At 42.8% G+C, this 57,335-nt stretch carries 47 protein-coding genes; 35 read left to right on the top strand and 12 right to left on the bottom strand.

Features of this window, described 5'->3' with window-relative positions:
- From BUB99_RS01270 to BUB99_RS01210, 13 genes are all read left to right on the top strand, one after another.
- The coding region (locus BUB99_RS01270) for a T9SS type A sorting domain-containing protein (RefSeq protein ID WP_170863706.1) at positions 1-312 on the top strand (312 nt) is incomplete at its 5' end.
- 688 nt (positions 313-1,000) lie between these two features.
- The gene (locus BUB99_RS01265) at positions 1,001-1,792 is read left to right on the top strand and encodes a SprB repeat-containing protein (protein ID WP_084190274.1); all 792 of its coding nucleotides are present in this window, start codon (positions 1,001-1,003) and stop codon (positions 1,790-1,792) included.
- A gap of 42 nt (positions 1,793-1,834) precedes the next feature.
- Positions 1,835-2,383 (top strand): YceI family protein, encoded by a 549-nt coding sequence (locus BUB99_RS01260; protein ID WP_073118717.1) that lies wholly within the window; start codon positions 1,835-1,837, stop codon positions 2,381-2,383.
- 1 nt (position 2,384) lies between these two features.
- Entirely contained in the window at positions 2,385-3,251 is an 867-nt protein-coding gene (locus BUB99_RS01255; protein WP_073118715.1) for a DUF5777 family beta-barrel protein, read from the top strand.
- 127 nt (positions 3,252-3,378) lie between these two features.
- Positions 3,379-5,001 carry a hypothetical protein gene (locus tag BUB99_RS01250; protein WP_139280842.1) on the top strand — a complete coding sequence of 541 codons (1,623 nt, stop codon included), beginning with the start codon at positions 3,379-3,381 and terminating at the stop codon, positions 4,999-5,001.
- Between the two features lie 265 nt (positions 5,002-5,266).
- The gene (locus BUB99_RS01245; RefSeq protein WP_073118711.1) at positions 5,267-6,484 is read left to right on the top strand and encodes an exonuclease SbcCD subunit D C-terminal domain-containing protein; all 1,218 of its coding nucleotides are present in this window, start codon (positions 5,267-5,269) and stop codon (positions 6,482-6,484) included.
- Complete coding sequence (locus tag BUB99_RS01240) at positions 6,471-9,995, top strand: AAA family ATPase (protein ID WP_073118709.1); 3,525 nt, start codon at positions 6,471-6,473, stop codon at positions 9,993-9,995. Before BUB99_RS01245 ends, BUB99_RS01240 begins: the two co-directional genes overlap by 14 nt.
- Before the next feature lie 890 nt (positions 9,996-10,885).
- Positions 10,886-13,240, top strand: a complete 2,355-nt coding sequence (locus BUB99_RS01235; protein WP_073118707.1) for a TonB-dependent receptor — start codon at positions 10,886-10,888, stop codon at positions 13,238-13,240.
- 16 nt (positions 13,241-13,256) lie between these two features.
- Complete coding sequence (locus tag BUB99_RS01230) at positions 13,257-14,507, top strand: DUF4374 domain-containing protein (RefSeq protein ID WP_073118705.1); 1,251 nt, start codon at positions 13,257-13,259, stop codon at positions 14,505-14,507.
- 115 nt (positions 14,508-14,622) lie between these two features.
- Positions 14,623-15,342: a DUF4198 domain-containing protein gene (locus BUB99_RS01225; RefSeq protein ID WP_073118703.1), complete on the top strand. Its 720-nt coding sequence runs from the start codon at positions 14,623-14,625 to the stop codon at positions 15,340-15,342.
- 13 nt (positions 15,343-15,355) lie between these two features.
- Complete coding sequence (locus BUB99_RS01220; protein WP_073118701.1) at positions 15,356-15,685, top strand: hypothetical protein; 330 nt, start codon at positions 15,356-15,358, stop codon at positions 15,683-15,685.
- 1 nt (position 15,686) lies between these two features.
- Positions 15,687-15,995, top strand: a complete 309-nt coding sequence (locus BUB99_RS01215) for a hypothetical protein (protein ID WP_073118699.1) — start codon at positions 15,687-15,689, stop codon at positions 15,993-15,995.
- Positions 15,992-17,602, top strand: coding sequence for a PepSY-associated TM helix domain-containing protein (locus BUB99_RS01210; protein WP_073118697.1), 1,611 nt, complete (start codon positions 15,992-15,994; stop codon positions 17,600-17,602). The genes BUB99_RS01215 and BUB99_RS01210 overlap by 4 nt, the downstream gene beginning before the upstream one ends.
- A 119-nt stretch (positions 17,603-17,721) precedes the next feature.
- Here BUB99_RS01210 and BUB99_RS01205 read toward each other — a convergent pair whose 3' ends face one another.
- A complete protein-coding gene (locus BUB99_RS01205; protein WP_139280841.1) occupies positions 17,722-19,254 on the bottom strand; it encodes a sensor histidine kinase in 1,533 nt (510 codons plus the stop codon).
- 251 nt (positions 19,255-19,505) lie between these two features.
- Here BUB99_RS01205 and BUB99_RS01195 point away from each other — a divergent pair, with 251 nt between their 5' ends.
- The 5 genes from BUB99_RS01195 (at position 19,506) to BUB99_RS01175 (ending at position 25,445) form a co-directional block, all read left to right on the top strand.
- The gene (locus tag BUB99_RS01195) at positions 19,506-20,063 is read left to right on the top strand and encodes a HEAT repeat domain-containing protein (RefSeq protein ID WP_139280840.1); all 558 of its coding nucleotides are present in this window, start codon (positions 19,506-19,508) and stop codon (positions 20,061-20,063) included.
- Positions 20,064-20,283: 220 nt separating this feature from the next.
- Positions 20,284-20,934, top strand: coding sequence for a DUF1801 domain-containing protein (locus tag BUB99_RS01190; protein ID WP_073118689.1), 651 nt, complete (start codon positions 20,284-20,286; stop codon positions 20,932-20,934).
- 207 nt (positions 20,935-21,141) lie between these two features.
- On the top strand, positions 21,142-22,353 hold the full coding sequence (locus tag BUB99_RS01185; RefSeq protein ID WP_073118687.1) for a flavohemoglobin expression-modulating QEGLA motif protein: 1,212 nt from the start codon (positions 21,142-21,144) through the stop codon (positions 22,351-22,353).
- Between the two features lie 250 nt (positions 22,354-22,603).
- Positions 22,604-23,083, top strand: a complete 480-nt coding sequence (locus tag BUB99_RS01180) for a YchJ family protein (protein WP_073118685.1) — start codon at positions 22,604-22,606, stop codon at positions 23,081-23,083.
- Between the two features lie 46 nt (positions 23,084-23,129).
- Positions 23,130-25,445, top strand: a complete 2,316-nt coding sequence (locus BUB99_RS01175; RefSeq protein WP_073118683.1) for a type IA DNA topoisomerase — start codon at positions 23,130-23,132, stop codon at positions 25,443-25,445.
- A gap of 96 nt (positions 25,446-25,541) precedes the next feature.
- Here BUB99_RS01175 and BUB99_RS01170 read toward each other — a convergent pair whose 3' ends face one another.
- Positions 25,542-26,174 (bottom strand): NAD(P)H-dependent oxidoreductase, encoded by a 633-nt coding sequence (locus BUB99_RS01170; protein WP_073118681.1) that lies wholly within the window; start codon positions 26,172-26,174, stop codon positions 25,542-25,544.
- A 116-nt stretch (positions 26,175-26,290) separates the two neighbouring features.
- Between BUB99_RS01170 and BUB99_RS01165 the strand changes: the two genes are divergently transcribed.
- The 12 genes from BUB99_RS01165 (at position 26,291) to BUB99_RS01110 (ending at position 36,715) form a co-directional block, all read left to right on the top strand.
- Positions 26,291-26,683 carry a winged helix-turn-helix transcriptional regulator gene (locus BUB99_RS01165; protein WP_073118679.1) on the top strand — a complete coding sequence of 131 codons (393 nt, stop codon included), beginning with the start codon at positions 26,291-26,293 and terminating at the stop codon, positions 26,681-26,683.
- Between the two features lie 427 nt (positions 26,684-27,110).
- The gene (locus tag BUB99_RS01160; RefSeq protein ID WP_221407475.1) at positions 27,111-27,872 is read left to right on the top strand and encodes an O-methyltransferase; all 762 of its coding nucleotides are present in this window, start codon (positions 27,111-27,113) and stop codon (positions 27,870-27,872) included.
- Positions 27,873-28,116: 244 nt separating this feature from the next.
- Positions 28,117-28,707: a DUF2911 domain-containing protein gene (locus BUB99_RS01155; protein ID WP_170863704.1), complete on the top strand. Its 591-nt coding sequence runs from the start codon at positions 28,117-28,119 to the stop codon at positions 28,705-28,707.
- Positions 28,708-28,914: 207 nt separating this feature from the next.
- Positions 28,915-29,523: a transcriptional regulator gene (locus tag BUB99_RS01150; protein ID WP_073118675.1), complete on the top strand. Its 609-nt coding sequence runs from the start codon at positions 28,915-28,917 to the stop codon at positions 29,521-29,523.
- Positions 29,520-30,236, top strand: a complete 717-nt coding sequence (locus BUB99_RS01145) for a DUF3307 domain-containing protein (protein ID WP_073118673.1) — start codon at positions 29,520-29,522, stop codon at positions 30,234-30,236. The genes BUB99_RS01150 and BUB99_RS01145 overlap by 4 nt, the downstream gene beginning before the upstream one ends.
- A gap of 51 nt (positions 30,237-30,287) precedes the next feature.
- On the top strand, positions 30,288-31,352 hold the full coding sequence (gene corA, locus BUB99_RS01140; protein ID WP_073118671.1) for a magnesium/cobalt transporter CorA: 1,065 nt from the start codon (positions 30,288-30,290) through the stop codon (positions 31,350-31,352).
- Between the two features lie 68 nt (positions 31,353-31,420).
- The gene (locus tag BUB99_RS01135; RefSeq protein WP_073118669.1) at positions 31,421-32,242 is read left to right on the top strand and encodes a formate/nitrite transporter family protein; all 822 of its coding nucleotides are present in this window, start codon (positions 31,421-31,423) and stop codon (positions 32,240-32,242) included.
- Between the two features lie 36 nt (positions 32,243-32,278).
- Positions 32,279-32,623 carry a response regulator gene (locus tag BUB99_RS01130; RefSeq protein ID WP_073118667.1) on the top strand — a complete coding sequence of 115 codons (345 nt, stop codon included), beginning with the start codon at positions 32,279-32,281 and terminating at the stop codon, positions 32,621-32,623.
- Positions 32,624-32,638: 15 nt separating this feature from the next.
- Positions 32,639-34,021 carry a sigma-54-dependent transcriptional regulator gene (locus tag BUB99_RS01125; RefSeq protein ID WP_073118665.1) on the top strand — a complete coding sequence of 461 codons (1,383 nt, stop codon included), beginning with the start codon at positions 32,639-32,641 and terminating at the stop codon, positions 34,019-34,021.
- Between the two features lie 207 nt (positions 34,022-34,228).
- On the top strand, positions 34,229-35,686 hold the full coding sequence (locus tag BUB99_RS01120) for an ATP-binding protein (RefSeq protein WP_073118663.1): 1,458 nt from the start codon (positions 34,229-34,231) through the stop codon (positions 35,684-35,686).
- 151 nt (positions 35,687-35,837) lie between these two features.
- A complete protein-coding gene (locus tag BUB99_RS01115) occupies positions 35,838-36,365 on the top strand; it encodes a Dps family protein (RefSeq protein WP_073118661.1) in 528 nt (175 codons plus the stop codon).
- Positions 36,366-36,451: 86 nt separating this feature from the next.
- Positions 36,452-36,715 carry a YtxH domain-containing protein gene (locus tag BUB99_RS01110; RefSeq protein WP_073118659.1) on the top strand — a complete coding sequence of 88 codons (264 nt, stop codon included), beginning with the start codon at positions 36,452-36,454 and terminating at the stop codon, positions 36,713-36,715.
- 70 nt (positions 36,716-36,785) lie between these two features.
- Here the strand turns inward: BUB99_RS01110 and BUB99_RS01105 are convergent, their stop codons facing one another.
- From BUB99_RS01105 to BUB99_RS01075, 7 genes are all read right to left on the bottom strand, one after another.
- On the bottom strand, positions 36,786-37,667 hold the full coding sequence (locus tag BUB99_RS01105) for a cation diffusion facilitator family transporter (RefSeq protein ID WP_073118657.1): 882 nt from the start codon (positions 37,665-37,667) through the stop codon (positions 36,786-36,788).
- A gap of 16 nt (positions 37,668-37,683) precedes the next feature.
- Positions 37,684-38,274: an FISUMP domain-containing protein gene (locus BUB99_RS01100; RefSeq protein WP_073118655.1), complete on the bottom strand. Its 591-nt coding sequence runs from the start codon at positions 38,272-38,274 to the stop codon at positions 37,684-37,686.
- Positions 38,275-38,277: 3 nt separating this feature from the next.
- The gene (locus tag BUB99_RS01095; RefSeq protein WP_073118653.1) at positions 38,278-40,122 is read right to left on the bottom strand and encodes a hypothetical protein; all 1,845 of its coding nucleotides are present in this window, start codon (positions 40,120-40,122) and stop codon (positions 38,278-38,280) included.
- Between the two features lie 177 nt (positions 40,123-40,299).
- Positions 40,300-40,707 carry a hypothetical protein gene (locus BUB99_RS01090; RefSeq protein WP_073118651.1) on the bottom strand — a complete coding sequence of 136 codons (408 nt, stop codon included), beginning with the start codon at positions 40,705-40,707 and terminating at the stop codon, positions 40,300-40,302.
- Positions 40,708-40,713: 6 nt separating this feature from the next.
- A complete protein-coding gene (locus tag BUB99_RS01085) occupies positions 40,714-47,838 on the bottom strand; it encodes a T9SS type A sorting domain-containing protein (protein WP_084190272.1) in 7,125 nt (2,374 codons plus the stop codon).
- A gap of 17 nt (positions 47,839-47,855) precedes the next feature.
- Entirely contained in the window at positions 47,856-48,530 is a 675-nt protein-coding gene (locus tag BUB99_RS01080; RefSeq protein WP_073118647.1) for a hypothetical protein, read from the bottom strand.
- Between the two features lie 649 nt (positions 48,531-49,179).
- Entirely contained in the window at positions 49,180-50,820 is a 1,641-nt protein-coding gene (locus tag BUB99_RS01075; RefSeq protein WP_073118645.1) for an ABC-F family ATP-binding cassette domain-containing protein, read from the bottom strand.
- A 498-nt stretch (positions 50,821-51,318) separates the two neighbouring features.
- On the opposite strand from BUB99_RS01075, the gene BUB99_RS01070 reads away from it, so the two are divergent.
- Positions 51,319-52,275, top strand: a complete 957-nt coding sequence (locus tag BUB99_RS01070) for a fatty acid desaturase family protein (RefSeq protein ID WP_084190388.1) — start codon at positions 51,319-51,321, stop codon at positions 52,273-52,275.
- A 1-nt stretch (position 52,276) separates the two neighbouring features.
- Here the strand turns inward: BUB99_RS01070 and cdd are convergent, their stop codons facing one another.
- Entirely contained in the window at positions 52,277-52,687 is a 411-nt protein-coding gene (cdd, locus tag BUB99_RS01065; protein ID WP_073118642.1) for a cytidine deaminase, read from the bottom strand.
- 135 nt (positions 52,688-52,822) lie between these two features.
- Between cdd and BUB99_RS01060 the strand changes: the two genes are divergently transcribed.
- Positions 52,823-53,011 carry a hypothetical protein gene (locus BUB99_RS01060; protein WP_073118640.1) on the top strand — a complete coding sequence of 63 codons (189 nt, stop codon included), beginning with the start codon at positions 52,823-52,825 and terminating at the stop codon, positions 53,009-53,011.
- A gap of 117 nt (positions 53,012-53,128) precedes the next feature.
- On the opposite strand, the gene BUB99_RS01055 is transcribed toward BUB99_RS01060, so the two are convergent.
- Positions 53,129-53,377: a DUF7218 family protein gene (locus BUB99_RS01055; protein WP_073120501.1), complete on the bottom strand. Its 249-nt coding sequence runs from the start codon at positions 53,375-53,377 to the stop codon at positions 53,129-53,131.
- Between the two features lie 308 nt (positions 53,378-53,685).
- Here BUB99_RS01055 and BUB99_RS01045 point away from each other — a divergent pair, with 308 nt between their 5' ends.
- From BUB99_RS01045 to BUB99_RS01035, 3 genes are read left to right on the top strand one after another with little or no spacing between them, the layout of a single operon-like run.
- Complete coding sequence (locus tag BUB99_RS01045; protein ID WP_073118636.1) at positions 53,686-54,150, top strand: DUF2383 domain-containing protein; 465 nt, start codon at positions 53,686-53,688, stop codon at positions 54,148-54,150.
- 51 nt (positions 54,151-54,201) lie between these two features.
- Positions 54,202-55,047, top strand: coding sequence for a universal stress protein (locus tag BUB99_RS01040; RefSeq protein ID WP_073118634.1), 846 nt, complete (start codon positions 54,202-54,204; stop codon positions 55,045-55,047).
- A 58-nt stretch (positions 55,048-55,105) separates the two neighbouring features.
- Complete coding sequence (locus tag BUB99_RS01035; protein WP_073118632.1) at positions 55,106-56,653, top strand: GH3 family domain-containing protein; 1,548 nt, start codon at positions 55,106-55,108, stop codon at positions 56,651-56,653.
- Here BUB99_RS01035 and BUB99_RS01030 read toward each other — a convergent pair.
- Entirely contained in the window at positions 56,648-57,217 is a 570-nt protein-coding gene (locus BUB99_RS01030; RefSeq protein ID WP_073118631.1) for a hypothetical protein, read from the bottom strand. The genes BUB99_RS01035 and BUB99_RS01030 overlap by 6 nt on opposite strands.
- Between the last annotated feature and the right edge of the window lie 118 nt (positions 57,218-57,335).

Genomic DNA, 57,335 nt, shown 5'->3' with positions numbered 1-57,335 from the left:
GTGACGGCAGAAGATGGGGTTACCATTCAAGATTGGCTTGTGACAGTGACTGTAGAGGCGGAGGAAGTATTAAGTACTAGCGAAGAGGTAGCATGGAGTTTTTATCCAAACCCAGTTCATGATATCCTAAAAGTGAAGTCATTGAAGGAAGTCACAGTGTATGTGATGGATTTAAATGGTCACCAAGTACTCTCCGCACAAAAGGGTACTGCGTTGGAACTTGATGTAAGTGGGTTAGGTCAGGGTGTTTATTTGTTAATTGTCCAAGATGACAAAAGAATAGTGTCACATAAAATCGTCAAAGAGAATTAGGATTCTGCATTTACACTTTACACATGTCTAGGCGTGGCTTTTGAGTCACGCTTTTTTATCTCTCCATCCATGTGTCGGTTTTGTGATAGAATTAGTTGGGTAAATAGATGGTTTTGGCGGTTTTGTGTCAGTGTGATAGCTTACTGGTGAACTACTTTTGTTAAAGTCAAATGCGCACAAATAGAGTGAAAAAGATCGGCTACTTGTTGATAGCAGTCTGCGGGTAGGTCGATCTTTTAAACCAAAAATTGGAGGGTGGGGATTACTGAGAATGCATAATCTCATGGAGATATAGTTGATCAATTAACAGAAGAGAAAAAGGTATAAGAATACGGTTAGGTTAGGTCAAATTCATTTAAGTATGAATTTGAAGGGTGACTAGTTGAGTCACCCTTTTTTTATTGAGTGGACTCTCTGGGTAGAGAACAAGTAACACTTGGTCAATGAAGCATCTACTAAATAATCTCTCGACCCAAGATTTATCGTGTCGGAAAAGTTATCAGATTCGGCGGAATAGTACTAGTCACAGGAGTGTGTCTCAGCCTTTATTTGTGAATGAATAGTTGTAAAGGGATTTGTAATATGTGAAAAATGTAATGTTGTAATAGTGCGTTTTCTGACAAATTTCAGATTACATAATAATACAATTTGTAATGACCTAATATCTAAACTAAAGAAAAAATAAGCCATGATTAGAAATTTACTTTTTATCACAGTCTATGTTGGATTGCTTGCCAGTACCATGTCGTGTACATGGGATCAAATGACTCCTACAATAGACTGTTCATTATCTCCAGTTGTCGTGGAGCTACTAGAAACACAGGGTACAGGGTGCGGTGCTGCCAATGGTGGTTTTACGCTAGCAGCAACTGGTGGTGAGTCCCCATATAGTTTTGACTCTGGGGTTGGTACCAACGTCGATGGTGTGTTCGCTAACGTCCAAGCGGGTGTATATGCAGTAGAAGTGACTGATGTCAATGACTGTACTGCGGAACTAAACGTGATAGTGCCCAATCTTGGTGGCGTTAATCTTGATGAGGTGAAAACCAATGATGCAGGGTGTGGTAGCAGCAATGGAAGTATTGAAATCGTGGCATCTGGTGGGGAAGAACCTTATGCGTACACTTTGGACAATGGTAGTGCACAGGCGGATCATGTGTTTTCCGGTCTAGAAAAAGGAATGCATACTGTAGTGGTTGCGGATCAGCTAGGGTGTGAAATCAGTCAAAGTATAGAGATTCTGTCTGGCGTGAGTTATAACAGCACGATTCGGGGAATCATAGAGAATAGTTGTGCGATTTCGGGTTGTCACAACGGAAGTGTCTTTCCTGATTTTAGATCATTCGAAACCATTCAAGCCAGAGCCAGCAGTATCAAATCCAGGACGGCCAACGGATCCATGCCCAAAGGGTATACCCTGTCGCAGACACAGATAGATCAAATAGCCTGTTGGGTAGATGATGGGGCACTGGACAACTAGAAACTAACAAAAACCTATTTACATAAACTTAAATAATACCCTATGAAATCAAAAATGTTACTATTTGTTATCGCGTTGTTTGCTATGACTCAAGCCATGGCACAAAATACCTTAATTGATCGCGCAGGGGTTGCTTCCTTCTTTTCGGAAGCGCCAATGGAAGATATCGAAGCGGTCAACAAGGAAGTATTGGGAGCCATAGATTTGGAAAAAGGAACCCTAGCGGTATCTATGTTTATCAAAGGCTTTCACTTTGACAAGAGCTTGATGGAAGAGCATTTCAACGAGAACTATCTAGAGTCTGAGAAATATCCTAAGGCAACATTTAAGGGCAAGATAACGGACTATGCTAACCTAGACCTGACCAAAACAGGAACCTATACTGCGGAAGCTGATGGAGAGATGGAAATCCATGGTGTCAAGAAACCGCTCAAAACCAGGGTAGAGTTCAAGGTGACAGCCTCGACTATTGAAGCGAAAACGGCTTTTGAAATATCGGTGGCGGAGCATGATATTGAGATTCCTACACTGGTGATCAAGAACATTGCGGAGTTTGTCGATGTAAAGGCTTCATTCAAATTCGCACGATAAGATGATGATCAAGAAAATATTCGCAGGAATCATCGTGCTGGCTTATTCTTCAGCACTTTGGGCTCAGGATGATTTGCTGGCTAGTTTGGAAGCGGAGCAAGCAGATCAAAAGATGCTGGTAGAGGCTACTTTCAAAGGTACGAGACTGATCAATGGTCACTCGATTGAGACACGTAAGAAAGGTGTCATGGATTTTATGATTTCGCATCGTTTCGGAACCATTGATGGAGGGTTTTATGAGCTCTTCGGACTGGACTATGCACAGATACGAATCGGGTTAGAGTATGCCGTGACGGATAGGTTGTACGTAGGATTGGGACGAAACTCGTTCGAAAAGACCTATGATGGCTTTGCGAAGTATCGTGTGCTACGTCAGTCGACGGGCAAGGGGAGCATGCCTATATCTGCGACGTGGCTGAGCTCTATGGCGATCAAGACGCTAAAGGATCCCGAAAATGATCTGGCGTTCACAGACAAACTGTCCTTTACACATCAGTTGCTGATTGCGCGAAAGTATGAGAAGCTGTCGTTTCAGATCATGCCTACCTGGGTGCATCGCAACTTGATAGGTGAAGAGGATGATACCAATGACATCTTAGCAATGGGTGTCGGTGGACGTGTCAAATTCTCTCAGCGTGTGGCCCTATGTGTAGAGTACTATTATCAGTTCGAACCACTCAACAATACAACGACCAATGCCTTGGCTATTGGTTTTGACATAGAGACTGGAGGGCATGTTTTTCAACTCCAGTTTACCAATGCTACTGCGATGGTACCGAGTAGCTTTATCACACAAACCACCAACGACTTCTTTGAGGGTGAAATTCACTTTGGTTTCAATATCTCAAGAACTTTTCAGGTAAACTAAAACACTCTTTTATACCAATAATGACCCATGCCTGATGCGTCCAGAGAATTTTCTGGATGTGTCAGGGTCATAGGTGTGTCCAAAAAATTAAACAAAACCTTATTATTTAAACTTAAAGTAAAGAACAATGAAGAATGTAGTAAATCAATTTAGTCTTAGGCTTATGCTGGCATTGGCAGCCATGGTCTTTGTCACTTCGTGTAGTAGTGATGACAATACAGAGGAGCCAGACTTATCGGCCAGTGCCAAGATTCAATTGTCTAATGACGCTGCTTTGGGCGAAATTTTGACAGATGCCAATGGCGTCACGTTGTATGTTTTTGCCAAAGATGTAGCAGGTACTAGTGCTTGTTTGGACGGATGTCTTGATGCTTGGCCAATATACTATGCTGAAGATGCAGAGATTGGCACGGGATTAGAAGCGACTGATTTTAGCAGTATTACCCATAGCAATGGGGAGAAACAGACAACCTACAAAGGGTGGCCACTGTATTATTTTTCTCCATCTGGTGATGGTGTGATCGAAACAGCTGGTAGTACTGCTGGTGATGGTGCTGGATCTGCATTTCATGTAGCCAAGCCTGACTATACCATTATGCTAGCCAATACACAACTCGTAGGAGTCGATGGCAAGAACTATACCTCGGAGTATGTAGAGGGAGAGGGTGCCACATCTTATTTTGTCAATGCAAGCGGTCGCGCACTCTATATATTCACGAATGACACCAAGGATACCAATAATTTTACGGCGAGTGATTTTTCCAATGATGGTGTATGGCCAGTTTATACCAAAGAGATCGAAGCAGTCGTGTCTTCTATTAATGCAGATGATTTTGGATCAATCGATGTATTCGGTGAGAGTCAGTTGACTTACAAAGGATGGCCGTTGTACTACTTTGGTCAGGATACAGACCGAGGTGATACCAAAGGCGTGAGTGTACCTGCACCGGGTGTGTGGCCTGTGGCTACTACCGACCTAGCAGCGGCTGAGGAAGTAATAGTAGAAACGACCATAATGTTGAGTACGGATGATGCATTAGGAGAATTACTGACTGATGCTGAGGGGCATGTGCTGTACTATCTCGCCAAAGATGTGGCGGGTACTAGAAACTGTACAGGAGGATGTGCTGATTCATGGCCTGTGTTTTATACCGCTGAGATCGAAGTAGGTGAAGGACTCGATGCTGAGGACTTTGAAAACATCGAGCAGGATGGCGACATGATCACGACCTACAAAGGATGGCCGCTATACTATCACTCCGAATCGGGTGATGGTGTGATAGACGCAGTAGGCAATACCTCAGGCCAAGGACTAGGGGGGGTATGGTATGTGATGAAAGACTACAGCATCATGCTAGCCAAAGGACAGCTCATCGGTGCGGATGGCAAAAACTATCTAGAGGACTACACTGAGGGAGAAGGCGAAACGACTTACTTCACCAGTGCTTGGGGCAAAACGTTGTATGCATTCAACAACGACAGCAAAGACACCAATACTTTCACCAACGAGGACTTCAGCAACGACGGCTCTTGGCCTATATACCATGTGACGGTAGACCAACTCCCTGCAGCGATGGACGCGGCGGACTTTGGGGAAATCGAAGTGTTCGGTGAGATGCAACTTACCTTCAAAGGCTGGCCTGTGTACTACTATGGGGGAGACAGCGACAGAGGAGAAAACAAAGGCGTGAGCGTACCCAGTCCGGGTGTTTGGCCTATCATCAACAACAGTACTGTAGCAGCAGAATAGTTGTAGTATAAGATAATTTAAGTTGAACTGTAGTCGCTAGCTACATGTAATGGGTGTGCTCTGGATCGTCAGAGCACACCTTCTTTATTTATGGAGATGCTAATTAGGATGGGAGCGCCTAATTTCCTCCGCCGGTTGGTTGCTGTGCTATAAAATCATTCGATATTCATGGTTTAAATCTCGAGTAGAATCAAATTATCCCTAATTTTGATCGTCTTCGCTTGATGAATAGAGCGTTGATTTTTTACTCTCCAAACACACACGAATGAGAATCCTGCATACTTCTGATTGGCACATTGGACAAAAACTCTACGGCCAAGACCGATACGAGGAGTTTGAATACATGCTGGATGAGATGATTGGGGTGATAGAGGAGAATAAGGTAGAGCTACTGTTGATCTCTGGCGATATCTTCGATGTGCCGTCTCCATCCAATAGAGCGCAAGAGTTGTACTACAATTTCATCAAGCGACTGCTCAATACCTGTTGTAGACATACCATCGTCACTGGAGGAAACCACGATTCCATCTCTACTCTGAATGCACCCAAAGAAGTGCTGAAGATGGTCAATGTTACGACGATTGGTGGAGTGACCGAGTCCTTGAGCGACATGATCGTCCGAGTCTTGGACAAGGATGGCCAGCATGTTCTGAATGTGGCAGCCATCCCATATCTCAGGGACAAGGATGTCCGAAAGAGTGTAGCGGGGCAAGATGCATCGGATAGTGAAAAGTCAGTAAAGAATGGCTTGGTGCAGTTCTATGATACGATTGAGGCGCTGTTGCATGACGACACCAAGCCCTGCATAGGTATGGGGCACCTTTTTGCTCATGGGGCGACTACCTCAGACAGCGAAAGAGACATCAATATCGGTAATCTAGGGGCGGTCAATGCCAATGAATTTCCCCAATCATTTGATTATACAGCCTTGGGGCATATTCACAAGCCACAGGTGATCGGCAAAAATGAGATGATTCGGTACTCGGGATCTCCACTTCCTCTAAGTTTCTCGGAGCGAAAGGACCAGAAAAGTGTCGTGCTATTGAACCTAGTCAACGAAAAGCTGACCATAGAAGAAATCATCCCACTTCACCCTGCTCGCAAACTGGTGAAATTCAAAGGCACTTTTGCAGAACTACAAAAAGCGCTACTGCAGTATGAATCCAAGTCCAATCTGGTGGATTGGGCAGAGGTCGAGATTGTGGAGGAGGAGCACTCACCCCAACTGAGGATGGATTTTGAAGCCTTTATGTCAGAGAGTACGTTTCAGGTCGAAGTACTCAAGTACCGTTTTTCGGTCAAAAAGGGAAAAGGAGATACTGGAGACTTTTTCCAACAAAACAAGCTACTGGAAGATCTCAAACCGCAGGAAGTCTTTGAGAAAAGGCTGGCCAATGTGCCAGCAGAGGAGCACGAGGAGTACAAGGAATCATTTAATGAATTGTTGAAAGAAATGAACGAGGCAAAGAATGAAGATCAATAAGCTGAGACTTAAAAACCTGAACTCCCTCAAGGGGGAACATGAGGTGGATTTTGCGTCGGGACCACTGTCAGAGAATGGCATCTTTGCGATTACTGGCCCTACCGGTGCTGGCAAGACTACCTTGCTGGATGCCATCTGTCTGGCGCTGTACAATCAAGTTCCCAGAACACTGAAAGTCTCTAAAACCCTCTTGGTACAAAGTGGCGCGATCTGCACGCGAAACACCACTGACAGTTATGCAGAGGTAGAATACAGCGTCGATGAAAAGGAATACCGATCGGCATGGTCGATTAGAATCAATAAGCGCGGCAACCTTGCCGATTATGAAATGACCCTGGCCGATGTAGCGACGGGTGAGTTTTATGATCTGAAAAAGAGCGAAGTGCCTAGACACAATGAACAGATCATAGGGCTGGGGTTCGAGCAGTTCCTCAAGTCTTCGCTGCTCGCACAGGGTGAGTTTGCCAAGTTTCTAAAAGCCAGTAAAGATGAGCGGGGCAAACTGCTAGAGAACATCACAGGCACCACCATATACCGCGAGATCGGCATAGCTGCCTATGACAAGCAAAGACGGGAGAAAGACAAGCTTGAATTGCTAGAAAAAGGAGTGGAGTTAATTGAGCTTTTGTCAGAAGACCAACTAGAAGAATTAAAAGAAGAAAGTAAGGCCAAGGAGGAAGAAAGGAAAGCCAACGCGCAGCAACTCGCCCAATCTACCCAATCCAAGCAGCTGTTTGAACTCATCCAAAGGGATCAACAGTCCTTGACGCAAAAACAACAGGAAAAGGAAGAGGTGCAACAGCAAATCTTGGCTTTTGAATCGGAGGAAAAGCAACTTCTACATCAGCACCGTAAAGTAGCTGTGTATCAGGAACTAATGGGTCAATATGAATCCTTGGTTAAGGATACGACGCAGATGACTCATGGGCTTGATCGAGATGCCGAACAGAAGCGTACGCAGCAAAAGGCAATGGATCAGTTACAGATCGATATCCAACAGCTCGCTCTAGCACTATCCACCAAAGAAAAAGAGCGGGACGCCCAAAAGCCAATATGGGAGCAAGTCAGGCGATGGGATATTGAAATAGCCGAAGAAGGTCGGTTGCTTACCAATCAATCTACTGAATTAGCTGAGTTGAAAGCCAAGTTGGACGAGCAGACTTTGGAACTGTCTCAACTGCAGGAGAGAAAAGATGCCATGACAACATCAAAGGCCGACTGTGCGCTGTACCTGTCTGAAAACGAAGGATTAAAAGGATTGTCAGGTGCCTTGTCTGGCCTGGAGAAGCAATATAAACAGGCACAAGATTTAACGGGTGATTGCCATCGATTGAGAGATCAACTTCTGCTCAACGACCAGGACCTATCCAAGGCTGTCAAGGAACTGAAGAAGCCAGATGAGATCCTGCACTATATCGACGAATTGACGGCTGGATATCAAGGGGCAAACAATATTCCTGCACAGGTCGAGAAACAGCGTAATCAGGTTAAAGAACTAGGACATAGATTCAATGCGTATAAGGAACTGCACCAAAAGGCAAAACACATCCAATCAGATCAAGTAGAGCTAGAGCAAGTCACTGCTAAAATAGCTTCAGACACATTGGCTCTTGAGAATTTAAAGGAATCGGTGGATCGATTAAGCCATGAACAGGAGGTTAAAGGACTAACTGTTGAAGAGTTGGAAATCAGGCATCAACGCCAGCAGTTAGAAGCGAAATACGAAGAGGATAGAGAAGCATTGGTTGAACATCAACCCTGTCCATTGTGTGGCTCTGAGCAGCATCCATTCGTCACACACTATACCCATTCGGTCAGCAAGACTGCCGAAGAGTTGACGCGTGCCAAGCTGGACTTGGAGACGATCAGTACAGCGTTGATCCAAAAACAAACGGCTATCAAGTCTACCCAAGAGAAACTCGCCGAGGCGAAAGACAAGCAAGCCTCATTGGCATCAGCCTATGAAAGCATGATGGACGAACTCGAATCTCTTTGTTTGGCAGTAGACACGTCGGTAGACCTAGCAGCGCTAGCGAGGACTGCCTTTGTATCAGATGCGCAGCTGCTACTTCACGAGGCGGAGGAGGAGCTCCAGGGATTGATCCAGCAGGAGAAGAAGCAACAAGACCACATGGCCATGGCCACCGTTCGATCTGCAGCACTGAAGGCCAAACAAGCCGCTGATCTCTACAAGGCTGAAGTTGCATCATACAGTGAGATTGTTGGCAGTGCGAACTTAGATAAGCTCAAGGAAGCCACCCGCCAGTATGAAGAAAATCAGGCTAAGCTACAGCAGATCCAGTCCGAACTACAAACGATAGCAAAAGAGGAAGATTTAGTTACCAAATCCATTGCAGAGAGTAATACCCATATTACTAAGAAAGCAGAAGTACAGACAGCCCAAAAGAAGCAGTTGGAACTAAAGCAGAAACAGAGAAGTGAAGCCTTCGGTACCAAAGATCCAGAGCAAGAACAAGCGGCCTTGGCTCAAGCCATGGACGATACCAAAACCCAGCTCAACGATACCAAAATAGAGAATGCGCGCTTATCGGAGAGTATTCAGGCATTGAGCACCTCTCTCTCAACACGAGAGGAGGAACTAAAAGACAAGCAGCTACGGCTCGATACGACTACCACAGCGCTCTCTCGAGTCGTCCAACAGCTCAACTTAGAGTCTATTGAGCAGCTGCGTCAGTGCCTGTTGTCTCCCTCTCGGGTCGAGGAGATCGAAGAGAAAGACCGCACGCTAGATCGCAAAAGAGAAACGATCCAGGCAGAGATTGTTCGCCTATCCCAGTCGATTGAGAGCCAAACTGCCCAGTTACCCAATGGTTATGACCATGAGGCTGTTATAGCCATGATAGAAGCGCTGAATACCGCCCAAGAAGCACTGCTCAAAAGAATCAACGAGATAGAATTCAAGTTAGCGGATCATGAGAAAAACGAATCCAAGAATCAAACGCTTCGAGCTGAGATCAAAACCCAGCAGACGGTGTTTGCCAGATGGAAAAAGCTATCCGAATTGATCGGATCGGCAGATGGCAAGGTATTTAGCACCTTCGCACAGAACTTGACACTGCAGCATCTCATCTTCCTAGCCAATAGACATCTGAGTACACTGAGTGATCGTTATGTGCTGATCAAAGACGCCAATGATACCAACAAAGAAGACATCTATATCCGAGACCAGTGGCAAGGCGATACCGAGCGATCCGTATCTACACTGTCCGGAGGAGAATCATTTATCGTCAGTTTGTCCCTAGCACTTGGGTTGTCAGAGATGGCCAGCAAGAATGTCAAGATAGAGAGCCTGTTCATCGACGAAGGATTTGGTACCTTGGATCAAAATACCTTGGAAACCGTCCTGACCGTGCTAGAGCAACTTCAATACAAATCCGCCTGTAGTATAGGCGTCATTTCCCACGTAGAGCAACTCAAAGAGCGCATCACCACTCAGATCGTCCTAGACCTAAATGCAGCCGGCCATAGCACGATATCGGTGGTGGGTTGATTGGGTACTTCGACTGTCCATTAACGAGGTTACTTTAAGTAACCTCGTTAATGGACTACCCTTTTCAAAGATCATTTGACTTACCGCCAAAAAACCGCGCAGGTTTACGTCAAAGCGTAGTGTAGTTTGTGAGAAAACATGCTGTTGTTTGTGCGAAAGTCTGTCTAGGTTAGAGAGAAAGTCTGTCCAGGTTCAGGAGAAAACCCGCGTGGTTCGAGAGTAAGTCTGCGCGGGTTTGGGACAAAGTCTGCGCGGATTTGAGAGAAAGTCTGCGCAGATCTGAAGCAAAGTCTGCACGGATTTGAGGCTAAGTCTGCGCAGGTTTTGAGGGGCATGTGACTAGACCTTATTGTTCTCATAGGGAAGCTTGCCAAACAATGATGCCGTTATTGTATCATGGTAATTGATGGTTTCTCCGTGAAGGCTTCTTTTTTTTGGGATTATATGGAATACAATGAATCTAAGTTCGCTTACCCAACGATGCGGATCTCGCACTGGTGGGGTTATCCATAGCCTAGGAATGAGGTGATCACTATGGAGGATGGTAGAATCAAAAAGCCTGATTGTATCACACAATCGGATCTAATAAAAATCATGCGCTCAGTTTAAAAACATTCGCTTGCAGTAGGGGCTTGTTCTGGGCTAGGTGAGGAGTTGTCACCAAAGGTGTTACAATAGATGACACTCGAAGTGTCCCAACCTGACAACCTACTTTTTATTCAGAGACTTTTTAGCCCTGCTTTAGTTCTCTAGGACGTATCGGTCGCCTATTCAGTTGAAACTGGGTAGGCGATTTTGTGTGGTTAAAATTCACTACTCCTAGGGATTGTGCTTTAGGGAGAGTCAGGCATACATTTGCACCTTATTTTAATCGAGTCTAAATAAAGGTAATGTATAAGTCAGTCCTACTATTTGCCAGTTGTCTGGTTCTAACGCTACATGTGCAAGCACAGTCGATCCATGGTGTGGTCAAAGATAGTGAGGGTGAGGCAGTACCTGGAGCTACCGTCATGATCGTAGGGACTGGCCTAGGATCTGCAGCGAATTTTGAAGGGGTATATCGTATTGACTCAGCTCCTTCAGGTCGTCAAAAGCTTAAGATATCTGCTATTGGTTTTGAGGAGCAGTTTGTAGAACTCCTCGTCAAAGCGGGACAATCCCATCAAGTCCATATCGACCTAGAGGCTAGTTCGACCAGCCTAGAGGAGATTACTATAGTTGGTAAATCTGAAGCGACGCAAGTACGAGAGCAAGCGTATGCCGTTTCAGTGGTAGAAGCGAAAGCATTGAAAAATTCTAGTGCTGATGTCAATCAAATTCTTAACCGCGTGTCAGGAATCAACATCCGACAAAACGGAGGGATGGGCTCTAATTTTAACCTTTCACTGAATGGCCTCTCAGGCAATAGAGTACGGACATTTATCAACGGCGTACCGATGGACTATTTCGGCTCTTCTTTGAGTCTCAATAATTTTCCTGCCAACCTGATCAGTACAATAGAGATATACAAAGGAGCTGTTCCGATTCATTTGTCTTCGGATGCTTTGGGTGGAGCGATCAACATAGTGACTGATACCCGAGCGATGAGTTATCTAGATGCATCGTTCTCCTATGGATCATTCAATACGCAGACGGGGGCACTCAATGGTCAATGGCATGATAAAAAAACAGGATTGACCTTTAGGGTTAAATCTTTCTACAACCACTCAGATAATGACTACCCGATAGATATCAATATCTTAAACACCGAAACAGGTAATTTAGACGAAGAGACTACCGAAGTAAAGCGGTTTCATGATGCTTACTCTTCACAAATGGTATGGGCAGAAGTAGGGGTGATGAATAAGTCGTATGCAGATGAACTGATGGTAGGCGTGGTTTTGTCTGGTAACTATAAAGAACTACAGCAAAACCCCTACGCAACAGGCACTTCTGCTTACCCAGTGGGGGAAGCAGAGACACAGTCTGATATTAAGATATTCAACTTGTCCTATCGCAAAAAAGACTTGTTTGTCAAAGACCTAAACGTACGTGGATATGCCGTGTATCTAGATGCGAACGAAGAGTATGTAGACACGAGTTCGAACCAATACGATTGGTTTGGGGACTATAGACCAGATGTGCATGTGACGACAGGGGAGCTGGGACGAAAAACGCACTTTTATCTCAACAGGACTAATTTTTTGGCAAATGCCAATGCAGAATATGCCATTAGCTCCAATCACAATCTGTCCGTGAACTATTCGATCAATAGAATGGAACTACAGGGGCGTGATGATTTTCAACCACAGAACAATACCCAATTTAGTAATCCCAACATAGTCAACAAACAAGTGACAGGTTTAGGCTATACCCATACGATGCTGGCGGATCGCTTGAGTACCACTTTGTTTGCCAAAAACTATGACTATTTGATCCAGAGTAATATTGCTAGCTATGATGGAGAGGAAACGGAGTTTTTCGAGACCAAAGAAAATAGATTAGGTTATGGCTTGGCGTCTACCTTTTTCGTCAATGATAACTTTCAGGTGAAAGCTTCTTTTGAAAAAGCATTTCGATTTCCTGAGTCCTATGAGATGTATGGTGATGGACTCAATGTCATCCCAAACCCGTCTCTGGAGCCTGAGTCTAGCAACAACTACAATGTCGGCATACGCTTCAATTCTATTTCTCAGCGACAGAACCAATATATGTTCGAGCTGAATGCCTTTGTGAGAGATAGTGAAAACTACATACGATTCGAGCCTAAGCTGAACCGCAGCACCTATGTCAATGACAAAAGTGTCCTAGCCCGAGGCATAGACTTGGCCTTGCGCTATGCGATTCGAGACCAGTTCTCTATAGGTTTTGGGGGTACATACTTGGATCTACGAAACAGTGATAAGGCGTCTGGATTGTATGGTGACCGTTTGCCCAACGAGCCATATATCTATAGCAATCTAATCCTGAGTTATAGCATTTCGAATCTTCTAGGTTTGGAAGATCAGTTGACCATCACCAATATCAACCGTTATGTGCATGACTTTTATCTCAAGTGGGAGAGTCTGGCATCTCAGGACAAGTCAGTGATCCAATCACGACTGACTAATGATTTACAATTGACCTATTCGCTCAAGAACGGGAGGTACAATGTATCGTTTTTGGTTTCGAATATGTTTGATGCCAAAGTCTACGATAATTTCAACCAGCAAAACCCTGGTAGAGCCTTCAACCTAAAACTCAGATACTTTATTAGCAAAAATTAATTATTAGAAATAGATCATGAAAAAGCAATTTTTGAATATAGCAGCTGGGATTCTCAGCGCAACCATCGTTTTGACTTCTTGTTTAGATGATGATGGAGGTTCGGCCACTACGTCACACTTGATCGTGGGGATCGAGGCAGAGTCTGGTACTGATATATTAGTAGGAGCGGATGATTTGATGTCGGGTACGATCTCTCCAGTAGGACGAGGTGTCGAACAGCCTGCTTGGATGTCGTTTTATCAAGTAGGTAACACGCTTTTGGCCAGTGGATATACGAGTGATAACATGACGACTGGCTATCGAATGATAGATAGTGTACTGACAGATGTAGGTTCATTCATCACCGAACTCGGCGTATATGGTATCGCTGAGATAGATGAGAACACAGCGTTGGTAGCAGGTGTGACACGTGCTGGGTTTGAGGATAGAGTTTTCTATACGATTGATTTAAATACCATGTCTATCATCAGCAGGTTCAATACCAAAATAGACGAGCGTCAGGAAGAGGGGCTAGTCGCTTGGCCTACAGGTATGATTAGACAAAAGAACAAACTCTATATCTCCTATTACCTCATGGGAGCAGGTGAGTTAGAAGAGGCTCCAGCATTCTCTACTCCTAACTCTAATCAAGCCCGTGTGGCGATCTATTCTTACCCAGAGATGGAGTTGCTAAACATCGCTACGGATGACCGCACCTCTGATATTGGATTGTATTCTGGCGAAAATGCTATTATGGAAACAGAAAACGGTGACATCTACTCGTTTTCAACTTCTGGATCAGCTTCATATTTCAAACCTGTACCTTCTAATCCATCAGGCTTCTTGAGAATCCAAAACGGTGAGACAGCGTTTGATGACAGCTACTTCTTCAACTTCGAAGAGGCTAGTGGTGGGTTCAAAATCAACCAAGCCTTCTATGCTGGTAATGGCAAAATGATTGTCAAAATGATCAAAGAAGACTCTACCAACCCAATCTATTATGGAGCAAGTTTTGGCGTCTATCCAGAAACCCCCATTTGCTATCTAGCCGTAGCGGATTTAGAAAACCAGACCGTAACACCCATAGATGATATCCCAGCCAATGGTGGCGGATGGGGAGTCGCTCACATGGTACATGATGGCAGAGTGTACATCAACGTGTGTAATTATAAGACCGAAACATCAACCGAGGCTTATATCTATGAAATAGATCCTGAGACAGCTACCGCAGTGAAGGGGGCCGAGATAGATGGCAACTATGCCAAATCGATCAACTTGCTTTACTAAGACAATACATATTCCATGAATAGTAGGTTGTCCTGATTTCGGTCAGGGCAATCTTATTTTAATCATAGGGCGATGGCCTGTTGGGCTAACTACCCAGACAAATTAGTATATACAGATGAAGAAAATATTAAGTTTAGCACTATTGCTAGTGGTCTCATCGACTGCTTTTGCACACTACCTCTGGATCGAAACCAATGCGACAGGTACTGCCAATCAAGAACAGGAAATCAAAGTCTACTTTGGGGAGTACACCTACGGGGTGAAAGAGAAGATAGGGGAAGATGCCTTTGAGCGTGTCAAAGATTTTGAGTTGTGGGTCGTCGACCCCAAGGGAAACAAAATCCCCTTGGAAGTAACCGCTACCGAAGATTACTATCTCGCCAAATATACCCCCAAATCTAAAGGAACACACACGGTGATCATGGACAATGCCAACATCGATGTGATCGATTATACCAAATATGATTTTGGGATCTTTAAAACCCACTACCATGGTATAGCCAATATCCAAGTAGGTAAAAAGGATACAGATACAGTTGCACAAAATGAAACAGGTATTACAGTTCAGCGTGTCGCGTCAGCTGATGATGCGGTGACCCTGCGTGTATTGTTTCAGGGAGAGCCTTTGGCTAAAAATGAACTGACTGTTTTCGTCGCAGATCAGTGGAGCAAGACGCTGCACACTGATGAAGCGGGTTTGGTCTCGTTTGATCTCCCATGGGAGGGTACCCAGTACATTATCGAAACGACGACCAAGGAAGAAGTGCCAGGTACGTTTAGAGGAGAAGACTATCAGTTCGTATGGAACTGTGTGACCTACAGTATTCAGAACTAATCACACAAGGACTATGGTGACATTGACGGTTATATTGGTAGCTATTGGGTTTTATTTTTTCTATCAAACCTCGGAGCGCGCTTACCCATCACGTACCCTGCGGGTGGAGCGATGGATGTATATGAAACAGCAGCCGGCTAAGTCGCTAGGAGCTATATGTCTTATCACGGCGATATTCCCTGCGATAGCGCACTGGGGTGCGGTAGCGGGCGTGTTGTTCTTTTTAGTCACGTTGATGACCGTAGGTAGTTTAATCGTCCTCTTGACACCACTTCGTATTATAGGCTACCGCAGTCTCGCTGTGGTAGCACTTGTTTCTCTTCTGATCGAAATCACTTTCTAATATGCCTGCAAACCCAAAACACCTGACCAAAGCTATCCATCAGCGCATGGCTAAGATCACAGCAGCCATCCTCGGTGGGTATTTATTAACGACCGCTGTTCATTTGGCTTTGGCCACTTGGCTGGACAAAGGAACAGTCCTGATTACCTCGACCTATACGGGGTTTATCCTGTGGGTCGCACTGATGATCATCGCTTTTCTGGGACGAAATGGGTGGAAGACCTGGGGAATCTATCTCTTGCTAACGGGGTTCTTCTCTATCCTCGTTTATGTGAATAAAATCTATTTTACTGTCGAAACTGCACTATGAGTAATCGCGTCTACAACATCCTTTTTCACCTCCATACCGTCAGTGGTATCGTCATAAGTGTACTGCTCTTTGTGATCTTTTTTGCGGGTTCATTTTCATTCTTTCGAGACGATATCGTCAACTGGGAGCGAGGGCATACCGTAGAGCAGACCGAGCGTATCGATATGGATCTCGATGCGGCGATGGACTCCTTGTCACAGCATTACAACCTACACGGTAGAGATGTATCGATTAGCAAGCACTATCTGGAGCGAAGAATAGGCGTGAGCCTCAGTGCCTCTCATGATTCGTTGGCGAGCGGAGCGGACAAGGCTCGTGCGTTTTTTTATTTAGATATGAAAACTACAGAGACGGCTAGCTATGCGAGCTCCTATTCGCTAGGGGAGTTTCTCTATCGTTTGCATTTTATGGCACAGATACCTTACCCAGTAGGGTATTATTTGTCAGGTTTTACGGCACTGTTTTTCCTCTTTGCGATCATCACAGGGATACTCGTGCACTGGGACAAGATCGTGAGCAATTTCTTCCTGTTTCGTCCATGGGCGAAGCTCAAAGCCATGTGGACAGATGCACATACTGCTTTGGGGACTTTGGGACTCCCGTTTCAGTTTGTATATGCGGTCACCGGTGCATTCTTTATGATCAAAGCGCTTTTGATCGCGCCGAGTATTTTTGTGCTTTACGATGGGGATCAAAAGCAGTTTTATGCAGATCTAGGGTATGGTGAGCCTACCTTCGAATACAGCTATCAGCCGCTCAGTAGTTCGTTTAGTTTCAACGACATGGTGCGCGAAACAAGCCAGGACTGGGCAGGATTTGATGTTAACCACATGCACATATTCAACTATGGTGATTCGACCATGCATGTCGCAGTAGAAGGGGAGATGAATAGAAATGTGAAATTCACCGGGCCTGGCAAGCGTATCTATCAGGTAGCTACTGGAGAGGTGATCGAGGAGCAAAGTCCTCTAGTCGCTGCGAGCTATATGGATGGAGTCAAGAACTGGCTCTATCGACTGCACTATGGCGACTATGGAGGCTATGCGCTGAGGATTGTCTCTTTTTTCTTGGGAATCGTGTCCTGTTTTGTCATCATCTCTGGGATCATGATATGGCTAGTAGCGCGCAAGAAGCAGAGTATTCCTGAACGCAAACGAAAATTTAATCTATGGGTGGCTCAGATCTACATGGCGATATGCCTCAGTATGTTTCCAGTGACGGCTTTTACCTTTGTAGCAGTCAAACTTTTTGATGGCTATGGGAAGCCCTTTATCTATTCGGTTTACTTCCTGACTTGGTTGTTCGCGTCGGTCTTATTTATCATCAAGCGCGACATAGGCTTTACGAACAAGTATTGTTTGCTGTCTGGTAGTCTGATAGGACTATTGGTACCGATCGCTAATGGCATCAGTTCGGGGCAGTGGATATGGATTTCTTGGAGAGAAGGTGCTGATCAGGTGTTGTTCATAGATCTGTTTTGGATAGGGCTGTCTGCACTGGCATGGTTGGCCTATCGAAACCTGAACAAAAAGCAGGGTCAGAATACAGAGTCGAACGTTACCGCTATACCTGAGGGCAAAGAAGAGTCCGTAGCAGAGCTGGTGTGATGTTGTAGGAGAGAAATTTTTGTGGATCAGACGATCTGACGCTTTACTTGAATACAAATAGTCAATGGAAAGTTCGTAGCTCTCTTCTGGACAAGAATTGTTCTACTCATCCTTGTGATTTAGGATTCGTTATGCTGCTGACTGCCATCGCCCTGTTCCTCTTCATTGCCCTCGTATATGCTCTTCCTTACTTCGTTAAACTCTGTTTCGTATTGGTTCATGTAGCCTTCCTTTTCTAGCATGACAGACATTTTTTTGGCAATCCCGTCCATCTCTACCGTGGAACGCTCGATGTGTTCGATGTAGAGATCACTCTCTTCTTTGCTATGCGTGAATTTGAGCAAGTTTAGCAATCCTAAAATACGTGATAGTGGTGCTCTCAGTAGGTGAGAGTTCATGAAGGATTGCTGTGCCAGTAGCCAGTTTTGTTCTTTGGTGTAGTCTAGATATTCTACCTCCAACGCACGTTTCTCCTTCTTGAGGACATTCATTCTGTCACCAAGCGCAAATGCAAACAACACCGCTTCGATAGCAAAACCATAAAAGAATGACTGCTCTACGAAATCAGTATAAGGGATGATGCCGTTGGTGGATAAAATGAAAAGTACCATGCCAGCTATGGCAAATAGCCAACCCAAAACATAATAATGTGCATGTTCGATGCGCCCTTTGATCCATACATACAATCCCGAAAACCAGAGACTAAGATTGAATACTAATGAGGTTGTAGAGACGATTTTGGCCATGATACCCACATGAAACCATCTGGATACATCTAGTAATGGAACGATCACGACCAAAATGAAAGTGAGTAGTATGATCCATACCCGAAACCGTGGGGCGGTGTTTTTGAGATCCAAATAGAGAATCGCGAATATGGCGCCTGTGAGGTAGCCAATGCCTGTCCAAACGGTATAGAAAGGGTTGCCCTGCCACATCCACTCCTCACTGAAGAGAACGTACCCATTATGAAACGGAACAGCATAGGTTACAAACAGTAAGTAGAGTAGGTAGGGTAGGAATACAATATCGCGAGTGGATAGGAACAGAAATACGTTGTAGATGAATATACATAACATGAAACCGATGAATATCAATGGAATCGTGTCCTTGTGCAGTTGGTAATGACTCATCGTAGAGAGATCCCCAGTCTTTAGGATATAGTTGCGGTGTCTGCGTGCAGCTAGGCGTAGTAGTAGCAAGTCATCGTTGAGCTTGTCTGGTAGCGGGATGGCTACAGTTCGGAATGGCAGACCATCGGGTCGTGTATCACTTCTAAGATGATCAAAGTGAAAATAGGGTTGGTATTGACCCACAGTATCTAGAGTGTATAAGGTAGCTCTCCAGATGGTAGACTCACTGCCAGGACTGAGGTACTGGCGGGCTTGGTCAGTTAAGGGACGTCTAAAGGCGAGCCAAACCACAGAGTCTTTGATAGGTAGGTTGATTATTTCGCGATTCACTGGTTGGAATTTCCCCTCTGCGAACATCTTCACTACAGTATCTATTGGCAAATCAGCAGCAGTATCTACGAGCAGATAAGTTGGTGTGATGCGGCCAAGAGTATCTTTACCTGTAGCATCATGGGCAAACGTGTCCTGAGCGGTTAACCCAATACCTAGACATAACACGATGACCTTTACGAATCTCAAGATATTCCTCACGATTTGGTTTATGAACTTAATGTCAAACACATACAAAACGACCAGTGGCCAAAGTATGCTAGGGATTATGGCAGGTGTTGTTTGTCAGGTAGTTATAGTGTTGTGGGTTGATTCTATCCTGACGAGAGCAAATCTAGGAGAGACGATGGCAACTGGCAAATCTTTTCAGCGAGAAGATTTAAGCTTAGCGCTTCTTTCGAGAACAGTAATGCTTGCTACTTTATCAACTTGTGCTAGTTTTGGCATTTGATTACGACATACAAATCATGGATATAGGAGCAATGATAGATAAGCTCTCTGGGGATCTCGGAGACAAGGCATACGAAGTATCAGATTCGCTCGCTCGAATCGGTACCCAAGAGGTGTTGGAGGCCATGATCGTACTACTCAAAAATGCCAACCCAGAATCACGCTACATGGCAGCCCGTACGCTGGGGCTGATGGAGGATAATGAAGGAGGACTAGCAGCAGTCTTTGAGGCGATCAAAGACAAGGAGAATCAAAATCAAGTAGGAGAGTTGCTATCTGTATTAGAAGGCTTTGACGTCAGCGAATACTATGTAGCGCTTTTCAAGCTTTATCTATTTGGTAATTTTAAGGTATCGATGATTGCCAAGGATCTGTTGGATCACAAAGATTTTGATATCACCCATCGTGTCATCAAAAAGGCTACCAAGCACTGGAATCACTACAGCAACAATGTCAAACATGACGAACTCTATGAGCTCAAAAAGATAGAAGTAGAGGAGATATTCGATGACCTCAGTGATTTTCTAGATGACAAACAGGTGATGTAAGGAAGGGGGAGTGTAGCATATACTCTGGAACCCGTAAGGCTGATGATAAAGGAAAACAGCAGTATACTACTATTCTTATCCAGTGATCAAAGAAGTTGACAGTGCCGAGATGGCTTGCTATATTTATGCAGATCAAAAAGAACCATAGGGTTTGTTATTCCCTATGAGGGTACATAGTATATGCAAGTGATTATAATTTTTGTTATCAAAAAAGAATAGAATGAATCCCGAGGTAGATGCGTTTTATGGGGAGGCCAAGCAGTGGCATAAAGAACTGGAGCAGTTGCGCAGGATCGTGCTGGACTGTGGGTTGACCGAGGAGCTGAAGTGGAGGGTGCCTTGCTATACGATCCCTGTTGGTGGGAAAGGGAGTAATGTCGTTTTGATCCACGGATTTAAGGAGTACTGTGCGCTCAATTTCTTTAAGGGAGCACTGTTGCAGGATGCTGAGGGCATACTGGTACAGCAGACGGAGAATGTCCAGTCTGGTCGTCAGATTCGGTTTAGTACGCTGGACGAGATTTTGGAGCAAGAGGCTACTTTGAAAGCCTATATCTACGAAGCAGTAGAAGTGGAAAGAGCTGGACTAAAAGTAGCACCACGCAAGAAAGAACCGCTAGACCTACCTGAAGAGTTTGAAAACAAACTGAAGAACAATGCTGCGCTCAAAGAAGCATTCGAAGCATTAACACCAGGACGCCAAAGGGCCTACAATCTTTACTTTTCGGCAGCCAAGCAGTCCAAAACACGAGAAACACGTGTTGACAAATACACCCAGCGCATTCTCAATGGATTTGGTCTCAATGACTGTGTATGTGGACTATCCAAAAGAATGCCGAACTGTGACGGGTCGCATAAGCAAGCCAAGTAGGTGCTGTCTTATTCGTTTGGTGTGTTAAGTAGAGGTCTGGTATAAGTATGTTAAAATAATCACAGAATTTTTTAAGTTCGATAGATCAAAATATTGATTTTAGAAACTATCTATGTTCCGATTAATGAAGGAGCAATGGATTGGTAGGTGTGATATCGGTATGACCGTTGACCTCTGAGGACTGTAGCCTTTCGTAATTTGAATACCATGGAATCAGACAAGAAACGTATCATTGAGATCAGTGATCAGTTGCAGGCCGCTTCTAGTTCGGTGCGCATTCTCCGTAATATAGCCTGGGATCAGGAGGTGAAAGATCAGTTTTTCAAAGCCAAAGCCACGCGTCTACCTGTAGTGAGCTATGATCATTACGATCCAGCAGCGGTATTGGCGCAGATCAAGGCGATCCGCGAATTGATCGATCCGAGCATTCAGACGCATCGATGGGCTGCCAAGATAGCTGACAAGGTCGAGTATAGTGCTTTGCTACTGAGTAGCCGAGGTACATCAGATTTTTACAAGTATTCCGAGCTACTTTATGGGCAGCCTTCAACCCCGTTGAAGAATATCGGTCATACGACTTTGGAGTTGGCGCAGCATTTTGAGACGATGTTTGACCGAGTCAAAGGTGTGGATTTGGGTGCACCACTGGAAGCGCACTTTTCAGCTGAGGATTTAGCGGACGAGATGAAGCGCGTCGTGGCAGATAAGTTTGGAGACATGGCACCAGAGATCGTGATGGATGCTAGCCTCGCCTCTAATGCCCTCGCAGGTAGGAGAAGAGTAAGTATTCGTCCCAGTGCCCACTTCACGGACAAGGATATCGAACAGTTGATTCATCATGAACTGTTCGTGCATGTAGCGACCTCCCTCAACGGCCACATGCAACCGCTGAAAATATTAGGAGAAGGGCACCCAGGGACGACCAAGACCCAAGAAGGTCTGGCAGTGTTTGCGGAGTTTATTACTGGATCGATTGATTTGGACCGTGTGAGACGATTGTCCGACCGTGTGATAGGGATACAGATGGCCATTGATGGTGCAGATTTTATGGAGGTGTATCGGTACTTTTTGGAGACGATCGATAACCCTGATCAGTCATTTGAAAGTGCCAAGCGCGTCTTTCGTGGAGGAGTAGTGACGGGTGGAGCACCTTTCACCAAGGATATCGTCTACCTGGAAGGCTTCATTACGGTACACAAGTTTCTCCGAGATGTAGTACGCAAAGGTAAATGGGAGTATTTGGATTTACTGTTTGCTGGCAAACTTGACATCTCAGACTTACCAGCTTTGCATCAGCTCTCTGAGATGGGCTTGATCAACAAACCGATTTTTACGCCTCCATGGATCGCAGACAAGCGCTTTTTACTCACACACTTGAGTTACGCCTCGTTCCTCTATGGGTTGGGAGGAATGAAATGAAAAAAGTAAGATGTTGATCAATAGCGGTTAGTTTCGAAGGATGTTGCTCAAAGGTCTGTGGCACACAGACCTTATTTTAGATAGTTGGATATTGATTTGTTTTACTTATTTAAACCTCACGTAAGGATATAGATAAAATTTAGAGTCTGATAACCTAGAATTTTGATTCCAAGGTAAACCTGTATTCATCCTGTTTTACCTAAGGTCTAGGTATATTTGTGATCGATTTGTTTCTATAACCCCGAAGAAAATGACCCATTGCCCGTGCTGTTCGAGAAAGCTATTTAGCGAATGTTGCGACCCCATCATCTCTGACCAATCTGCTCCTACAGCACTGGCGTTGATGCGATCGCGTTACAGTGCCTATAGTATAGGTTCCGCAGAATACCTCGTAGCAACGACTCATTCGCGTACTCGGTCGCAGTATCAAGTCGATGACATCCGTCAGTGGTCCGAGTCCAACCATTGGACAAAGCTGGAGATCATTAGTGTAGAACATGGTCGGGTCATGGATAGTCGCGGCGTAGTGGAGTTCAAAGCGCATTTTAGAGATGCCAAAGGAATCGAACAGGTGCACCATGAGCGTTCGGTGTTCCTCAAAGAAGGCACGCAATGGTTTTACCTCGAAGGTAAAATAAACCCGCAAGCCGTAGACCTGACAAAGAAGATTTCTCGAAACGATCCTTGTCTCTGTGGTAGTGGCAAGAAGTATAAAAAATGCTGCGCTTGATGTCTTTGCTGTCTTATGATAACCCTACTAAATTGATCCCCTGCCTATGAAAGTCTGTATCGCTGAGAAACCAAGTGTCGCCAGAGAGATCGCTCATGTGATCGGTGCAAAGGATCGCCACGAGGGCTATTTCGAAGGAAATGGCTATCAGGTGACATGGACTTTTGGGCACTTCTGCACGCTGTATCCCCCGGAGGATTACAAACCCCACTGGAAGCGTTGGGACTTGAATACATTACCGATGTTGCCAGAGCGATTCGAGACCAAAGTGATGGATGATACGGGAGTTAAGAAACAGTTTAGGGTGATCAAACAACTGCTGGACAAGGCAGATACTGTGATCAACTGTGGTGATGCAGGGCAAGAAGGAGAGTTAATCCAACGATGGGTGATCAAGGAGGCGCAGTTCGAAGGAGAGGTGCAGCGGCTATGGATCTCGTCACTAACGACAGAGGCGATTCGCGCAGGCTTTGAGCAACTCAAGCCCGCGGAGGAATTTGATAATCTCTACTATGCAGGCAGTTCGCGTGCGATAGGGGACTGGCTCTTGGGTATGAATGCCACGCGACTCTATACGCTCAAGTATGGAGGGTTCAAACAAGTACTGTCCATCGGCCGGGTACAGACGCCTACTCTCGCCATGCTAGTGAATCGCCACTATGAAATTGAAAACTTCCAGCCCAAGCCTTACTGGGAGTTACAGACAGTCTACCGGGAGACCAAGTTTAACAACACGACAGGTAAGTTTCATACTAAGGAAGATGGTGAGAAGCTCCTGAACCAGATCAGTGGCAAGGACCTACAGATCACTGCCATCGAGCGAAAAGACGGTAAGGAGTATGCCCCCAAGCTTTTTGATCTGACGAGTGTGCAAGTCTATTGCAATAGCAAGTTTGGCTTTACAGCAGAATCTACGCTGAAGATGGTGCAGTCCCTCTACGAGATGAAAGTGGTGACCTATCCGAGGGTCGATACAACTTTTTTACCCAACGACATGTATCCTAAGATCACGGGGATTCTGCAGGGGCTCACGAATTACGCGCAGTACACGGGTTCACTCATAGGGCATAAGATACGCAAGTCTCCCAAGGTTTTCAATGACAATAAAGTCACCGATCACCACGCCATCATTCCTACGGGCGAAGAGAAACCGCTGAGTGCAGATCAGCAGAAAGTCTATGACATCATCGTCCGTCGATTTATAGCGGTTTTCTATCCGGACTGTAAAGTAGCCAAGACTCAGGTCGATGCAGCGGTCGAAAAGGTCACTTTTGTGGCGAGAGGAAAAGAGATATTAGAAGAAGGTTGGCGTGTATTGTTTCCAAAGGAGAAAAAAAGCAAGGAGGACGAGGACGGAAAAGAAGAGGAGGAAGAAAGCATCCTGCCGACGTTTGAACAAGGGGAGCAGGGACCACACGAGCCTTCTTTTATTGAGAAGACGACCAAACCACCGAAGAATTATACGGAAGCCTCATTACTAAGAGCTATGGAGACAGCGGGCAAGCAGGTGGAGGATGATGAGCTCCGTGATCTGATGAAGGCCAACGGGATCGGGCGTCCCTCGACGCGTGCCAATATCATAGAGACACTGTTTCGGCGCAAGTACACCGAGCGTCGAAAGAAGCAAGTCGTACCAACCGTAATGGGCATCCAGCTGATCGATACGATTCAAAACGAACTTCTCAAATCCGCCGAGCTCACAGGTCTATGGGAGAAGCAACTCAAGGAAATTGAACAAGGCGAGTATAGTGCGGGTCAGTTCATCATCAACATGAAAAAGATGGTGGATGAACTGGTGTATGAAGTGCGCATGGAGACAGGTAAGCCTCGACTCGCTACTGAGTCAGAGGCTAAAGCACAGAAAAAAACAACGGCTGCTGCAGCGAAGACAGGTCTGGTGGGGATGACTTGCCCCAAATGTAAGCAGGGACTCATCCTCAAAGGCAAGCAGTTTTATGGCTGTAGTGCTTTCAAGGCGGGGTGTGATTTGAGACTGCCGTTTAAGTATCTGGACAAAAAGCTGACAGAAAAGCAGTTGCAGCGACTGGTAGAGAAGAAAGCGACAACTAAACTTAAAGGATTTGTACTAGAGGGAGAGAAAGTAGATGGCATCATCAAACTCACCGATACGTTCGAATTGACTTTCGAAAACAAAGCACCTGTGTCTCTGAAACCCAAAGAGGAAGCCATGCCTCCTTGTCCCAAATGTAAGAAGGGAACACTCATCAAAGGACAAACAGCCTATGGCTGTAGTCGCTGGAAGGAAGGCTGTGATTTTCGCTTTGCCTTCGGAGACATCAAGACCCAAGCCAACGGCCGAAAACTCACCAAAGAACTGGTCATAGAGATTATCCAGCAGTGATTAGAGGTCTTTATTCATAAAAAAAGCTCCTTGTATGGGGATACAAAGAGCTTTGATTAGCATGATCATGGGAAGATCATTGTACTAATACTGTTGTTATTTGAGTTCTGTAACGAAATCTTCTTTCGCTGTTCGAACTTTTTTCATATTGACCAGCCAGTCATTTTCTTCATCTCTATAGCCCAGCGCGAGGATCAATGCGCTTTTCAACCCTAGCTTATCTAACTCCAGCAGTTCATCTACTTTAGGAGGCAAGAAACCTTCCATAGGTGTGGCGTCTACTTTTTGTTCAGCAGCAGCAGCGATTGCCAGCCCAAAAGATATGTAAGCTTGTTTAGCAGCATGTTGCGCTTGCCACGCTTGACCTAGCGGCTCGTATAGTCCCCAGATATTCTTTCGATAGTCGTCCATGGTCTCATGCGGTAGCCCTCTTTCGTCTAGCGTTTTGTCGAAAACCGATTTGATTTTTTCTTCTGTATATCCATCCCATGCGGCAAACACCAGAACATGCGAAGCATCGATGATTTGACTCTGATCCCATGCGACAGTTTTTATTTTCTCCTGTAGGGCTTTGTTAGATATCACGAATACTTGATAGGGTTGCAATCCTGACGAAGAGGGTGCTAGTCTAGCGGCCTCCAGTATGTAGTCCAGTTTTTCTTTTGGTACGGTATTCCCGTTCATTTTTTTAGTAGCATATCGCCACTGTAGGTCTTCTATTAAACTCATCGTAGTTGTTTTATGATTTTTGAGCAAACTTAGTTAATTTTACTATACTTTAGTAAGTAGTGTACAGGGTTATAGTACTATACTTTGTTATAGTTTGTTTCATTAATTTTTGATTTATGGAAGCTAAAAAGATAAAAGAGGCTGATAATCAATCAGTAAAGCCTCAGGAAAAAACACACAGTGGCTGTGTGGGGATTATACAGCCTGTACAGGATGCGTTGTATGTGTTGAGTGGAAAATGGAAGTTGCCCATTATCATTTCATTGACATTTGGAAACAAACGCTTTGGTGAGATGTCCAAAGAAATCCCAAAAATCACTGACAGGATGCTATCCAAAGAGCTCAGAGAACTAGAGATGAACCAACTGGTCAAACGTACCGTCTACGACTCCATCCCAGTAGTCGTAGAGTACTCACTCACGGACTATGGCAAAACCCTTAATCCTGCCATAGAGGAACTGTACAAATGGGGCAAAGCACACCGCCAAAGAATCATGGGGAAGGGATGATGGAACATTTAGCGCCGTGGAGTTGAAAGGCGTATCTAAAAACTCACCAAAGCTTCGATTGACTTAGTCAAACAATCCTGCCGACCATCGTCACAAAGTACAGCTTCCCAGTTCATGTGCCTTGTATTTGTCCGATTATACAATGAATCTAAATTCTTCTCCATCGAATTGCAAATATTATGGGAAATCGGCACGCTTTACAAAAGCGCGCTAGGGACACTGGTGATTTATGATAATTACGAATAAAACACCTTCTTGAAAGGTTAATTTCATATTGAATTATATTAGTTTAGACGATTATGTCAGGATCACGAAGCACCATGATTTCTAGGCTTGAAAATATAAGTGAGTACAAAACAATATGACCGTAAAAAGAATTAAAAAGCACTTTTTGATTGTTTCCAGAAGACTAAATCAAAAGGCTGAATTGAGAAGGATAGCAAAGCACCAAAATCAAACTTTGGAGAAAGTTTTGACTTCCTTTTTAACTGTCAAGTACAGGAAGATTGACCATGAAGATCAGAGTGCATTTGAACATTGTGAAAATTACAGAAGCACACTTTTTGATGACAAAACGGAAGTGTCCTACGATATATTTGGTATTGATAAGACCGCACGAGTAATGGAAATTTGCAAAAATGCTCCGTCGAGTAAAAGATGGTGCGAGTTTTTGTACTTTATCATTAAAAATACGAGTGCACCTATTTGCCTAGAGATCGGTACAAACCTAGGTGTGTCTGGATCTTATATCCTTGAGGCAATGAAGCATAAGGAGGCAAGTAAATTTGTGACCATGGAGGGCCTTCCTCAGTTGTGCACTATTTCGTCTAAACAATTTTCCAGTATCGTACCTGCTTCTAAATTTGAAGTAAAACAAGGATTATATGATAAGACATTCCCTGAACTTTTAAAAGAGAACGTCAATTTTAACATCCTATTTATAGACGGTAATCACAAGAAAAAACCTACTCTTGAGTATTTTGAGCAACTAAAATCTAACGTGAGTTCGCCAGCTATATTCATTTTTGATGATATCAACTGGAGTGACGAAATGAAAGAAGCCTGGGAGATAATCAAGAAAGATCCAGAGGTGAATTATACTTTGGATCTGTACGAACAGGGGATTGTAATCATCGACAAAAACGAATCAGAGAAGAATGTCGATTTTAGCCTTCACCTAGCGTACTAACCAGTTCTACGGATACGCTTCTGCAAATGTGACTGAGTGGATTGATGGACTTGAACTCTGATACTTAATCTAGTGATATGGCTATTCCTTATACAGTAGTATGAAGCGATCAACTCATGATAGATTAGGTCAAATGTATGTTAGTTACTTAAAATGATTATTTATAGATGGTTTGAAATGTATGTTTAAACATATTTTTCATAATCTTCGTAAGATTGAAAAAGCAACATTGTACAGGGAACAGATGAAGACAGAGAAGAAGATAGGAATGATGGTGATGATGACGATGATTTTGGTGTGGGGAGCCAGTTGTCATAGGCAGGAATATTCAAGGAATTATGTATCGGCCGATTCTGCAGATTTTCAGCATTATAAAAAGGAGGCGAGTAATAGACCTTCACCGCCTGCTCGTGCGGATCAGATGTTAGGGGATACGCATGTGTATATCACCTATAGTCAACCAGGCGTCAAGGACAGAGACATCTGGGGTGACTTGGTCAAGTATAACAAAATATGGAGAACAGGAGCGAATGAGGCCACTGTATTCTCTACTGATAAAGCCCTTCAGATTGAGGGGCAGTCACTACCAGCGGGGGATTATGCCTTGTACACGATACCGTCGGACTCTAGTACGTGGGAGGTGATCTTGAATAGAAAGTATGATGTTTGGGGTGCCTATGACTATGAAAAAGAGCTGGATGCTCTGCGGTTTACCGTGACCACTTCTAAAGTGAAAGAACTTCAAGAAAGGATGAATTTCGAAATAGCTCTGGATGGCCAAGTAACCTTTGCTTGGGAGTATCTCCGTTTCAGTTTTGCTGTCAAGCCAGCATGATCAATTTATGATCCCCTAATAATGGTTGACAATAATCGCTTTAGTGTATGTTGTTTTAGCTTTTGCCAATCTCATTATAAGTTGTTCTTACAAAGCGTGCTGCAAGGTTAGTTGGTATTAATATCGGCTCTATATCCGATATGGGTTAATATCGGCTCTATATCCGATATATTTGGGTATCGGTTTATAATCCGATATCTTTAGGATATGAAAAGCACAAAGGCGGTCATCACTGGTGATATTATTAACTCCCGAGCAGGAGATGCTTCAGAATGGCTTATCCCACTCAAATCAGCATTGACTCATTATGGACGATCTCCACAGCAGTGGGAGATATATAGAGGAGATAGCTTTCAGCTTATTTTACCCCCCGAGCAGGCACTTTTAGCGGCTATTCATATCAAGGCCAGTGTCAGGCAGAGCAAAGCACATGACGTACGTATGGCGATAGGGCTAGGGGATCAAGACCACACAGCCGATAAAATCACAGAATCTAATGGGACAGCTTTTGTACGATCGGGGGAGTGTTTTGAGTCTCTGAAAAAACAGACACTCGCTATTCGCTCCAGCCATGATGTGCTGAACGAACCGATCAATTTGATGCTGAGTCTGGCACTGTTGACTGCCAACCACTGGAGTGCTACCGTAGCAGGAGTGGTGACGACAGTATTGACGCACACTGATAAGAATCAGATTGAGATAGCAGAGCGCTTAGGAAAATCCCAGAGTAGTGTGAGCGAGGCACTCAAACGAGGAGGATTCGAAGAGATCATGCAGCTCAATGCGTATTATCAATCCAAACTTAGCCAACTATGATTGTATTTGCACTTCAACTCTTGATCGCCCACGTCATAGGAGATTTTGTATGCCAACCGAATGCATGGGTGCTCGATAAAATCGCCAAAGGGCACAAGTCTCGATATCTATATATACATCTAGCGGTGCATATCGTGGCATTAGCTGTGCTGCTGCAGATGGATTATTGGCCAGTGCTATTGATTATCGGAGGGAGTCATGGGCTGATCGATGTGGCCAAGCTACGATTGATGAACCACGTGAACCATCGATGGTTATTTGTATGGGATCAGTTGGCACACCTGACGGTCATTGCAGCAACCGTACTTGCATACTATCCTGTTCAGATCAATTGGACTGAAGTATATTCTACTCACTTATTGCTGCTGGTGCTGGCATTGCTCATGCTCACGTCGGTCGTCTCTGTGGTGATGAAACAGGTGATGAGTCGCTGGTCATTAGATGAGGATGACGCGACGGATTCTCTCGCAGAGGCAGGCAAATACATCGGGATACTAGAGCGGTTATTCGTCTTTGGGTTTATCATCCTAGATCAGTGGCAGGCGATAGGTCTCTTGATAGCTGCCAAGTCGGTGTTTCGTTTTAGCGATCTGTCACGTGCCAAGGACAGGAAACTCACGGAATATATCTTGATCGGAACTTTATTGAGTTTTGGCTTATCCATTGTGATCGGGTTGGCATATCAGTATGCGGGCGCTTATTGGATGAAATAAAGGGTAATCTCCCTCCACAAGAAATAAACTTTTGACCTCTGAATAGAAAAGATGAAAAAAACACGAGCCGCTATATCAACCAGTCCAATGAACTCTACAGCACCTGGCTCACTGATATTCGTCGGAGAGCAGAAAATGGAGCACCCCATCATACGAATGATCCAATATGATACCGAATCATATCATGAATATGAACTAGACGAAATCGACAAGGTGTTTGAGCGAATGAATCTCAATCAAAAAAACTGGATAAACATCGACGGACTCCACGACGAAAAAGTGGTAGAGCAGGTTGGTAAACAGTTGAATCTAGACCCACTAATGCTAGAGGATATTTTGGATACTTCACAGCGACCGAAATGCGAGATTTACAATGGACACTTGTATTTGGTACTACGGATGATACGCTATGACGAGCATCAGGATGTCACGACATCAGAGCAGTTTAGTATGGTGCTAGGAGAGAACTACCTCTTTACCTTTCAGGAGGTAGAAGGGGATGTGCTGGACTCTGTCCGGGACCGCATACGTCAGGAGATGACAAGAATACGTGCTCGGACGATTGGCTATCTTGCGTATGCCCTCATCGATACAATTGTGGATAATTATATCTACTCTATTGAGCAGTTTGGGGTACGTATCGAAGAGATTGATCAAGAAGTTTTGGTCAATCCCAAAAAGGAGATTTTGGAGCAAATCAACTACTATAAGAAGCAAGTCAATTATCTACGAAAGGTCATTCGTCCAGTGCGCGAGGCAGTGTTTCAATTTGACAAATCAGAGTTTGTTGACAAGGAAAACAAGAACTTCCTCAAGGACCTATTTGATCACGTGACCATAGCAACAGAGTCGATAGAGACCTATCGCGAGCTACTCAACGAACAGCTCAGTGTCTACCATACCAATATGTCTAACAAACTGAATGAGATCATGAGACTCCTCACGATCTATTCGGTTATATTTATTCCGCTGACATTCATGGTTGGAGTATATGGAATGAATTTTAAGTACTTCCCAGAACTCAACTACAGATATGCTTATCCCGTATTTTGGGGTGTCATGATCATGCTATCCGTTACCATGATCGTGTATTTCAAAAGAAAGAAATGGCTTTAGCGAAATGAAATAGGGATACGGTATTATCTTACAAAGGTCTTTTTCAATCACCTAAAAAGTAAAAAGCGATGAATCTATTTAGTAGAAAGTTTCGCCCCACAGAAGAGGCCGAACCGGGGAGACCCAAAGAGGTCAAACAGATATTGGAGGAGCAGATAGATATGAGTATGAAGGAGTTTAATCGCTCCAACTCAGGACTATTCATGTCGGCGTTTACTGCTGGACTAGAGATAGGCTTTAGTGTCCTATTCATGGGGACGATATTTACCCTGTTTGGGGATTTGGTGAGCCCAGAGGTGCTCAAAATCATGTTGGCATTGTGTTATCCACTTGGGTTCATCTTTGTGATCATTGGTCGGTCGGAGCTGTTTACGGAGCATACTGCACTGGCGATATTGCCCGTTTTGAATGGTTCGATTAAATTGAAATTCATCTTCAAACTTTGGGGGCTGGTGTATTCAGGTAACCTGATTGGAGGATTTATATTTAGTTTTATGATCGCCAAAATAGGGCCTGCGGTAGGTTTTATCGATGAGTCAGTATTTTACCATCTAGCCCATGAGATGACTGACTACCACTGGGAGGTGATATTACTCAGTGCTTTGCTGGCAGGCTGGATGATGGGGCTACTGGGTTGGCTGGTGACTTCCTCTCAGGAGACGATTAGTAGAATTCTGATGATCGGGATGGTGACGTCTATCATTGGTATGGCGGGACTGCATCATTGTATCGTTGGGTCTATCGAGGTGTTCTCAGGGATGATTACCAGTGAGGATATTACTTTTATGGATTATCTCAAATTTCAGTTTTGGGCTACCGTAGGCAATGCAATTGGAGGGACGGTTTTCGTGGCAGTACTCAAGTTTAGTCATGTTCGATTCAACTCATAATTGCATCCCTCTGGCATTCCTATTACCTTTAGGTGTATGAATGTATTGATAGTAGACGATGAGGAAGATATAGGTTTGATGGTGTCCATGTTTTTAAAAAAGAAGGGGATATCGGTAGATTATGCAGATCGTATTACCAAAGCCAAGAACATGATCCAAGCGCATGCGTATGAAGTTTATTTCCTGGATTTGAACCTGCCTGATGGAACGGGGTTTGACTTGGTAGATGATATTAGGAATGCATCTGTGGGAGCTAAAGTGGTCATTATTAGCGCCTATGATGGTGTGGTGGAGACACGGCGAGCTGCAGAGATGAACATAGATCATTTCATCAAAAAGCCATTTACAAAGAAACAGATTATAGATGCGGTCAACGCATAAACGAATAGCATATCGATGAAGAGAATTTTGATAGTGGATGATGAAGCAGATATTTGCCTGCTTTTAAAGAATTTTTTTGCCAAAAATGGTTTCGAAACAGATACTGCAGCGAATGGAGAAGAAGGAATCAAAAAGCTGAAGGAGCAGACATTTGATTTGGTGATTTGTGATTTTAAACTACCAGACTACAACGGGTTAGAGATCCTGCAGAAGATCAAAATCATTAATGCGAAGACTCAAGTGATTATCATCACGGGGTACTCTGATGTGAGAATAGCGGTAGAGGCTCTGAAAAAAGGGGCCTATGAGTATGTAACCAAACCGCTCTACCCTGAGGAGATTTTGATGATTGTCAAAAACGCACTCAAGCAAGAAGCCAAATCACCTAATTCGACCAAACCAGTTAAAACTTCTACTACAAAAGCCACGGCTCCTAATCAATATGTCGTGGGAAAATCACGACATGCGCAGGTTGTACAAAAGCATATCGAGTTGATCGCACCGACGGACATGTCTGTGATTATTCTGGGTGAGACAGGGACAGGTAAAGAATATGTAGCCAAGTCTATTCATTATAACAGCAAGCGAGCGGATCAGCCTTTCATAGCGGTGGACTGTGGCGCTTTGCCAGACGAGTTGGCGGGCAGTGAACTGTTCGGGCACATCAAAGGGGCTTTTACGGGGGCAATCAATGACAAAAAAGGGTGCTTCGAATTGGCTGAGGGGGGAACCTTATTTTTGGACGAACTGGGTAACCTCAGTTATGACAACCAGGTCAAACTACTCCGAGTACTACAGGAGCGATATGTACGTCGGGTAGGTGGTGCGAAGGATATTCCTGTAGATGTCAGGGTACTGGTAGCGACTAACGAGAATTTGAAAAAGGCAGTTTCGGAGGGTAATTTCAGAGAGGACCTGTATCATCGAGTCAACGAATTTGTGATCGAACTATCTCCACTCCGAGAGCGCACGGATGACATACCGATGTTTGCCGAGCATTTTTTGGGTGCAGCGAATGAACAACTAGATAAACAAGTGATGGGATTCGACAAAGGCGCTATGGCGATGCTCAAAGCACACCACTGGCATGGGAATCTACGAGAACTTAGCAATGTCGTCAAACGGGCTGTTTTACTCTGCCAGTCTGATAAAGTCAATGATGACTGTTTGCCTGTGGAGCTGATGAGCCCTGAACCAGTATCCAGTGGCAACATAGATGTCGATTTTAATGGGACATTGCCAACCAGTCTTAGGGCAGTAGTAGAGCATGCAGAGAAGAGTGCGATTCTAGAAGTCTTGAAGAAAACCAATAACAATAAGTCTAAAACCGCTGAACTGCTAGATATAGATCGCAAGACTCTCTACAATAAGCTGACGTTGTACAATATTGATAATTAAGCCTGAATTGCTTAGTTCAGGAGCTAAAGTTAAAAAGTAGATAATCAATATTATAAACAGCATTTCACTAAGCGTGAGATTTTAATCCTATTATGCAATAGGAAATCTATTCCGATCCAAAACAACTGTGAATCAGTTGTTTTGCTTGAATTATATTTGACCAAAGTTTTAATGAACTTTAGATTCTAATATTCTTAATCCATATCTATGCTCGAAAATTTCAAGAATGAAACCAATAGTTCGACTGAGGAAATACTCAAAAGTATACTGGATAGTGCCTTTGATGGGATCATGTCATTTGATTCAATTAGAAATGATCGAGGAGATATCATTGATTTTGAGTGGCTGTTTATCAACGACGTAGCAGAGGAATTGCTTGATTTAGAATCTGATGACGTGATGGGGGAGCGGTTGATCAGTGTCCTGCCATTGTATCAAAAATATGGAATAGTGGATAGACTCATTGATGTGGTTCTTAGCGGTAAGAGTACGACCTTCGAACAACAAGTCGTGGATGAGTCTAGTAACAGGTGGTACCAGATGTCCATCGTAAAGTTAGGAGATGGCTGTACGATGACTTTGCAGGATATTACAGATGAAAAAGAGGCAATAAAGGCAGTAAAGTCAAGGGAAAACAAATACCAACGACTATTCGAAGAGTCTATAGATGCGATCTTTTTTGTCAATCATGATTTCTTTTTTGTAGATGCCAATGAGGCTTTGATTCAGGCCTATGGTTATAGTAGTATAGAATTGTCTCGAATGTCATTGGATATGCTATTTGAAGATCAAGCTGATTTCTTGGCATTAAAGGCCGAGCTGGAGCAGAATGGTAGACGTGAGGAGTATGAAACGGTATTGTTAGATAGAAATCAGTACAAGCGTTATTGTACAATGAATAGTGTTTCTATTATTGATTTGGACACAGATCAGCAAAACTATATAGGTGTCATTAGGGACATGACTAAACGTAAACAGGCTGATCTAGAACTCCTACGGGCTGAGAAGCTGTCAATGACGGGCAAACTAGCGCGTACCATTGCCCATGAGGTTAGAAATCCTTTAACCAACCTGTCTTTGGCCTTAGAGCAGTTGAAGGATGAGATTCCAGAGGAAGTAGTGGAAGATGCTGAACTTTATTTTAATATTATCTCTAGAAATACTGACCGTATTGGCAAGCTCATTTCGGATTTACTTAATTCCTCTAAACCTAAAGAACTACAACTCGTCAATCAATCACTCAATCGTATCGTATCGGATACCCTAGATTTGGTCAGAGATAGGCTTAACCTGCAGAGTATGACACTGGAGGAAAGTTATGAAGCTGCCATTCCTGATTTTCCATTAGATGCTGATCAACTCAATGTGGCGATACTGAATCTGTTCATCAATGCGATCGAGGCAATGAAGCCTGAAGTGGGGGTTTTGACAGTCACAACTATTCTCGAAAAGGGTAAGGCAATTTTGACCATTACTGACAATGGTAAGGGTATAGACCAAAAAAGCATAAATCATCTCTTTGAGCCATTTTTTACAGGCAAAAAAGAAGGTACAGGTCTTGGTTTGACTACTGTTCAAAATATTGTTCATAGTCACCAAGGAGTTATTTCTATCAACAGTGAGCTAGGAGTGGGGACTACCTTCTATGTAACCTTCAACTGTTGATAGTTGTGGTGAGTGTAGAGAGTCTTCCCCAGATACAGGAGGTATTCTACACATAATACAAGACGATAGCTAGATTAGATCTCTTGAGAGCTGTTCGGATTTCTGGAATGCAATTCGCAAGTAAATAAGCGAAGAACTAAACACAGAAATTATGAGCAACAATACATTAGAGTTATCCAAGACGAAAATATCAAAAGATAGAAAGTCACATGCTAGGTTGGGGTATACCAAACTAGAGACAGCGGAGTTGGTAGAGGTTATGAATCGACTACTTGCCAACTTTAGCGTACATTATCAGAAACTTAGAAATTTTCACTGGAATGTCAAGGGAGCAGACTTCTTTGATGTCCATGAAAAGTTCGAGCAGCAATACAATGATGCCAAAGTCGCAATCGATGATGTCGCAGAACGTATTCGAGTGTTCAATCAAACACCGCTCAGTACAATGCGCGAATATCTCGAAACCTCCGAAATCAAAGAGTCTGGTACAGATCTCACCGCAATGGAAATGGTAGGAGAAATTATCAAAGATTATGAAATCCTACTGGAGCACATGTTTAGTGTCATCGAAATGGCAATCAACCATGGGGATAGTGGTACAGAAGACATGATCAAAGGTTTTGTCAAACAGACTGAAAAGAACCATTGGATGATGACTGCCTTTTCTCACAATAGTTAATATTTCATAATTGTTAAACTCATTTTAATCATAATCGTTTCTATGTATTGTAGAGCGATCATTTTAACACCTTAAATAAATAAACAATGAATACTTTAATAAAAACCACAATCGCATTAGTAGTAGGGGCAGGAGCAGGATTGGCTGCAGGATATTTAACCGCCCCAAGAGACGGTGCAAAATCTAGAAAGAAACTCACCAAAGAGATCGATTCTATGAAGAAGAGTTTAGAACAAGCTGCCACTAGCAAATTAGAAGAAGCCAAAGATATACTGAATAAAACAGTAGAAAAGCAAGCTCAAAATGGTAAGACAGCTATTGAAAAGGTTAAAACTGCTGCGAAGCTGTAATTTAAGTATTGTGATATTTAACACACAAGGGTTGCTAATTTAGCAACCCTTGTGTGTTTATGAGGCTTTCTTATTCAATTTCTAATCTACAGGTCTCTTTGTCTAGCTCTACTTCTATCGTGCAGTGCTCGAAATGATAGGGACTTAAAGTAGCTCTAATCTCTTTTTTTACCTCTAGCAAGGCAGATAAGTCGCTAATCGTCTCTAATTTGATATGTGCAGTAAAGACATGGTCTTCACCATTGAGAGACCAAAAATGACAGTGATGTAGTGAAGTTACATGGCTTACGTTACATAGTTTTTCTTCTATCTCTGTGAGAGAAATATCTACAGGCGTTCCTTGTAGGAAAACAACAAGTGTTTGTTTGAGTCTCTTGATGACATTCCATAGAATGAAGGCGGTGATGAGTAGAGACAGGGCAGGGTCGAGGTATAGGTTTTGGTAGAATTTGAGTATAATAGCCACTACCAAAACCGTAGCCCAGCCGAGCACATCTTCTATCAAATGCCACGAGAGTACTTTTTCATTGAGGGATTTTCCGCTGCTTAATTTGTACGCCGCATATCCATTGACCAGTACACCTATGATACCAAAGACTATCATGCCATTGGCATCCGAAGGCTCTGGGTTGATCAGGCGATTTACAGCTTCTGATACCACATAGATAGATCCCCCGATCAATACCAGTGAGTTGATCAAAGCGCCCAAGAGCGAAAAGCGGGAATAACCAAAGCTGAACTGAGAGTTTGCCTCTTGTTTGGATTTTTTGTCGAGATACCAAGATAGCCCTAAGGAGAGACTATCTCCTAGGTCATGCACTGCATCCGAAACGATGGCGATACTATTGACATAAAACCCACCAATGAACTCAAAAATGGTGAAGGAAATATTGAGGAAGAATGCCCACTTGATATTTGTTTCACTATCATGATGTGAATGGTCGTGTTCCATATCCTCGTCTAACTAATTAGTCTCTTACACAACGAATACTGTTTCGGTGGGTGCCATCGATGCTGTCGTCCGTGAAGTAGTCGACACCATTATGTATGGTCAATAGCCCTGGGGTACGATCCTCTTTGTTTGCCCTCTTCCAGTAGTAGCCATTAACCCCTACGTCGATGAACGTGCCGTTTGCTTCACCAAAACCAGCCATTAGTAGATTGAGCCCGCTTTCACCACCTTCTTTGAAGGTCGCTCCGGCAGATTTACTACCTCCATGCTTACTCGTCAAACTACCAATCTCCACATCATCTGGTAGATGCCATCCTGCAGGGCATGCTTCTAATGCAGCTTTCCAGTTGTATAAACGCCCAAAGGTATCGCAGTATTCCTCATAGTTTTTGTAACAGAAAGCGCCTTCCATGGGGTAGTTTAGATTTTGACCAAGCCATTCTTTGACTACTGATGCGCCACCTTCTAATTGTAGTTCGATGAATACGGTTTCATATTCTTGTCCATCTCTGGGGTCAAAAAATACTCCTGTTATATCCTGAGCTGACAAGCCATGGCTTATTGCTGCTACCAACCCAATGATGAACGTTGTGATTTTCTTTTTCATAGTCTAAAATTTGTGGCCATTAAAGAGCTTACCTGTCTTGATGCGTACCTTTGGGTATTTGACTCCATGATTGCCAGAGGTAGTATGCCCATATCCGTGGTGCTCATGACTGTAATGGGTGATAATTAGTTTTCCAGATTCTTGACGATTGATCGTGTAGAAGAAGTCTTTGTATATTTTTTCTTTGGGGTATGATTCGACGATCTCTGAAACTCTGAGTCCTCCAAAGATGAAAGGCTTGATATGTGAGTTAAAATTACTCTCCTTCATGTTATTCGTGAAGTGGTCTGTAATCTCTAGATCTATGTCAAAAAACTCCTGATGATCAAATTGATAGGTTCTGTCCTTTCCTCCTCCGAAATCTATTTTAGCTATGACTCCTTCCTTGATATGATCTATTGAATAATGCTTGGTCTTGCCTTCTTCTTGCAGTAGTTTTTCAGGTTGAGAATAATTAAAGTAGTCTGAGGGTGTGATATTGGTCACTTTATCTTCTCCATTATAGTAACCCCATAGATCTCTAGCATGACTTTCTTTTGAGGGGAGACCATATTTTTCGACGTACTCAAACCCCATGTGCTTTGTCTCTCCATGTTTAGTGAGTAGCATACTGTCCAATTTCAATCGGTGATTAAGTATAGGGTTGTCTACTACTTCATAAGATTTGAATTTTGAGAATTTGAAATCAGCTGAAGTAATAGAGTTTCCCCCTTGGAGGATTTCTAGCTTGTCAAGTTGTTGTCGTCTGTAGTTAGGAGCAACTGCTTGGATGAAATGATTGGTGCCAGCTCCAGTGGTGCTTGAGGATCTGATACCATCTTGTTCCGATTTACTAAAGTGCGCGACATAGTCACCTAGAGTGATAGACTCCAAGTATACATCTGAATGAAGGTACTCTGAGGTGACACGAACGTTTTCGATACTGTCTGGAAAACAATAGGAACTATAGTGTACATCCCAAAGTTCTTCGTCGTTGATGTTCATTTTGTGATAAGCGCTATTGCTGAGGTATTTGGACACACCGTCTATGTTTACATCATATTTGAATGTTGCTTCCACTCCACTGGGAGAGATGATCTTACTCATGTGCCACGACGTAGTAGCTGTTTGACTGTTGAAATCAAAATCTGTAGACTCAGTTTCGAACTTATAGTCCAAATAAGTACTGATTGATTTAGTAATTTCTTTCTGTTTGAAGATGTATTGATAGCCCATTTGGTCAGATATCTTCCAATAGTTGTCGGCCATGTAAAACTCAGCAGTCATCTGTCTTGGACGGACAAGTTCTATTTTGAGAATCTGGGTCGTACTGTCATGATCAGGAGTCAAAAGGAATTTCCCTTTCATGCCTAGAATGTTGAAGAAGAATATGTCTGGATCTGAGTCAATCTCACCAGCGCATACCTTTTCGTGGAAGTCATCATTTTCATTTTCTTGACAGTCGTCAAAACAAGGTTTGATATGTTCGAAGGGGTAACCCAATGCTTTACTATTAGATGCTTTGTCAGCTAGGGCGAGATCGTTTTCGCCTCTGATCAGTCGGGTTATTGTACCACCAGCTTCGAGATGCCAGCCTAGCCCTGCCCATGTAGCTTCTTCTTCTACTTTGATACCTATCGTGTGATAGTTGAGGCTGATGGGTACAAATAAGTCGTCTTTGATGAGGGTCTGAATAGGGATTTTAATTTTAGGGACGCCATATTTGATTCCTACAGGGTGATCGCAGTATTTGATAATCGCCGCAGCATTGAAGGAGGGAGGAATGACCCTGTCCACTCTAAGTTGTGCGTTCACAGTACCAGTACTGATCAAGAGCGAAAACAAACTAACAAGTAAGTGTTTTTTCATAGTCTAGGAATTATCCAAATAATCTGTGGTGGATTATATTTTTCGGTTTTGGTTAACTTCTCTAGGTCATAGAACAGAATGATATCAAAGTAAGGGACATTTGTCGAGGAATAAAAAAAAGCGATGACCTTTTTAGATCACCGCTTTTCATATAATAGTGTTTATGACTAGATGAGATTAATATTCATCTGCATTTTGCCAGTTCATTAGATATCTGATTTCTAAGTCTAACCCTTCAATGCTTTGTAAAAGTTGCATTTTTTCAGGACCTAAAAATACGATTTCAAATTGAAAAATTTGAGTGCTTTCACCTGCCTCTGTTAATGTAAGGCTAGTGTCAGTCGACTCCCATGTTCCATAGAAAAGAACTCCATTTTCGTCTTCTAATAAGAAAGAACCATCTCTTTCCAATGTAAATCTCTCCAGGATAGAGTTGCCATTATTTTGACCGTCAACATAGTACTGCTGAACTTCCCAATCACCGTAGGGCTTGTTTTTAGCAGCGGTAAATTCCTCAGGATCGGTACATGAGAAGGCTAATGCAGCCATCCCAAGTACGATTATATAATTTATTGCTTTTTTCATGATTACTTAGTTTTTAAGAATTCTGATGTTTTCTAATTCATCACCTTTCTTGATTTGTAGGTTATACAAGCCTCTCTGAAGGTGACTAACAGAAATAGTTTTTGTAAACTCTTCTACGTTTTTATCCAATTCTTCATAGACCATTACTTGCCCTGACATACTCATGATGCTAACAGTATAGGTTCCGAAGTTGGTACCTAGTACTTCCACATTGAGTTGATCACCAGTCGTTGGATTAGGGAAGGTAGTTGTATTGACACTGAGTCTACCGCTTTCTTCTGGAGCTGGAGCACTAGGTGCTAAATCTACAGAATTGGAAGTAAGTGTACAACCACCTTCGAATAGGACTTCTATGGTATATGAAGCGGCATCAGTTATAGATAGAGAAGTACCTGTAGCATTTCTCAATAATACATCATTTCTATACCATGAATATTCCAAGTAACTACCAGAAATAGTGGCCATTAATGTGTTGCCTTCTATTTCTAACATTACACTATTTGGTATGATATTGTCAACATAATCAGCTTTATCCGAACAGCCTGAACCATCTGTATAGCTAACCTCTACACCCAAATATGTACGTTCAACTAGACCTGAAAGTGTTACGTTAACCGTTCCTGAAGAACTTCCTGAGAATGCAGCTCCTACATTTTGACCTGTTTCTCTATCTGTTAGTTGATAGCTAAGGTTTGCATCTGTGTTGTATACATCTACAGTGACGTCACCAGTCGTACAATCTGTTTTCTCATTACCAAAAGAGATGTTAGTAGCTGGTAGATAGTTTATTTTTACTTCTATCACATTTGATAAATCACTAGCACTACATGTCACTTCATCAGTAGCGTGTGCCATCACTTGATAACGTCCTTCTTGGGTGACCGTAATCGTATTAGCCCCTCCTTCTGAACTATTGATTACACTACCATTTCTATACCAAGTGAAATGTGGAGCGTCACTTGTAGTTGATAGAGTGATAGACTCACCTTCACATACTTCGAGAGAACCATCAGCGGTTAATACCGGAGTAACATCTATTTCATCAAATAGAATGATCTCAAATTCACCAGTAGACGTAGTACATGAGATATCTAAATCATCACTAATCCATTCAGCACGGTAAATACCAGATGTATTGATTACGTAGTAGTTATTATGTGTTCTAGCAATCTCTGTCCCATCTTGGTAGATTACAACAGTTCCATCATTTCCATATGAATTGTTTTCAAAGAAGTATAGAGTATAGTTTTCACAACTGTATTTAGTATCTCCTTCATAGATATTATAGCTAGTAGAAGTTGATGTACTGTTTTTTGTTGTGAATTCTGGTAAAGCAACGTCCTCTACAATGACTTGTTGAGAATATGGACTTGCACAACCTAAACCTGCAGGTTGGTTTGAAACTCTTACACTGTATGATCCTGCTTCTGTTACTGTCACAGTTCTAGAGCCTTGTCCATTGATTGATCCACCGCTCCACTCGTATTGAGTAAAACCTTCTGGAGCTTCTAGTACTACTTCTATGCTACCTTCACAGGCAATTAGGTCACCACTTACTACAGTTACGGTTGGTCTTTCTGGACTTTCGATCACTGTGATCGTGATAGTTTCGGTAGTATAGATACAATCTCCATCTTTTACTCTTGCAAAGTACTCTCCAGATTGAGAGAATGATGTAAGGTATGTACTCGTGCTTACAGGCGTGTTGATATTATCTCTAAACCACTCAACACTAGAAGTCATAGACACAGAAGTACTATTGCTAGAGATTCTACCTGCCGCTAATTCTACTCTAGAACTTCCTTCGCAGATTGTTTCTGAGTTTCCAGTTGCACTGACTATATAATTGTCGCCATAATCACGGCTTCTATATAGAACATAACTAGGTCGTACTACTAGTTCATCTTCATAGATTGATGTGATTGTATTACACTCTGTACCTGTAGAAGAAGCAGAAGTTATCATCAATCCTATTTCTATAGGGTCTGTCAATGCACCGATATTAATTTCAGTTTCATCTACTTCTGGATCGTAAGTCAATGGGGCACCTAGGGTACTACCATCCTCTTTATTGATCAATTGATAAGTAAAGTAGTTTTGAACATCATCAATAGTCACCATGATATCTTGTGTATCACATAGCAATTGATCCTCAATTGTAAAATCTGTATCTAATAGGATAGGAGCAACTACCTCTAAATTGAAATCAGAGTAGACACCTGTCACTTCGAAATCTTCATCGATGTCTTCGTAGGTGTTATCCTCAGCCTCAAGGTTAAATAGTAAGAACGCATTATTATCTCCAGAACTTAATATGTCTGATGGGAGATTGAAACTAATGTCACCAGTTCCTTCTACGATGCTGAACTCATAGCCACTCAAAGCAGTTGTACTGCCATCTCCATCTTTAAAGTTAACAGTTACTATATTTTCCGCGCCAAATTTACCACGAACTTCGTAACTCAGCGTTACTTCACTTTCATGACAAGCCTCTTCCGAAGCGATAGCTGTTACCAAAAGTGCTTGCTCTGCAATCGTTTGATCGTCACTGATATAGTCGAATGGAAGAATCTTAGCTGGTAAGAACTCAAGGAATCCAATAGACACGTCGATATCGTTCCTTTCTTCTTGTCTGAACCTGAATTTTACGTCATTTGACTTCATCTCGTTAGTGACAACAAACTCAAAAGTTTCATTATCTAATTTTTCTTCTTCACCATCAAATAGGTCATCATAGATATTTTGATTGGGGAAAGAAGAAACCTCAGTATAAGTAGAACCACCATCAATAGAGTATTCAAAAACAAGGACTTGATTAGATGCCATGTTATTGAGTACTTCTTCAAAGCTTAAATCAAAAGAAACTAACTCAAACCTTTCAAGATCACCAGCTTTAAACTCCTTAGTTGAAATCAAACCTCTGCCAAAGTCATTATCAAAAGAAATCTCGTCTCTGATTTCTGCACCTGTAGGGAAATAATAAGTGCTAGTTTCCATGCTGGAAGCGTAGCTAGCAATTTCTACATTACTCAACTTTAAGGTACTGCCTTGTGACGTAGGAATGTAACTTTCATTTGGATCATAAATTATCCATCTGAACCTAACCCTTTCATTATAAGTACCTGCTGGACTATTATAAGTCCCATCAATGAAGTAGTTCAAGTTGGGAGAATAACTACTAGTATTTGGTCCATTAAAATAAGTGTACGTAGACCATGAATTACCTCCATCTTTAGAATACTGGAAAGCCATTCTTTCGTTACTTGAACTACTTGCTGCAGTTACAGGATCAAATTCATAGTTCCAAGAAAATGTTCTATTAGTGTTATACGAGAAGTTAGACTCATAGAAATCTCTTGTTTCTATGACTGTTTGAAAGTTTCCACTATTATAATAGTCTCCACCAATAGACATAGGGTCAGCTGCGTCATCAAAATTAGCTAAGTCCCCTGCTTCTCCAAATGAAGCACCCTCAGTGAGCATAACTTGAAATTCATAGTTGCCACCACGTAAGTAAGGAGGGAGGTCAACAGTAATGTTATCTACCCCTTCTTGAGTGGCTAATAATAGATCATCATTTCCATCATAATCAATAACCAATAGGTTGGCGAATAATCCGTCTATGCCTGCAGTATTACTTTCATCGTTTTCGATTTCAATGCTGAATGTCGCAGAGTTACCCGCATAGAATACGTCGTTTTCGTCAAAAACAAAAGTAGTTCTAACAGCTCTTAAGAAGACTTCAAGGCTTCCTACAGTTTCGTCTTCGTAGAGGTAATAGTCTACTCCATCCACTGTAACCATCGCAGACATGAAAACATCGTAGCTGCCGTTTTCTACATAGCTAGGAACTGTTCCTGTAGAAGTACCCAAGGAAGTCGTTGTTCCTAATATGATGTTTTCATTCGTTTCTGGGTCAGTTTCGTCCATTGTAAAAATGAAAGTCGTACCACTAGGGAACAAGTCAGGGTTAGTGATGTTTTCATTCGTGTTCCAGTCGTAATCAAACTCTTCACCATTGAATACTGCATCATCTAGATCAGTTAGAGACCACTCATAATGTGATAAACTTGGTCCATTAATATCAATATCGATAGGATTGTTTACCGTAGTGTAGAGGTAGTCATCAAGTGCATTGCCTAAATCTAGTTTAATAGCTAGGTTTGAAATTTCCCATCCATTCTGATTAGTACCTAGATTCAAGGGTTGCACAAATCGGAAGCTCGTAGAAGTTGTTAAAAATGCTGAAGGAATTTCCACAGCATAACCTTGTGACAAGTACAGTAAACCGTCATCATAGATTTGATCTTCTCCGTCTTCTAGTTCATAGACAGGGATCACTTGGAAAGTAGATCCATCAGTAGATGCTTCTAGCCTTGGTACTATGTTTTTGTTTGTATGAATATCTAGACCTGTATAGCTACTAAAGTTAAATGATAAGGTAGCCGATTCTCCTCCTGATAGATCGAATGCTTCAGTGACGACAAAACGCTCACCAGAGCTAGTGAATTCTATATCTTGATAATCTACAGTACCATTTACTCCCATTACCGATACGAACTGATTCATTTCTTCCAAAGTGATTGTTTCTCCTTTTAAGAAGTCTCCTCCAGCAGTAGTAGGGGAGTATGGGTAAACCACAATGTCATAATCAGGTGTTGCTTCTTCTCGGTCTAATGGAATCAGACTAGGCATGACAGCATTAATGCTTGAAGCATTTTGTCCATTGCTAGTTCCGAGTACATAGTATGCATCTCCTTGTTCTAAAACTGCAGCATACTCAGTTCCTGTTGGGAAATTCTGTGCGTTGTAGTTGATTGTTATTGTTTCCCCTAAAGAGAACGAGGAGTGGTCCAACTCTTCCACATCCAGTGATGGTCTTAGTAGGTTGAATACAGAAGTAGTATTAGAAGTTTCCATAAAGGTTGCCGAGTATACAAGCGCATAGTAAACTTCAACTATGTTCTCCTGATATCCAGACTCTCCATTCTTGTTGTACACAAACCTTAAGGAAGTAGTCTCTGACCAAAGGTGATTTGGTAAGGTGATCAAGCCCGTATTGTCGTAACCACTAGCGCTAATCGCTTTAGATTCAATTTCTTCCCAGTTGCTTCCATCGGTAGAGGCTTCTATCATTACATCAAAAGGGGATGTAAATACAGAATTTGTAAAATAGAATTGAAGCGAACCTCCATACCTCATATCAAAAGCTTCGGTAGTTATACTTCTTTGGCTACTTGATACCATGGATGTTTCGGCATTATTATACGTTTCGATACCCTCGAATGTTAAACTTGAAGGACCTTCACTGCCAGACCAGCTTTCATTTAGCAGTGTTTGGCTTGTCGAAGAGTTATTGAAAACCCCTGTAGTAATACTGATTTCAAGTGACGGTGTAGTACCATAGTCAAAATCTTGAGGTAGGGTTGCGGTAATAGTCCCTGCACCTTCTACCACGGTAGAGTTAGCACCTATCATGTAATACTCCATCTCATCATTGTCATAGACGCTTAGCATGAGCTCTGCACCTGCACCCGGTACACCTGATACAGTGAAATCTACCGTTACACTACTTCCAGGAAAACCATAATCAGCACCTGCTATCGTAATCGGGTCAGTAAAGCTGATGTCATCTATCGTAAGTCCTAAACCGTCCATAGTGAGCGAAGAATTGTACTTTTCACCATTTACAGCAATGTAGGTACCATAAAAGCCTGCTTGCAGTATCGGTGCTTCGAAGGTGACAGTGCCAGAAGTAATGTCTGTAATGTCTGCTAGGACTAAATCATATTCCTCATCTCCGGTTCTTGAAAGCATTAATTTTGCTTCTGTAGCTGCTGGGAATGCTCCATTATCAATAGTCCAAGTCTGAGTCAGTTCAGTCATCGGATAGATTGGTGTAGTAGCTATAGCATCAATCGTGATGTTAGGTCTTGGTATATTTAAAGTCTGAGGATCGAGATTAAATCTACTCTGGCTAATTATATTAGACTCAATTGAGATATTCATGTCTACTAAGTACCATGTGTCAAGGTTGAGACCATTGTTGCCCTCTTGTCTGACTCTAAACTGTGTAGTGTTGCTAGCAATCCCAGCTGGCAAAGAAGTTAATTCTACTGTCGTATGACCACTACCGATAGCTGTCAACTCGTTCATCGTGATACTAGAAAGCTCACTATAGGTTGATCCATTGGTGCTATACTCGATCACCAAATCGGTCCCTGCTGGACTGATAAGGTTTTGACCTCTAGCTAAACTCAACGTAATAGTGCCGTTTTCGGAATCTATATACATAGCTTCTGATGTGATGCTTCTTTCTTCGTCTTTATCAAAAAGAACTCCTGTAGCGACATCTTCTTCCCCACCTTCTACATCAAAATCATCAGTAGATCCAGAAAGTGAAAAATCGTTAGATAGATTCAAGCCTAACAGTGGTGTGGTAGCACTCTTTTCATAAGCATAGAGCGTTACTTCATCTAAATCATATTCAATACCTGTAGGGATATTGCCTGTGACTTCAAAAGTTTTGACTCCAGCGGTATTGTCAATGTCGTCAGTGTTTAGGTTTTCGAGCAAATACTCGTTGGTACCATCACCTACTGATACCGCATAGTTGTAGTTACTAAGGTCAATATTCAATAGTGTGCCATTTACCTTGATTTCGTCCCCAGGATATGCGGTAGATATTGACCCTCCGAGATCGTCTTCTACATCTGTTATATCGAGTGTTGACTTGTCAATATCGAACAATGACGATGACCCTGCTACGATTTCAGTATATGGATCCGCATCAAAGTCACTACCAGAGAATGCGCCGATTGACACGTTGATATTCATGTCACCATCAGGCCAGTTAAACACTATGTCAGTATCAGCGTCTTGCGTTGTACTGGTGCCCAAGACAGTGTTTTCACTAAGCGTTCCATGATATACTATAAATGTAGTGCCTGGATCAAAGCCAGTTCCTTGATAGGTATAGGTGTCGGATTCTCCGGCATATTTCACTTCCACTGTGGGAGGCGTATCTGTCGTAAAAGTCTGGGCTATTGTTGCATTGATACTGAGCATAGTTATGCCAAAGACCAACAACCTAAGCCCGAACTCTCTAAGCTTAAAGTTTAATTTTTTCATCGATTAGGAATTTTAGGTTATAATAGAATAAAGCCAAATCGCAGTGAGTTGCTAATGAGCAAATCTCCGCTGTTGTAGGTGATGCCGTCTTGGTAGGGCGCTCCATCTACTTGAATCTCGTCATACATGGTAGTCTTGACCGTAAATCCAGCCTCCATACCTACATAAAAACGAGAACCAAAATGGTAGTCAGCACCTACAGATAAAGCAGCACCTGCTTCGAAGTAGCCACGCGAACCTTGACTGAAAGAGTAGTTGTTACCGTTAGGGATTTGCGTTGTGCCTGTTACAGAGGAGCCAGTCGTTGTTTTTACATTGGCAAATTTTTGCCCAACGATAGCATCTATTGCAACATAAGAACGAAACCCACCAGTGCTACTGAGCTGAATCTCCACACCAGGTGTAACCCTGTAGGTGCTGTAGTCAGTGACATAGTCGGGTTTTGTCTGATTGTTGTTCAGATCCATATACATGCCCACTCGGACAATGATTTGATCTGAGACAACATACTTGGCTCTGAATTCGCCAAAACTCAATAAGGAACTGCTAGCGAATGGCGTTCCTGTGATTTCTATCAATAGATTTCCTGAGCTAATACCAGATGACTCACTACTACCCAGATCTAATTCTTGAGCATAGCCAACCTGCTTGGTCAGAAAACATACCAATAGAACCATGAAAAGTTGCTTCATAGTTAAAAGGGGTTAGATTAAAAAAATAGGTTAAATGATCTCCCTTCTGGAAATCGAAATTAAAGTTATTCACTTTCTTTTACTCTGAAAAAAAGTTCAATCCAAAAATCGTAAAGTGATACTTCAAATCTCTGTCAAATTACTTAATTATTAAGCCATTATATTTTAACAGTAAGATTGTTAGATGTTTATGATAATTGACTTGTGAAAGCGTGTAAGATATATATAGTCAACGTACGAGTTGCTTTTTTATGAGGTGATGAGGTGAAAAAAGTCTATAAACTTCAGAAATGGTAGAGGATAGGGCTTAGAAATGGGGAGAGATTAAATAATAGTTAAAAAACTTAAGGTTTATAAAATCCAATGAGGTTGGTGGGTTCGTAAATGGTAAAAGTATGAATAAATAGAGTCGTACTATTACCTTGAGCTTTTCAATGCGATGAAACAAATGAAACTTCCGATCCTCTTGATGCTAGCCAATATAATGATATGTTTTTCTGCTATTTTTTTGTTAGAAGACGATAACGATAAGTCTGCAGATTTGACTCCTTCAAAGGTTAATGTTTCTCTTCCTAAAACAGATGTTATTCTGAATATTGGTGGGATTTAAGCCTGTTTATAGACTTGATTGGAGCTCTGAAAAATAGACTTAAATCGTTTTGCGCTCAATTTCTTTTAGGTTTTCGATTTTCTTGTTTCTCAAAAAGCCATTGATGTCTTCGAAGTGTTCTTTGACTCTCTGATTTCCAAATTCAAAAATCTTGGATGCGAGACCATCTAAGAAATCCCTGTCGTGAGATACCAAAATAATAGTTCCTTCAAAGGCCTTGAGTGCATCTTTGAGAATATCCTTGGTTTTGATATCGAGGTGGTTGGTCGGCTCATCAAGTATGAGGAGATTGACGGGTTGGAGGAGTAGTTTGATCATGGCCAGTCGTGTACGTTCTCCTCCAGAGAGTACTTTGACTTTTTTGTCTATGGCTTCACCACTGAACATAAAAGCGCCTAGGATGTCTTTGATCTTGGAACGTACATCACCTTTCGCGATTTCATCTATGGTCTCGAATATCGATAGTTTCTCATCCAGTAGTGCGGCCTGATTCTGCGCAAAGTAGCCTACGAGGCTGTTATGCCCAAGTTGGAGGTCTCCCTCATGTTTGATTTCGCCCATGATGGCTTTGATCAGTGTAGATTTACCTTGTCCGTTTTTTCCAACGAAGGCTACTTTTTCGCCTCGGGCTATGGTCAGAGACACATCTTTGAATACCGTATGGGCCCCGTAGCTTTTGCTAAGTCCATCGACTATGACTGGATAGTTACCTGATCTAGGCGCAGGAGGGAACTTAAGGTTGAGTGCTGAGGTGTCTACTTCATCCACTTCTACGATCTCCATCTTTTCGAGCATCTTGACTCGTGACTGGACAGACAGTGTCTTAGAATATGTGCCTTTGAATCGGTCTATAAATTGCTGGATGTCGGCAATTTGTTTCGCCTGATCATCGAATTGCTTTTGCTGTTGTTCGCGGCGTTCTTGGCGTAGTTCTAGATAGTGGGAGTAATTGGTTTTGTAGTCATAGATACGCCCACCCGTTAGCTCTATAGTGCGGTTGGTCAGATTGTCCACGAAGGTCTTGTCGTGACTGATCACCATGACAGCATTTGATCCGTTTTTGAGGAAGTCTTCGAGCCATTGTACAGATTCAATATCGAGGTGATTGGTTGGCTCATCGAGTAAGATGAGGTCTGGTTTTTTGAGGAGTATCTTGGCGAGTTCAATACGCATACGCCACCCTCCACTAAACTCGCTGGCTGGTCGGGTAAAATCTGCTCTTTCGAACCCTAGTCCGAGTAGGGTTAGTTCTACTTCAGCATCTACATTGACTTCTTCTATGCTGTAGTATTTTTCACTGAGCTCGGAGACTTTTTCTATGATTTTGCTGTATGCTTCTGATTCATAATCAGTACGTGTCTCCAGTTGTAGCGAGTAGTCGTCGAGTTGTTTTTTCATCTCCACGATCTCAGAGAATGCTTTGGTTGCCTCTTCGAATACCGTACAGTCATCTTCTATCAATAGGTGCTGTGGGAGGTAGGCTATGATGGCTTCTTTGGGGGCAGAGATTTTGCCATGGGTGGGTTTGTCTTTGCCAGCAATAATTTTGAGAAGGGTAGACTTGCCTGCTCCATTTTTGCCCATGAGGGCAATGCGGTCGTCGGGGTTGATGTTGAAATTGATGTTGTTAAATAGGGTGGTGCCACTGAACTCAACCCCAACTGCGTCTACTGAAATCATATCGTGTATTAACTAAGTCGCGAAGGTAGGAAACCCTGAAAGGAAAATCTATGGAAGTGGTGTAATACGACTCTGTTTTTTTGACTAAGGCAAAGTTGTATTCCTAAATCGAAAATATAGTAGTTGTTTGACTTCTAAGTATCTGTATTTGTGTTATTGTATGATTAGCTATCAATATATGATGATAATTCACTGAGTTAACATTATATCCTAGGGTATGGCTTGTCCTACGGTTGATTAGGAGTAGCTTGCCGTGCTACGTATGTAGTAACCTTCCTATAAAGTAGTTAATATTTAATCATGATGGCATCTTTAAAAGCACGCTAATGAGCGGTAGATATCATCCTAAATAACAAGTATATCAAGCATCTTAAGTTTTCCAAAACCACCTCGCACGCTGACTTCTCTAATGAGCTCAGAAGTAAAATCAGGGAATATTTTTCAGATCAAGATACTAGTAGATATGCCAATCGCAAGATGGTATTCAAGACGGTATTTATGATTTCTTTATTCTTTATCCCATTAATCATCATGAACGTAGGTTTGGTCACTACTCCATGGATGCTATTCGGGATGTATATGATTAGTGGACTCGGGATGACCGGTATAGGTATGGGGGTCATGCACGATGCGCTCCATGGTTCATACTCTAACAAAAACAGTATCAATAAGTGGATCGGATATTCTATCAATCTCATAGGAGCCAATGCGGCCGTATGGAAGATTCAGCACAATGTGCTTCACCACACTTATACGAATATAGAAGGCGCAGATGACGACATCAACATGCCTTTCTTTCTAAGGTTTTCACCTAATACAAAATATCATTCCGTTCATAAGTTCCAGCATATTTATGTTTGGTTTTTTTATGGATTTTTGACTTTGATCTGGGTGACGGTTAAGGATTTTGTTCGTATCCCTCGTTATAAGAAAATGGGCTTTTTTACTGAAAAACACGAGGCTAAAAAGCAGTTGTTTAAAACAGTATTACTTAAGGTGATGTATTATTCCTATTCATTGATTATTCCATTGATTGTAGTGCCATTGGCACCATGGTTGATTATCGTAGCATTTTTAGCGATGCACTTTATGACGGGGTTGTTTATTTCTATCGTGTTTCAGACTGCTCATGTGATGCCGAGTTCGGATTTTCCTATGCCTGACGAAGAGGGAATGATTCATGATGACTGGTCTGTACATCAGTTGGCAACTACTAGTAACTATGCACCGAATAGCCGATTGTTTTCATGGTTTATTGGTGGGTTAAACTATCAAGTCGAGCACCATCTGTTGCCTAATGTCTGTCATATACACTATAAGAAGCTGTCAGTGATCGTCTCAGATACAGCCGAAAAATATGGTATTCCATATCATACTAAGAGGACTTTCGTAGCTGCGATCTTAGATCATTTTAGGATGATGCGATCGCTGGGCGTAAAGACCGTTACTGCCTAGACTATTTATCTAAGCTTATGTTGGTGGCATGGGGGAGTAGCTCCTCGATGCACAGCGTGAGCTGAACTGATTCGTTACATACGCAGATCACTTTCGTCGCAGACGTACTGAATTCGTGGATGACCTGACGACAGTTTCCGCATGGTGAAGTGATCGAAGCGGTCGGCGTATAGATCACTAGCGTATCTATTTTCATTGCTGATCCGGCACTCGATACGGCCTGAGCGATAGCACTCGTCTCTGCACATATCACACAGGGGAATGAAATATTCTCGACATTGCACCCACTGTATATATTACCGTACTGATCCATCAACGCTGCGCCCACTTTGAAACGGCTATAAGGAGAGTAGGCGTGACGAGCCACTTGCTTGGCTTGCTCTATGAGTTGCTCTGTTTTTTGGTCGGACATGGATTGCATATTTATATCCCAATATATAGGGTATTTTTAAATAATGGAGTGAGGCTTACAACAATATCGAAAGACAAGGTGTTCTTTTCAGGTCTGAAATATGATTTTTTTAAAGATTGAGAAGGTGCTTTTAATTTGAACGTAACTAGTAGGCCTGTTAAATATAATTACTGTAGTAGTTGTGATCTGGAAGATATCTTAGATGGTACCTCTATCGATGTGTCTTATGAGCAGACCGTAGCTTTTGAGTTTGATCAAGATGACGAAGCAGTACTGGAGAAGATCTGGATGAATAGATCACTGATAACAGTTTTGGAGACCTGAAGTATTATATATTGAGTGATGAGCTGGGTCTTGCCTCTTCTTCCGAACTAAAAGATGAGTTGGACGACAAAGAAGTAGAAGATGTGACACTGACCTAATACTACTTACTATCTGAGCTTATTCTTCTCGTAGTGCAGCGATGAGCTGCTGTTTGTTCATTTTGGATCGTCCCTCGATTCCTATTTTCTTGGCTTGGTCGTAGAGTTCTTTCTTAGTTCGTTTTTCGTATTTGGAGGCATGTCCTCCTTTTGTGCCGCTATCGGGTGTGTTGGCGATGCGAGCTGCCTTTTCTTTACTCATTCCTTTGTCTCGGAGTGCCTCATACTGTTCGTTGTTCATGATAGATGATCCGTGATGCTTAGCCATGATTGTATTGTTTAGATGAAACATAAAAGTCATGGTAGAGCGTCAAATAATCATGCCGCTTTGGTTAGCCTATGGTTTGTCTGTCTCAGTCTTTGTTTGGTCATTGTTTTTGGGGAGATTGAAAAAGGAGGTGTGAATAAATGTCTACAATTAGAGGTGCGAATTGTGGAGAATCTGACTCGGTATGCTACGCATAGATGGTTAGAAGTAGCCAGAGGAGCTCATGTTGGCATAGGCATGCTTATTGGCATACAGACTAGTAGGTGCAACGAGCACCTTTATTTGTATCACCAAAAGATTATTCATATATGAAAGCGCTAACACCTGAATTGCAAAACTTGATCGATAAACTCTTGCTTGCCAAGGAGATTTATGAAAAGGCTTCTTCACGCATACACAATGAACCGATGACCAACCAAATGAAAGTATTGGCTGAGCGTAAGTCCAAGTTCCTAACGGATATTGGCAAGCTCGTAGATGTAGATTTTGAGGAGCATACCATGGGTGTCAAAGATAGATTGAAGGCTGCTTGGGAGAAAATAGCGATAGAAGCTGAACATATCTTTTTGCAACGAGACGAGGGTGAGATTCTTGGTTTTTGTATCCAAAGAGAAGATGAACTCATCGAGATGTATCAGGAAGTCTTACAGTCCAAAGATAACGAGTTAGATGTGTTTATCAAGTTTCTGTTCGAGAGTCAGCTGGCTGAGTCGCGCATACTGATCAGCGAACTGCAAGAGACGCGAGAGGCTTACAATTTTCAGGAGAAGTAACCTTCACCAATGTCATTTCACTAATCCTATCACTACATAACACACAAAAGCATGAACATATTAGTTCCGATTGATTTTACACCTGAGTCCAAAGCTGGCCTGTTGGTAGCTCTGGATATAGCGAACCGCACTGGAGCGCACATTAGTCTTTTGCATGTTATCCATGAACCCGCCCCTGTAGGGGTGTTGCCCAAGGCAGACTTAGTTGTCAAACAACAAGAGATTAATGAAGAAGAGCACTTCATGTCTGAGTTGATCCGGAAAATGAAAGGAGAGCTCAAGCTGTTGACCGAGCAGCTTGATACAGCATCAGTAGAGGTGAAATCTTTTCTCGCTTTTGGAAGCTATAATGAAGGGCTAGAGGAACACCTCGAAGAACATCCCGCTGATTTGATCGTCATGGGGAGTAGTGGAGAAACCTCCATAGCGGAGTGGTTCAAAGGAAACCATGCTACCCGAACTATGCGGATTGCAGATATTCCCACTTTGGTCATCAAAGACAATCAGAAGATTTCGCTTGGCGGTGAATTGCTGGTCTTGATAGGGATCAGAGATTATCGTACAGAGAGTATTGCGCGCATTCGGGAGTTTGCAGAGGTCATGCGTATGAATGTGCACATCGCGCATGTCACTGAACCGCATGACTTGCTTCACAAAAGTATCTCGGATAGATTAGAGGATTTTGCACGGGCTCATGGCTTTACAGACTACAAAGTTCATGTAATAGAAAGTGGCCAGAAAGTAGAGCAAGTTCAGGCTTTTGTCGAAGCGTGGCATATCGATGTGGTGGCTAGTATTTCTGAAGGAGATTCGGGAATTGCTCGGTTGATATACGGTAGTGATACCGAAGATTTTATCAATCACGTAGATAAACCTGTATTAGCTGTGACGATGTAATGAACTGCTACTTTCAATCCAGCCATGTTGATAAATCTATGAACTAACTGTACGAACGATGTCTCTAATAGGTACCCTAATCAAGAATGGAATAGAACTGAATCAGAAGTTGACTTTTCAGACTGGAAAGTCAGCCGCTGAACTGCAGGAAGAAGAATTGCGAAAACTCATGCACAAGGCTAAGGATACGGCTTTTGGTAAGTATTATGGATTCACCACCTTGCTAGAAGCGGAAGATCTCATAGCAGTCTATCAGCAGACTGTACCTATCTATGACTATCATCAGATGCACGAGGACTGGTGGGGCCAGCAGCAGAAGTACCCAGATATCACCTGGCCGGGAAAACCAGACTTCTTTGCACTCAGTAGCGGTACGACAGGCAAGTCCAGCAAACGTATCCCGATTACATCTGATTTTATACAGAGTATGAGAGATGTAGGTACCAGCATGGTCAAAGCGATTCCTAATTTTGATTTTCCAGAACATCTCTTTGAGAGTGAAATACTGATGCTGAGTAGTAGTGCGGATTTAAAACGGCACGAAGAAGGGCATCTGGAAGGTGAAATCAGCGGAATCAATGTGAGCAATTTTCCAGATTGGTATGGGATGTTTTACCGTCCAGGCAAAGAGATCGCAGCGATCAGTGACTGGGATGAGCGCATCGGGCGCATCGCCGAAGAGGCGCCCAATTGGAATATCGGCGTGATCGCAGGTATCCCGTCATGGGTGCTTCTCATGTTGCAAACCGTGATCCGAAAGCATGGACTGAAGCATATTCACGAGATATGGCCCAACTTGACGGTGTATGCGAGTGGTGGTGTGGCTTTTGAGACCTACAGAAAGGATTTCGAAGCAATATCTGGCCAGCCGATAACTATCATGGATACCTATTTGGCTTCTGAGGGTTTTTTCTCCTATACTGCCAGACCTGGTGCGATGGATATGGAGTTAGCACTATCACACGGCTATTTCTATGAGTTCGTACCTTTCGGTGCAGGTGGTGTCAATGAGTATGGTGAACTACTAGAAAAACCTGTGTCTCACACCTTAGATGAGGTAGAGCTAGATCAAGACTATGTATTGATCGTGAGTAGCTGTGCAGGCGCATGGCGCTATGTGATAGGAGACACGATTAAATTTACCAGCTTAGACCCCATAGAAATCAAGATTACGGGGCGTACCAAGTTCTTTCTCAATGTCGTAGGTTCTCAGCTTTCGGAGGAGAAAATGGACGAAGCGATTCTTTCTGTTTCTTCCTCAATGAACGTCCGCGTCAACGAGTATGCTGTAGGAGCCATCAAGAATGAAAGTGGAGATTATATTCATCAGTGGGTGATCGTCACAGATCAAAACGTAGAGGCGCTTCAATTTGCTAATCAGTTAGATGAGAAACTAAAAGATGCCAACAAGAATTATGCTGTCGCTCGATCCAAAGCCCTCTCAGGGATCAATGTGAAAGTAATCAATAAAGAGTTGTATTACGATTACTTAGAAATCACCAAGCAAAAAGGAGGGCAACTGAAGACACCAAAAGTAATGTCTGAGGAAAAAATGCAGTCTATGATTCAGTTCGTCGAGTCAAAACTGACTGTGCCCTCATTATAACTCTACCGTTGGTTCGATCGGTGTTTTGTTCTCTACACACATTCTGACTTCCTCGATGGACATGTAGTAGGTACTGATTTTGTCCTTGTAGTCGTCTTCCAACATGTCATTGTTTAGAATGAAACGCTTGGACGCTACGATCTCTTTGTGAAAACCATAATCGATCGCGATGTAGTCTGCTTTGTATTCTACCTGCTTTCTGAATTTTTTAGAGAAGACGTACTTAAATCCATACCCAATCATCTGCCAGTTGGAGTAGGGGGCATAGTCCATGACGTGACCTAGCTCATGGGCAAACCAGCCTGTAAGAACATCATCGGGCAATTCGGATACTTTGATGTTTTCGCTATCACGTACATAGTAGGCCAGTTTGATGCGGTAGCGCTTCACTCCCGTGAACAACCCTCCAAAAGTAATGACTGGCTGAGCCTGCATCGTAGAGGTTTTGATGGGCTTTTGCTTTAGCGTGACCTCATAGGTGTGTAATGGAAAGTATTTTTCCATTACCTTCATGAAACTGTCTTTGATGCGGGGATCGCTAATGTTCTCTAGGTTTACTTTCATAGGACGGGGAGTCTGTGCATAGCTTGCCTGAGTGAAGCATATGCAGCAAACAAGGGGAATAATGAGGGTGGAGATTACGTGTTTGAATCTTCTAATCATTGGGACACTTTTCTATTCA

It is taken from the genome of Reichenbachiella agariperforans (assembly GCF_900142205.1).
GTDB lineage: Bacteria > Bacteroidota > Bacteroidia > Cytophagales > Cyclobacteriaceae > Reichenbachiella > Reichenbachiella agariperforans.
This window is presented reverse-complemented; position numbering and strand designations above follow the sequence as displayed.

Coding starts and splice junctions, on each gene's coding strand:
- BUB99_RS01265 (WP_084190274.1), top strand. CDS start 1,001: ATGATTAGAAATTTACTTTTTATCACAGTCTATGTTGGATTGCTTGCC.
- BUB99_RS01260 (WP_073118717.1), top strand. CDS start 1,835: ATGAAATCAAAAATGTTACTATTTGTTATCGCGTTGTTTGCTATGACT.
- BUB99_RS01255 (WP_073118715.1), top strand. CDS start 2,385: ATGATGATCAAGAAAATATTCGCAGGAATCATCGTGCTGGCTTATTCT.
- BUB99_RS01250 (WP_139280842.1), top strand. CDS start 3,379: ATGAAGAATGTAGTAAATCAATTTAGTCTTAGGCTTATGCTGGCATTG.
- BUB99_RS01245 (WP_073118711.1), top strand. CDS start 5,267: ATGAGAATCCTGCATACTTCTGATTGGCACATTGGACAAAAACTCTAC.
- BUB99_RS01240 (WP_073118709.1), top strand. CDS start 6,471: ATGAAGATCAATAAGCTGAGACTTAAAAACCTGAACTCCCTCAAGGGG.
- BUB99_RS01235 (WP_073118707.1), top strand. CDS start 10,886: ATGTATAAGTCAGTCCTACTATTTGCCAGTTGTCTGGTTCTAACGCTA.
- BUB99_RS01230 (WP_073118705.1), top strand. CDS start 13,257: ATGAAAAAGCAATTTTTGAATATAGCAGCTGGGATTCTCAGCGCAACC.
- BUB99_RS01225 (WP_073118703.1), top strand. CDS start 14,623: ATGAAGAAAATATTAAGTTTAGCACTATTGCTAGTGGTCTCATCGACT.
- BUB99_RS01220 (WP_073118701.1), top strand. CDS start 15,356: ATGGTGACATTGACGGTTATATTGGTAGCTATTGGGTTTTATTTTTTC.
- BUB99_RS01215 (WP_073118699.1), top strand. CDS start 15,687: ATGCCTGCAAACCCAAAACACCTGACCAAAGCTATCCATCAGCGCATG.
- BUB99_RS01210 (WP_073118697.1), top strand. CDS start 15,992: ATGAGTAATCGCGTCTACAACATCCTTTTTCACCTCCATACCGTCAGT.
- BUB99_RS01190 (WP_073118689.1), top strand. CDS start 20,284: ATGAATCCCGAGGTAGATGCGTTTTATGGGGAGGCCAAGCAGTGGCAT.
- BUB99_RS01185 (WP_073118687.1), top strand. CDS start 21,142: ATGGAATCAGACAAGAAACGTATCATTGAGATCAGTGATCAGTTGCAG.
- BUB99_RS01180 (WP_073118685.1), top strand. CDS start 22,604: ATGACCCATTGCCCGTGCTGTTCGAGAAAGCTATTTAGCGAATGTTGC.
- BUB99_RS01175 (WP_073118683.1), top strand. CDS start 23,130: ATGAAAGTCTGTATCGCTGAGAAACCAAGTGTCGCCAGAGAGATCGCT.
- BUB99_RS01170 (WP_073118681.1), bottom strand. CDS start 26,174: ATGAGTTTAATAGAAGACCTACAGTGGCGATATGCTACTAAAAAAATG.
- BUB99_RS01165 (WP_073118679.1), top strand. CDS start 26,291: ATGGAAGCTAAAAAGATAAAAGAGGCTGATAATCAATCAGTAAAGCCT.
- BUB99_RS01155 (WP_170863704.1), top strand. CDS start 28,117: ATGAAGACAGAGAAGAAGATAGGAATGATGGTGATGATGACGATGATT.
- BUB99_RS01150 (WP_073118675.1), top strand. CDS start 28,915: ATGAAAAGCACAAAGGCGGTCATCACTGGTGATATTATTAACTCCCGA.
- BUB99_RS01145 (WP_073118673.1), top strand. CDS start 29,520: ATGATTGTATTTGCACTTCAACTCTTGATCGCCCACGTCATAGGAGAT.
- corA (WP_073118671.1), top strand. CDS start 30,288: ATGAAAAAAACACGAGCCGCTATATCAACCAGTCCAATGAACTCTACA.
- BUB99_RS01135 (WP_073118669.1), top strand. CDS start 31,421: ATGAATCTATTTAGTAGAAAGTTTCGCCCCACAGAAGAGGCCGAACCG.
- BUB99_RS01130 (WP_073118667.1), top strand. CDS start 32,279: ATGAATGTATTGATAGTAGACGATGAGGAAGATATAGGTTTGATGGTG.
- BUB99_RS01125 (WP_073118665.1), top strand. CDS start 32,639: ATGAAGAGAATTTTGATAGTGGATGATGAAGCAGATATTTGCCTGCTT.
- BUB99_RS01120 (WP_073118663.1), top strand. CDS start 34,229: ATGCTCGAAAATTTCAAGAATGAAACCAATAGTTCGACTGAGGAAATA.
- BUB99_RS01115 (WP_073118661.1), top strand. CDS start 35,838: ATGAGCAACAATACATTAGAGTTATCCAAGACGAAAATATCAAAAGAT.
- BUB99_RS01110 (WP_073118659.1), top strand. CDS start 36,452: ATGAATACTTTAATAAAAACCACAATCGCATTAGTAGTAGGGGCAGGA.
- BUB99_RS01105 (WP_073118657.1), bottom strand. CDS start 37,667: ATGGAACACGACCATTCACATCATGATAGTGAAACAAATATCAAGTGG.
- BUB99_RS01100 (WP_073118655.1), bottom strand. CDS start 38,274: ATGAAAAAGAAAATCACAACGTTCATCATTGGGTTGGTAGCAGCAATA.
- BUB99_RS01095 (WP_073118653.1), bottom strand. CDS start 40,122: ATGAAAAAACACTTACTTGTTAGTTTGTTTTCGCTCTTGATCAGTACT.
- BUB99_RS01090 (WP_073118651.1), bottom strand. CDS start 40,707: ATGAAAAAAGCAATAAATTATATAATCGTACTTGGGATGGCTGCATTA.
- BUB99_RS01085 (WP_084190272.1), bottom strand. CDS start 47,838: ATGAAAAAATTAAACTTTAAGCTTAGAGAGTTCGGGCTTAGGTTGTTG.
- BUB99_RS01080 (WP_073118647.1), bottom strand. CDS start 48,530: ATGAAGCAACTTTTCATGGTTCTATTGGTATGTTTTCTGACCAAGCAG.
- BUB99_RS01075 (WP_073118645.1), bottom strand. CDS start 50,820: ATGATTTCAGTAGACGCAGTTGGGGTTGAGTTCAGTGGCACCACCCTA.
- BUB99_RS01070 (WP_084190388.1), top strand. CDS start 51,319: ATGATTTCTTTATTCTTTATCCCATTAATCATCATGAACGTAGGTTTG.
- cdd (WP_073118642.1), bottom strand. CDS start 52,687: ATGTCCGACCAAAAAACAGAGCAACTCATAGAGCAAGCCAAGCAAGTG.
- BUB99_RS01055 (WP_073120501.1), bottom strand. CDS start 53,377: ATGGCTAAGCATCACGGATCATCTATCATGAACAACGAACAGTATGAG.
- BUB99_RS01045 (WP_073118636.1), top strand. CDS start 53,686: ATGAAAGCGCTAACACCTGAATTGCAAAACTTGATCGATAAACTCTTG.
- BUB99_RS01040 (WP_073118634.1), top strand. CDS start 54,202: ATGAACATATTAGTTCCGATTGATTTTACACCTGAGTCCAAAGCTGGC.
- BUB99_RS01035 (WP_073118632.1), top strand. CDS start 55,106: ATGTCTCTAATAGGTACCCTAATCAAGAATGGAATAGAACTGAATCAG.
- BUB99_RS01030 (WP_073118631.1), bottom strand. CDS start 57,217: ATGAAAGTAAACCTAGAGAACATTAGCGATCCCCGCATCAAAGACAGT.